Origin of the sequence: Butyrivibrio sp. INlla18 (genome assembly GCF_900103635.1) — a bacterium.
Taxonomy (GTDB): Bacteria; Bacillota; Clostridia; order Lachnospirales; family Lachnospiraceae; genus Butyrivibrio.
Genome location: NZ_FMXK01000008.1, coordinates 1 through 57671 on the forward strand (window position 1 = coordinate 1; position 57671 = coordinate 57671).

Annotated in this window: 47 protein-coding genes, 6 tRNA genes and 1 rRNA gene (1 of these 54 running past the window's edge); 51 read left to right on the forward strand and 3 right to left on the reverse strand. The window is 41.5% G+C overall.

The window, feature by feature from the left end:
• The 19 genes from BLS24_RS06260 to BLS24_RS06350 all read left to right on the forward strand — a co-directional run.
• Window positions 1–364 (forward strand): 23S ribosomal RNA (locus tag BLS24_RS06260); the annotation flags it as partial.
• Between the two features lie 65 nt (window positions 365–429).
• Window positions 430–503: transfer RNA gene (locus BLS24_RS06265), tRNA-Asp, on the forward strand.
• A 32-nt stretch (window positions 504–535) separates the two neighbouring features.
• Window positions 536–608: transfer RNA gene (locus tag BLS24_RS06270), tRNA-Val, on the forward strand.
• Window positions 609–637: 29 nt separating this feature from the next.
• Window positions 638–710 (forward strand) — tRNA-Thr (locus BLS24_RS06275).
• Window positions 711–716: 6 nt separating this feature from the next.
• Window positions 717–798: transfer RNA gene (locus BLS24_RS06280), tRNA-Tyr, on the forward strand.
• A gap of 63 nt (window positions 799–861) precedes the next feature.
• A tRNA-Met gene (locus tag BLS24_RS06285) sits at window positions 862–935 on the forward strand.
• A 6-nt stretch (window positions 936–941) separates the two neighbouring features.
• A tRNA-Phe gene (locus BLS24_RS06290) sits at window positions 942–1014 on the forward strand.
• A 149-nt stretch (window positions 1015–1163) separates the two neighbouring features.
• Window positions 1164–1754: an HD domain-containing protein gene (locus BLS24_RS06295; RefSeq protein WP_091757209.1), complete on the forward strand. Its 591-nt coding sequence runs from the start codon at window positions 1164–1166 to the stop codon at window positions 1752–1754.
• A 22-nt stretch (window positions 1755–1776) separates the two neighbouring features.
• Entirely contained in the window at window positions 1777–3180 is a 1404-nt protein-coding gene (locus tag BLS24_RS06300; protein ID WP_176764355.1) for an aminotransferase class I/II-fold pyridoxal phosphate-dependent enzyme, read from the forward strand.
• Window positions 3162–4571 (forward strand): pyruvate kinase, encoded by a 1410-nt coding sequence (pyk, locus tag BLS24_RS06305; protein WP_091757214.1) that lies wholly within the window; start codon window positions 3162–3164, stop codon window positions 4569–4571. The genes BLS24_RS06300 and pyk overlap by 19 nt, the downstream gene beginning before the upstream one ends.
• Before the next feature lie 8 nt (window positions 4572–4579).
• Window positions 4580–5173 carry a nucleoside/nucleotide kinase family protein gene (locus BLS24_RS06310; protein WP_091757216.1) on the forward strand — a complete coding sequence of 198 codons (594 nt, stop codon included), beginning with the start codon at window positions 4580–4582 and terminating at the stop codon, window positions 5171–5173.
• 51 nt (window positions 5174–5224) lie between these two features.
• Window positions 5225–5665 carry a YaaR family protein gene (locus tag BLS24_RS06315; protein WP_071174932.1) on the forward strand — a complete coding sequence of 147 codons (441 nt, stop codon included), beginning with the start codon at window positions 5225–5227 and terminating at the stop codon, window positions 5663–5665.
• A 10-nt stretch (window positions 5666–5675) separates the two neighbouring features.
• On the forward strand, window positions 5676–6722 hold the full coding sequence (locus tag BLS24_RS06320; RefSeq protein ID WP_091757218.1) for a DNA polymerase III subunit: 1047 nt from the start codon (window positions 5676–5678) through the stop codon (window positions 6720–6722).
• Complete coding sequence (locus BLS24_RS06325; protein WP_091757221.1) at window positions 6719–7657, forward strand: PSP1 domain-containing protein; 939 nt, start codon at window positions 6719–6721, stop codon at window positions 7655–7657. Before BLS24_RS06320 ends, BLS24_RS06325 begins: the two co-directional genes overlap by 4 nt.
• On the forward strand, window positions 7644–8387 hold the full coding sequence (locus BLS24_RS06330) for a tRNA1(Val) (adenine(37)-N6)-methyltransferase (RefSeq protein ID WP_330388220.1): 744 nt from the start codon (window positions 7644–7646) through the stop codon (window positions 8385–8387). The genes BLS24_RS06325 and BLS24_RS06330 overlap by 14 nt, the downstream gene beginning before the upstream one ends.
• Window positions 8387–9238 (forward strand): 16S rRNA (cytidine(1402)-2'-O)-methyltransferase, encoded by an 852-nt coding sequence (gene rsmI, locus BLS24_RS06335; RefSeq protein WP_091757223.1) that lies wholly within the window; start codon window positions 8387–8389, stop codon window positions 9236–9238. The genes BLS24_RS06330 and rsmI overlap by 1 nt, the downstream gene beginning before the upstream one ends.
• Before the next feature lie 13 nt (window positions 9239–9251).
• Window positions 9252–10568, forward strand: coding sequence for a glycoside hydrolase family 27 protein (locus BLS24_RS06340; RefSeq protein WP_091757225.1), 1317 nt, complete (start codon window positions 9252–9254; stop codon window positions 10566–10568).
• A gap of 169 nt (window positions 10569–10737) precedes the next feature.
• Window positions 10738–12351, forward strand: coding sequence for a phosphoenolpyruvate carboxykinase (ATP) (gene pckA / locus BLS24_RS06345; RefSeq protein ID WP_091757227.1), 1614 nt, complete (start codon window positions 10738–10740; stop codon window positions 12349–12351).
• A gap of 62 nt (window positions 12352–12413) precedes the next feature.
• Window positions 12414–13070, forward strand: coding sequence for a hypothetical protein (locus BLS24_RS06350; protein WP_091757228.1), 657 nt, complete (start codon window positions 12414–12416; stop codon window positions 13068–13070).
• Window positions 13071–13120: 50 nt separating this feature from the next.
• On the opposite strand, the gene BLS24_RS06355 is transcribed toward BLS24_RS06350, so the two are convergent.
• The gene (locus tag BLS24_RS06355; RefSeq protein WP_091757230.1) at window positions 13121–14488 is read right to left on the reverse strand and encodes an MFS transporter; all 1368 of its coding nucleotides are present in this window, start codon (window positions 14486–14488) and stop codon (window positions 13121–13123) included.
• 129 nt (window positions 14489–14617) lie between these two features.
• Between BLS24_RS06355 and BLS24_RS06360 the strand changes: the two genes are divergently transcribed.
• The 3 genes from BLS24_RS06360 to BLS24_RS06370 all read left to right on the forward strand — a co-directional run bounded on the left by BLS24_RS06360 (window position 14618) and on the right by BLS24_RS06370 (window position 20497).
• Window positions 14618–17779, forward strand: a complete 3162-nt coding sequence (locus BLS24_RS06360; protein WP_091757233.1) for an alpha-mannosidase — start codon at window positions 14618–14620, stop codon at window positions 17777–17779.
• 63 nt (window positions 17780–17842) lie between these two features.
• On the forward strand, window positions 17843–18637 hold the full coding sequence (locus tag BLS24_RS06365) for a hypothetical protein (protein ID WP_091757235.1): 795 nt from the start codon (window positions 17843–17845) through the stop codon (window positions 18635–18637).
• A 171-nt stretch (window positions 18638–18808) separates the two neighbouring features.
• Window positions 18809–20497: a CehA/McbA family metallohydrolase gene (locus BLS24_RS06370; protein ID WP_091757237.1), complete on the forward strand. Its 1689-nt coding sequence runs from the start codon at window positions 18809–18811 to the stop codon at window positions 20495–20497.
• Here BLS24_RS06370 and BLS24_RS06375 read toward each other — a convergent pair.
• Window positions 20484–21275 (reverse strand): helix-turn-helix domain-containing protein, encoded by a 792-nt coding sequence (locus BLS24_RS06375; RefSeq protein WP_083385599.1) that lies wholly within the window; start codon window positions 21273–21275, stop codon window positions 20484–20486. The two genes, BLS24_RS06370 and BLS24_RS06375, sit on opposite strands and share 14 nt — an antisense overlap.
• Before the next feature lie 149 nt (window positions 21276–21424).
• Between BLS24_RS06375 and bglB the strand changes: the two genes are divergently transcribed.
• The 19 genes from bglB to nagB all read left to right on the forward strand — a co-directional run bounded on the left by bglB (window position 21425) and on the right by nagB (window position 44599).
• The gene (gene bglB / locus BLS24_RS06380) at window positions 21425–22516 is read left to right on the forward strand and encodes a beta-galactosidase BglB (protein ID WP_091757239.1); all 1092 of its coding nucleotides are present in this window, start codon (window positions 21425–21427) and stop codon (window positions 22514–22516) included.
• A gap of 16 nt (window positions 22517–22532) precedes the next feature.
• Complete coding sequence (locus BLS24_RS06385; RefSeq protein WP_091757241.1) at window positions 22533–23459, forward strand: ROK family protein; 927 nt, start codon at window positions 22533–22535, stop codon at window positions 23457–23459.
• Between the two features lie 16 nt (window positions 23460–23475).
• On the forward strand, window positions 23476–25140 hold the full coding sequence (locus BLS24_RS06390; RefSeq protein WP_091757244.1) for a hypothetical protein: 1665 nt from the start codon (window positions 23476–23478) through the stop codon (window positions 25138–25140).
• A gap of 45 nt (window positions 25141–25185) precedes the next feature.
• Window positions 25186–26202, forward strand: a complete 1017-nt coding sequence (gene iolC, locus BLS24_RS06395; RefSeq protein ID WP_091757246.1) for a 5-dehydro-2-deoxygluconokinase — start codon at window positions 25186–25188, stop codon at window positions 26200–26202.
• 180 nt (window positions 26203–26382) lie between these two features.
• A complete protein-coding gene (iolD, locus tag BLS24_RS06400) occupies window positions 26383–28314 on the forward strand; it encodes a 3D-(3,5/4)-trihydroxycyclohexane-1,2-dione acylhydrolase (decyclizing) (protein WP_091757248.1) in 1932 nt (643 codons plus the stop codon).
• A gap of 28 nt (window positions 28315–28342) precedes the next feature.
• Window positions 28343–29122 (forward strand): 5-deoxy-glucuronate isomerase, encoded by a 780-nt coding sequence (locus tag BLS24_RS06405; RefSeq protein WP_091757250.1) that lies wholly within the window; start codon window positions 28343–28345, stop codon window positions 29120–29122.
• Between the two features lie 30 nt (window positions 29123–29152).
• Entirely contained in the window at window positions 29153–30049 is an 897-nt protein-coding gene (gene iolE, locus BLS24_RS06410) for a myo-inosose-2 dehydratase (RefSeq protein WP_091757252.1), read from the forward strand.
• A 294-nt stretch (window positions 30050–30343) separates the two neighbouring features.
• Window positions 30344–31354 (forward strand): inositol 2-dehydrogenase, encoded by a 1011-nt coding sequence (gene iolG, locus BLS24_RS06415; RefSeq protein ID WP_091757254.1) that lies wholly within the window; start codon window positions 30344–30346, stop codon window positions 31352–31354.
• A gap of 14 nt (window positions 31355–31368) precedes the next feature.
• The gene (locus BLS24_RS06420) at window positions 31369–32523 is read left to right on the forward strand and encodes an iron-containing alcohol dehydrogenase (protein WP_091757256.1); all 1155 of its coding nucleotides are present in this window, start codon (window positions 31369–31371) and stop codon (window positions 32521–32523) included.
• Window positions 32524–32653: 130 nt separating this feature from the next.
• Entirely contained in the window at window positions 32654–34729 is a 2076-nt protein-coding gene (locus BLS24_RS06425; RefSeq protein WP_091757258.1) for an ABC transporter substrate-binding protein, read from the forward strand.
• A gap of 105 nt (window positions 34730–34834) precedes the next feature.
• Entirely contained in the window at window positions 34835–35923 is a 1089-nt protein-coding gene (locus BLS24_RS06430; protein ID WP_071174953.1) for an ABC transporter permease, read from the forward strand.
• Window positions 35923–37041, forward strand: coding sequence for an ABC transporter permease (locus BLS24_RS06435; RefSeq protein WP_091757260.1), 1119 nt, complete (start codon window positions 35923–35925; stop codon window positions 37039–37041). Before BLS24_RS06430 ends, BLS24_RS06435 begins: the two co-directional genes overlap by 1 nt.
• 13 nt (window positions 37042–37054) lie before the next feature.
• On the forward strand, window positions 37055–38146 hold the full coding sequence (locus BLS24_RS06440; RefSeq protein ID WP_091757262.1) for an ABC transporter ATP-binding protein: 1092 nt from the start codon (window positions 37055–37057) through the stop codon (window positions 38144–38146).
• A complete protein-coding gene (locus BLS24_RS06445; protein ID WP_091757264.1) occupies window positions 38133–39140 on the forward strand; it encodes an ABC transporter ATP-binding protein in 1008 nt (335 codons plus the stop codon). The genes BLS24_RS06440 and BLS24_RS06445 overlap by 14 nt, the downstream gene beginning before the upstream one ends.
• A 258-nt stretch (window positions 39141–39398) precedes the next feature.
• Window positions 39399–40316 carry an ABC transporter permease gene (locus BLS24_RS06450; protein WP_071174956.1) on the forward strand — a complete coding sequence of 306 codons (918 nt, stop codon included), beginning with the start codon at window positions 39399–39401 and terminating at the stop codon, window positions 40314–40316.
• Window positions 40316–41182: a carbohydrate ABC transporter permease gene (locus BLS24_RS06455; protein WP_091757266.1), complete on the forward strand. Its 867-nt coding sequence runs from the start codon at window positions 40316–40318 to the stop codon at window positions 41180–41182. The genes BLS24_RS06450 and BLS24_RS06455 overlap by 1 nt, the downstream gene beginning before the upstream one ends.
• Window positions 41183–41241: 59 nt before the next feature.
• Window positions 41242–42861: an extracellular solute-binding protein gene (locus BLS24_RS06460; RefSeq protein ID WP_091757268.1), complete on the forward strand. Its 1620-nt coding sequence runs from the start codon at window positions 41242–41244 to the stop codon at window positions 42859–42861.
• A 137-nt stretch (window positions 42862–42998) separates the two neighbouring features.
• Window positions 42999–43877 carry an ROK family protein gene (locus BLS24_RS06465; RefSeq protein WP_091757270.1) on the forward strand — a complete coding sequence of 293 codons (879 nt, stop codon included), beginning with the start codon at window positions 42999–43001 and terminating at the stop codon, window positions 43875–43877.
• Window positions 43874–44599 (forward strand): glucosamine-6-phosphate deaminase, encoded by a 726-nt coding sequence (gene nagB, locus BLS24_RS06470; RefSeq protein WP_091757272.1) that lies wholly within the window; start codon window positions 43874–43876, stop codon window positions 44597–44599. The genes BLS24_RS06465 and nagB overlap by 4 nt, the downstream gene beginning before the upstream one ends.
• A 74-nt stretch (window positions 44600–44673) precedes the next feature.
• On the opposite strand, the gene BLS24_RS06475 is transcribed toward nagB, so the two are convergent.
• Window positions 44674–46284 (reverse strand): CTP synthase, encoded by a 1611-nt coding sequence (locus BLS24_RS06475; protein ID WP_091757274.1) that lies wholly within the window; start codon window positions 46282–46284, stop codon window positions 44674–44676.
• Between the two features lie 242 nt (window positions 46285–46526).
• Here BLS24_RS06475 and ftsH point away from each other — a divergent pair, with 242 nt between their 5' ends.
• The 10 genes from ftsH to BLS24_RS06525 form a co-directional block, all read left to right on the forward strand.
• Window positions 46527–48728 carry an ATP-dependent zinc metalloprotease FtsH gene (gene ftsH / locus BLS24_RS06480; RefSeq protein ID WP_091757276.1) on the forward strand — a complete coding sequence of 734 codons (2202 nt, stop codon included), beginning with the start codon at window positions 46527–46529 and terminating at the stop codon, window positions 48726–48728.
• Between the two features lie 64 nt (window positions 48729–48792).
• Window positions 48793–50661 carry an excinuclease ABC subunit UvrC gene (gene uvrC / locus BLS24_RS06485; protein WP_091757278.1) on the forward strand — a complete coding sequence of 623 codons (1869 nt, stop codon included), beginning with the start codon at window positions 48793–48795 and terminating at the stop codon, window positions 50659–50661.
• A gap of 55 nt (window positions 50662–50716) precedes the next feature.
• On the forward strand, window positions 50717–51664 hold the full coding sequence (hprK, locus tag BLS24_RS06490) for an HPr(Ser) kinase/phosphatase (RefSeq protein ID WP_091757280.1): 948 nt from the start codon (window positions 50717–50719) through the stop codon (window positions 51662–51664).
• Window positions 51665–51688: 24 nt separating this feature from the next.
• The gene (locus BLS24_RS06495) at window positions 51689–52624 is read left to right on the forward strand and encodes an ROK family glucokinase (protein WP_091757283.1); all 936 of its coding nucleotides are present in this window, start codon (window positions 51689–51691) and stop codon (window positions 52622–52624) included.
• A gap of 22 nt (window positions 52625–52646) precedes the next feature.
• Complete coding sequence (gene murB, locus BLS24_RS06500; RefSeq protein ID WP_242872244.1) at window positions 52647–53561, forward strand: UDP-N-acetylmuramate dehydrogenase; 915 nt, start codon at window positions 52647–52649, stop codon at window positions 53559–53561.
• A gap of 32 nt (window positions 53562–53593) precedes the next feature.
• Window positions 53594–54469 carry an RNase adapter RapZ gene (gene rapZ / locus BLS24_RS06505; protein WP_071174967.1) on the forward strand — a complete coding sequence of 292 codons (876 nt, stop codon included), beginning with the start codon at window positions 53594–53596 and terminating at the stop codon, window positions 54467–54469.
• A 15-nt stretch (window positions 54470–54484) separates the two neighbouring features.
• Window positions 54485–55408 carry a DNA-binding protein WhiA gene (gene whiA, locus BLS24_RS06510; RefSeq protein ID WP_091757287.1) on the forward strand — a complete coding sequence of 308 codons (924 nt, stop codon included), beginning with the start codon at window positions 54485–54487 and terminating at the stop codon, window positions 55406–55408.
• Window positions 55409–55420: 12 nt separating this feature from the next.
• Window positions 55421–55681: an HPr family phosphocarrier protein gene (locus tag BLS24_RS06515; protein ID WP_071174969.1), complete on the forward strand. Its 261-nt coding sequence runs from the start codon at window positions 55421–55423 to the stop codon at window positions 55679–55681.
• A gap of 295 nt (window positions 55682–55976) precedes the next feature.
• Window positions 55977–56882 carry a GNAT family N-acetyltransferase gene (locus tag BLS24_RS06520; protein WP_176764357.1) on the forward strand — a complete coding sequence of 302 codons (906 nt, stop codon included), beginning with the start codon at window positions 55977–55979 and terminating at the stop codon, window positions 56880–56882.
• Window positions 56883–56991: 109 nt separating this feature from the next.
• Window positions 56992–57671: the 5' portion of a Na/Pi cotransporter family protein gene (locus tag BLS24_RS06525; protein ID WP_091757291.1), read on the forward strand. 1114 nt of this gene lie beyond the right edge of the window; the window shows 680 of its 1794 coding nt (coding positions 1–680); the start codon lies at window positions 56992–56994; its stop codon lies beyond the right edge, outside the window.

Consider the following 57671-nt stretch of genomic DNA (forward strand, 5'->3'; position numbering starts at 1 on the left):
GTCCCAAGGGTTGGGCTGTTCGCCCATTAAAGCGGTACGCGAGCTGGGTTCAGAACGTCGTGAGACAGTTCGGTCCCTATCCGGCGCGGGCGTAGGATATCTGAGAGGAGCTGTCCTTAGTACGAGAGGACCGGGATGGACGGACCGCTGGTGTATCAGCTGCATCGCCAGATGCATAAGGCTGGGTAGCCACGTCCGGAAGGGATAAACGCTGAAGGCATCTAAGCGTGAAGCCCCCCTCAAGATGAGATATCCCTGCTTCGGCAGTAAGACCCCTTGGAGAGTACGAGGTTAGATAGGCACAAGGTGTAAGCACGGTAACGTGTTCAGCTGATGTGTACTAATAGGTCGAGGGCTTATCCATACGCAGTATAGGAAATGGATTTAGATATCAGTGTTCGGTTTTGAAGGTACAAAAACTTCAACAATGGCCCGGTGGCTCAGCTGGTTAGAGCGCCGCCCTGTCACGGCGGAGGTCAGGGGTTCGAACCCCCTTCGGGTCGCTCAACTTCATATTGTTTGGTTTACTTAGAACGGGATCTTAGCTCAGCTGGGAGAGCATCTGCCTTACAAGCAGAGGGTCACAGGTTCGAGCCCTGTAGGTCCCATTTTTCTACTAAACACAATTCGTGTGTAAGCCGATGTGGCTCAATTGGCAGAGCAGCTGATTTGTAATCAGCAGGTTAACGGTTCGAGTCCGCTCATCGGCTCTATATGGATGGCTTCCCGAGTGGCCAAAGGGGACAGACTGTAAATCTGCTGCAAATTGCTTCGGTGGTTCGAATCCACCGCCATCCATTTTTTTATTGCAAAGATGCAATAATCAAATAAGATTCGTACGGTGGTGCGGATTTATAATGACGCGGGGTGGAGCAGTCTGGAAGCTCGTCGGGCTCATAACCCGAAGGTCATAGGTTCAAATCCTGTCCCCGCTACTCTATGCCTAGATAGCTCAGTTGGTAGAGCAGAGGACTGAAAATCCTCGTGTCGTTGGTTCGATTCCGACTCTAGGCATCTTTTTTTATTAATTCTTTACTCAGTAGGCGGAATTGTTTACTGAGTTTTTTTATGTTTTTTATACATTTTCCCTTGTTCTATGGTAATATTATAAAAATTGGTACGTGTGGTGTTTAATACCATAAAAGAAAAGGTAAAGAGTAGAGATGCATTTAACAGAAGATGATAAGAAGATTATTAAGCAGGTCTTAGATATTAAAGACTATGATCCTGATACATTCGATCCAAAAATCTTAGATGAACTTGAGACAGATGAAGAGTATCGCGGAATCCTTCATAAGCATGGAGCAGAAGTTCTAGGCTCCAAACGATATCAGAGATTAAAGACTTACATTCAGCATGGTGATGTAACAGTATTCGAGCATAGCGTTCACGTTGCACTTTGTGCAATCAAATTAAATAGAAAGCTTAAAGTAGGCTGTAAAGAAAGAGCACTGATAAGAGGAGCTCTTTTACATGACTATTTTTTGTACGATTGGCATGATAGTGATGCGCCTGGAAATATACATCCAAAACTTCATGGATTTTACCATCCTGGTATAGCACTTAGAAATGCTTGCAGAGACTTTAAGTTATCACCAAGAGAAAAAGATATTATTGAGAAGCATATGTGGCCACTTACAATAAGACCACCTCGTTGCAGAGAGGCTTGGATAGTGTGTTTAGCAGATAAATATGCATCTACCCTTGAAACATTGAAGCTTAAGAAAGGAAAGATAAAAGTTAACTATGCCTGATCTTTACCAGGAGTTAATTAGTTTGGCAGAAAGTGATATGTATCCCTTTCATATGCCAGGTCATAAAAGAAATTGCTTAAGCACCCCATTAGAGGGTGCTTTTCGTTGTGATATAACAGAAATAGATGGCTTTGATAATCTGCACGATGAGGCTGGTATTATTCTTCAGGCAGAGGAAAGGGCCAACAGTCTTTATGGTGCTGATAAGACGTATTTCCTTGTAAACGGTAGCACAAGTGGTGTTCTTGCAGCTGTTTCTACAGCTGTACATAAGGGTGGTACTGTTTTAGCTGCAAGGGCAAGCCATAAGTCTTTTTATCATGCAGCATATCTCAGAGATCTAGATATTCGTTACTTACCTGATAATACAGAAAAAGAATTGAATATACCAGGAAGATACAGCGCTAAGGATGTTGAAAACTGCTTAACAGATGACGTAGAAGCTGTATTTATAACCTCTCCAACGTATGAAGGCAAATGTTCAGATATTAGAGGAATTGCTGAGGTATGTCATAAACGCGGAATAGCGCTTATTGTTGATGAAGCACATGGAGCGCACTTTGGCTTTGGAAAAGAGTATTCTGATGCAAAGGGAGGATTTGAGGCTTTGCCTAAGAGTGCTGTTTCAGAGGGAGCTGATCTGGTAATCCATAGCACTCATAAGACGCTTCCTTCAATGACTCAAACAGCGCTTATCCATGTTCAGGGAAATATTGTTGATAAGGGATTACTGAAGAGATTTTTAAGGATATATCAGTCTAGTAGCCCTTCATATGTACTTATGTCTTCAATTGACCTGTGCATGAAGGAAATGGAAGAAAAGGGAGATGAGTTTGTAAGAAATCTTCTTAAATATAGAAATAAGATTCAGGAAGAAACTGCTTCAAATCAGCTGGTAAAAGTGCTAGGGCATGATGATAATGAGGATGCCGCAAAAGTACTGATTTCTGTAAAAGATGCCACAATGACAGGACAGCAGTTATATGATATACTTCGTGAGGAATATGCTTTGCAGCTTGAAATGGCAGGCGAAAAGTTCGCACTTGCTATTATTTCAGGCTGGGATACAGAAGAAGGTATTGATAGATTAATTAGAGCTATTAATGATTTAGAAAAAAAGGCTATTAAGGGAGGACAAAGTTCTAAACATACAGAACTTGTGGTGCCTTCCAAGGCCATGAAACTCAGTAGCGCCTGGGATAGTGAGAAAGAAGTAATCTCTTTAAATGAAGCCACAGGACAGATAGCGGGAGAGTTTATCAATCTGTATCCACCGGGAACGCCGATAATTGCGCCTGGTGAAGTTTTTTCAAAAGAAATATTAGATACCATTAAGACTTATTTGGGTGAAGGCCTTAATGTTCAGGGGATTGTAGAGGATAATAAAGGAAATAAGGAAGGAATTACATGCGTAAGACAAAAATAATTTGTACTATTGGACCAGCAAGTGAGAGCGAGGAAAAGCTTCGCGAGATAATGCTTGCAGGTATGAACGTAGCTCGCTTTAACTTTTCACATGGATCCCATGAGGAACATAAGAGAAAATATGACAGGATCAAGAAGCTTCGTGATGAGCTTGATCTTCCTGTAGCAGTTATGCTTGATACAAAGGGACCAGAGATTCGTTTAAAGGATTTTGAAGCTGGCAAGATCGAGCTTCAGGCAGGACAGAAGTTTACACTTACTTCTAGAGATGTTTTGGGGACACAGTCAGAAGTAGCTATTACATATAAGGAACTTACAAACGATTGCAAGAAGGGAATGACTATCCTTATCGATGATGGCCTTATTGAACTTGTAGTTGATGAAGTAACAGATACAGATATTGTCTGCACAGTAGTAAATGGTGGACCAGTTTCAGACAAAAAAGGAGTTAATGTTCCTGGAGCAGAGCTCACAATGCCATATTTAAGTGAGCAGGATAAGAGCGATATTATTTTCGGTTGTGAGCAGGGATTTGATTTTGTAGCAGCATCTTTTGTCAGAAACAAGGAAGATGTTGAGGCTATTCGCGAACTCTTAAAAGAAAAGAATAGCCAGATGAAGATAATTGCTAAGATCGAGAGCACACAGGGTATCAATAACCTTGAAGAGATCTTAGATACAGCAGATGGAATCATGGTTGCAAGAGGTGATCTTGGTGTAGAGGTTCCATTTGAAGATGTTCCAGTAGTTCAGAAAGAAATGATCAAGCTTGCAGAAGCAAAGGGTAAGTATGTTATTACAGCAACTCAGATGCTTGATTCTATGATCCATCATCCACGTCCAACACGTGCGGAAGTAACAGACGTAGCAAACGCTATATATGATGGAACAACAGCTATCATGCTTTCAGGAGAGACAGCATCTGGTGATTATCCAGTTGAGGCTGTTAAGACAATGGCCCGAATTGCAGAGCGTACCGAGGCTGATATCGACTATGTTGGAAGACTTCGCAAGAGAGATTATGTTCCAACTGATATCACAACAGCTATTTCACATGCTACTTGTAATATCGCTGCAGAAGTTAATGCTGATGCGATCCTTACAGTTACAATGTCAGGATTTACAGCAAGCATGGTGTCTAGATACAAACCAAATTGTCAGATCATTGCATGTACTATCAATCCAACAGTATGCAGACAGTCAAATCTTATGTGGGGCGTAACACCACTTCATATCAGACAGGAAGATACTGCTGATGAGCTTTTCAGAGAAGCTATCAATGCAGCTAAGAATGCTGGCTATCTCAAGGCTGGAGATAAAGTTGTATTAACAGCTGGAGTTCCACTTGGAATACCAGGTAGAACAAACATGATCAGAGTAGAGGAACTGTAAGGGGTAAAATGGGAAGAATATTTCTTTTGATGGGAAAGAGTACCTCTGGTAAAGATACGATTTACCGAGAACTTATAAAGAACGAGGAACTCAAGCTAAATAAGGTAATTCCATATACAACACGTCCTATGAGAGATGGGGAGACTGACGGAGTTCAGTATTTCTTCAAGGATGAGCAGGGATACCAGAATCTCAAAGCAGATGGCAAGATAATAGAAGAAAGAACCTATCACACAAATTATGGCGAATGGAGATATTTTACTGTAGATGACGGTCAGATCGATCTATCTGCAGGAAATTATCTGGTGATAGGAACTCTTGAATCATATTGCTATATTAGAGATTACTTTGGAAAAGAAAATGTGGTTCCACTTCTGATCGACGTAGATGCCAAGATAAGGCTTCAAAGAGCTATGCACAGAGAGGACAAGCAGGAACATCCAAAATATGACGAAATGTGCAGACGCTTTTTGGCTGATGAAGAAGACTTTAGTGAAGACAAGATTGCTCAGGCAATGGTGCAAGATAGATTCAAGAATAATGACAAAATAGACGATTGTATTAATGAAATAACTAGGTACATTATTCAGAAAATAGGATAAAATAAGTATAGGCGTCAAGTGACATAACGACATGGTTTGAGGGGTCAAATTATGGATATAAAGATCAATAATGTCGTACAGCCGACACAAACTGCAGCACCTGAGCAGGTCCAAGAGGCGAATGGAGATTTTAAGTTTGTTCTTACCAGTAAGTTGGAAGACACAAATCTTGCAGAGCGTCTCAATTTGATGATGCAGGATATTGTCCAGCAGGGCGAGAGAATATCCAAGAGAAATGACATCAAGGATATGCAGCGCTACAGAGTGCTCATAAAAGATTTTTTAAATGAGGTTGTCACAAGGTCTCATGCCTTTTCAAGAGAGAACTTCCTTGATAGAAAAGGAAGGCACAGAGTTTATGGAATCATCAGACAAGTTGATGATGAGCTAGATGCCCTTGCTAAGGAGCTTGTTAAGGACGAGAAGGACAATATTGGAATTCTGGCCAAGATAGGTCAGATTGAAGGACTTTTGTTGGATATATTTACTTAAGGGGAACGAAATGGCGGATTTTTCCGATATCATAGATCAAGTTCAGATGAAAGAGCACATGCAGAATGCGCTCAAGACAGATAAGGTGTCACATGCTTACATCATATCTGGTGAAACTGGTTCGGGAAAAGAGTTTATCGCGCGTATATTTGCAAAAGCACTTCAATGTGAGAACAGACAGGACAAAAAAGGCTATGTTGATGGATGTGATGAGTGTCCATCCTGCGTAAAAGCCTTAAGTGGAAGCCATCCAGATATCATTACTATCGGACATGAGAAACCAGGAAGTATTGGTGTCGATGATATAAGACATGGTCTTAGAGATGATGTAGTCATCAAGCCATATGAGAGCAAGTACAAGGTCTATATTATCCCAGAGGGCGAGAAAATGACTCCGGCGGCACAAAATGCGCTGCTTAAGACATTAGAGGAGCCACCTTCATACATTGTTATCATAATTCTTACTAATAATATCAATGCATTTCTCCCAACAATCATAAGTAGATGTATTGTTCTTCCTATGAAGCCAGCGCAGGACGATTCTATCAAGAAATATCTGATGGAAGAATGTCATGTAGTGGACTACAAGGCTATGCTCTGCGCTTCTTTTGCAAGGGGAAATGTAGGTAAGGCTATCGATCTTGCTTCTAATGAGAAGTTTGAAAATCTAAAAGATAGTACAATTGAGCTCTTTGCAAAGCTTAAAAACCTTGAGATCCATGATATGATGGACCGGGTTCATGAAATACTTGCACCTTCTGATGAAGAAGATAAAGCAAGCAAAAAGAATATTGATCCCAAAAGTCTTGAAGACTTTATGGATGTTTTTATATTCTTATTTAGAGATATGCTGGTTTACAAAGCCACAGAGAACGAGGATCACTTGATTTTCTCTGATAAGTTATCGTATATTAGAAGTGTTACAGAAAAATGTGATTATGAACAGATCGATCAGATGCTAAAGGATCTAGAGATAGCGAAAAATCGTATAGGTTCAAATGTTAATATAGATCTTGCATTGGAGCTTATGCTCCTTGCGATTAAGGAGAATTTATGACAAAAGTAATCGGCGTCAGGTTTAGAACTGCCGGAAAGATATATTTCTTTTCACCAGGTAAGTATGTGATCAAAAAAGGTGATCACGTAATTGTAGAGACAGCTAGAGGTGTTGAGTACGGAACAGTAGTAGGCGAGCCAAAAGAGGTTGAGGATGACGAGGTGGTTAAGCCACTTAAGCCGGTTCTCAGAACAGCCAGCACCAAAGATGATGAGCAGGAAAAGGCTAACAGAGAAAAAGAGAAAGAAGCTTTCAGAGTTTGCCTTGAGAAGATCAAGAAGCATAATCTTGATATGAAGCTCATAGATGCAGAGTACACATTCGATAATAATAAGATTCTTTTCTACTTTACAGCTGATGGACGAATCGACTTTAGAGAGTTGGTAAAAGACCTTGCGGCAGTATTTAAGACAAGAATCGAGCTTAGACAGATCGGTGTCAGAGATGAGACCAAGATCATTGGTGGTTACGGAATCTGTGGTAGACCACTTTGCTGTCACTCATATCTTTCAGATTTTGTGCCAGTATCTATCAAGATGGCCAAGGAACAGAGCCTTTCACTTAATCCAACCAAGATTTCAGGTGTTTGTGGAAGACTTATGTGCTGCCTCAAGAACGAAGAAGATGTTTATGAAGAACTCAACCGCAAGATGCCTAGCGTTGGTGATATCTGTAAGGCCAATGACGGACTTGAGGGAGAGGTTTCAAGCGTAAATATCTTGAGACAGACTCTCAGAATCCTTGTGGATGTTGATGATGAGAAGGAAGTTCACGAGTACAAGCTCGAAGAGATAGAACAGATTAAAAAGAAACCAAAGAAAAAGAACCAAAACGGTGGTAAGAAAAATTCTCAAGAAGACGCTGAGATCAAAGAGCTTGAAAAACTTGAGAAGATCGAGAAACAGGAAGGAAAGTCAAAGCTTGGGGACAATTGATCTTAAAAGCGGAGAAAGACTGGATGATCTGCAGAGAAACGGATATAGGATCATACAGGATCCAGAAAAGTTCTGTTTTGGTATGGATGCAGTTCTTTTGTCAGGCTTTGCAAGCGTTCCAGACGGCGGCAGTATGCTGGATCTGGGAACAGGAACAGGAATAATACCTATACTTATGGCAGCCAAGACCAAGGCGGATAGGATTGTAGGTCTTGAGATACAGGAAGAATGCGCCGAGATGGCTGGTAGAAGTGTGATTCTAAATGACCTGCAGAGCAGAGTAGAGATCGTTCAAGGAGATATTAAGGAGGCAGGCGAGTTATTCGAGGCTGCCTCTTTTGATGTAGTAACATGCAATCCGCCATACATGATAGGTGGACATGGCCTTAAAAATCCTGACGGACCAAAGGCTATAGCAAGACATGAGATTCTGTGCGACTTAGAAGACGTGGTGAAGGCAGCAGCAAGGTGCCTTAAGCCTGGCGGCAAGTTCTATATGGTACACAGACCATTTAGACTGTCAGAGATCATTGTCATGATGCATGATCACAAGGTAGAGCCTAAAAGGATGAGATTGGTACATCCTTTTGCAGATAAAGAGCCAAACATGGTCCTGATAGAAGGCGTTAGAGGCGGCAAGTCCAGAATGACAGTGGAAGCACCCCTTGTAGTCTATGAGAGTCAGGGCAAGTACACACAGGAAATATACGAGATATACGGGTATCAATAATGCAGGGAAAGTTATATTTGTGCGCAACTCCCATCGGAAATCTTGATGATATGACTTTTAGAGTATTAGAGACTCTAAGAAGCGTTGATCTGATCGCCGCTGAGGACACGAGAAACAGCATAAAACTGCTTAATCATTTCGATATTCATACCGAAATGACTAGCTATCATGAATACAATAAATACGATAAGGCCAAGTGGCTTATCGAGAAAATGCTTGAGGGAACTAATGTTGCCCTCATTACTGATGCTGGAACACCAGCTATTTCAGATCCAGGAGAGGTTCTCGTTGCGGAATGTTACAAAAGCGGCATTACTGTTACATCACTTCCAGGTCCAGCTGCTTGTATTACAGCACTTACGCTTTCTGGCCTTCCAACCAGAAGATTTTGTTTTGAAGGTTTTTTACCATCTCTTGAAGACAAAAAAGATAGGAAAAGAATTCTTGAAGACTTAAAAGATGAGAGCAGAACTATGATCGTGTATGAGGCTCCTCATCACTTAAAGCAGGCTCTAAATGACCTGTATGAAACACTTGGAAATAGGAGAATATCCATATGTAGGGAACTTACCAAGAAATTTGAAGAGGTAAATCCTACGACTTTGGAAGATGCCATCTCTTTTTATAAAGATAATGAGCCAAGAGGCGAGTATGTATTAGTGATCGAGGGGAAGAGCCTTAAGGAGCAGGACGAGGAAAAGAGATTATCCTGGCAGGAAATGAGTATTGAAGAGCATATGAAGTTTTATGAGGATGCGGGGGTTCCTCATAAAGACGCCATGAAGAAGGTTGCAGCCGACAGAGGAGTCGGAAAAAGAGATATATACAAGGCATTATTAGAGAATGACTGAAATTGGAGGTTTTATGGGAGACAGGTATTATGTAGCAAAAAGGCCACCTATGGGGTGGAACAGTTGGGATTGTTACGGAGCAAGTGTTACAGAAGAGATTCTTCTTGGAAATGCGCAGTACATGGCAGAAAATCTGGAAAGATTTGGATGGGAGTACATCATCTGTGATATTCAGTGGTATGAACCACTGGCAGATAGCCATGAGTATCACAAATTTACTGAGCTGGAGATGGATGAGCATTCAAGACTTATTCCAGCAGTTAACAGATTCCCTTCATCAGCTGGAGGAAAAGGCTTTAGACCAATAGCTGACAAGATCCATGATATGGGACTTAAGTTTGGTATTCATATCATGAGAGGTATTCCAAGACAGGCAGTTCACAGAAATACACCAATTATGGGAACTGATGCAACAGCAAGGCAGATCGCACATCCAGCATCTATCTGCTTGTGGAATACCGATATGTACGGTGTTGACGCCAAAGCAAAGGGCGCACAGGAATATTACAACTCACTGTTTGAAATGTATGCAGAGTGGGGCGTAGATTACGTAAAGGTAGATGATATTGCAAGAGTAGATTGCGGCCCAGATGCACCAGGAGCAGGCTTTAGCGAGATTGAACTTATCAAGAACGCGATTGAGAACTGTGGAAGAGAGATGGTTCTGAGCCTTTCACCAGGACCAGCAAGGGTTGAGCAGAAAGACTTCCTTCTTAACAATGCAAACATGTGGAGAATGACAGACGATTTCTGGGATAAGTGGGAACACTTATATGGAATGTTTGAAAGATGTCATGCTTGGCAAGGTATCGGATGCAAGGACCATTGGCCAGATTGCGACATGCTTCCACTTGGACATCTCTGCGTTTGCAATGATGAAAATGGTCAAAGAGGTCATTACACACATTTCACTCATGATGAACAGAAGATTCTTATGACACTTTGGTGTATTTTCAGGTCTCCACTTATGTTTGGTGGTGAGATGAGGGATAATGACGAGTTTACAAAGAGTCTTTTGACCAATGAAAAGCTTCTGAACATGCACAAAAATGGCAGAAAAGCCAGACAGGTCGACAGAAAAGACGACGTTGTAGCATGGAAGAGCTTCTCAAAAGATGAAAAGATCTACATCGCAATCTTTAATATCAGCGATTCAAAAAGAAAGTACAAGCTAAAATTAAAAGACTTTGGACTTCCTAAGAGCAAAAAGTATGACGCTATAGAAATTTGGACCAACGTTTCCGAAACTTTGGAAAATGGAAAGAAGTTTGAACTAGCGCCACACACAGTTGTTTGCTATGAAATCGAAGCGTCAGAAATGTTAAAATAATGCTAGGTTTTTACAGGAATTTTATAGATATTTTCTGTCAAAAATCTTGTTAAAAGTTTGACTTTGTAGTATAAAAGAAGTATCGGGCGCAGAATTCCCGTTTGATAATAGTGAAACTGCGAATCATGTATTCGTAACAAAAAAATATTAAAGAAAAGAGGATAGCAAAATGGCAAACATCGATTTAAGCCAGTATGGCATCACAGGAGTTAAGGAAGTTGTTTATAATCCTTCATACGAGCAGCTTTTCAAAGATGAGATCGATCCAAGTCTTACAGGTTATGACAAGGGCGTAGAGACAGAGCTTGGTGCAGTTAACGTTATGACAGGTATTTATACAGGTCGTTCACCTAAAGATAAGTTCATCGTTGAGGATGAGAAGTCAAAGGATACAGTATGGTGGACATCTGAGGAATATCCTAACGATAACCACAGAGCATCACAGGCAGCTTGGGATGCTTGTAAGAAGCTTGCTGTTGAAGAGCTTTCAAACAAGAAACTTTATGTAATCGATGGTTTCTGCGGAGCAAATGCAGATACACGTCTTGCAGTTAGATTCATCATGGAAGTAGCTTGGCAGGCACACTTCGTAAAGAACATGTTCATCCGTCCTACAGAAGAAGAGCAGGCTAACTTCAAGCCAGATTTCGTTGTTTACAACGCATCAAAGGCTAAGGTTGAGAACTACAAGGAACTCGGTCTTAACTCAGAGACAGCAGTTCTTTTCAACGTAACAAGCAAGGAGCAGGTAATCCTTAACACTTGGTACGGCGGAGAGATGAAGAAGGGTCTCTTCTCAATGCAGAACTACTTCCTTCCACTTCAGGGCATGGCATCAATGCACTGCTCAGCTAACACAGATATGGAAGGTAAGCACACAGCAATCTTCTTCGGTCTTTCAGGAACAGGTAAGACAACACTTTCAACAGATCCTAAGAGACTCCTCATCGGTGATGACGAGCACGGTTGGGACGACAACGGTGTATTCAACCTTGAAGGTGGTTGCTATGCTAAGGTTATCGGACTTGATAAAGAGTCTGAGCCAGATATCTACAATGCGATCAAGAGAAATGCTCTTCTTGAGAACGTAACAGTAGATGCTAACGGAAAGATTGATTTCAACGATAAGAGCGTTACAGAGAATACTCGTGTATCATATCCTATCGAGTTCATCGACAAGATCGCTCAGAAGGTAAATAAGGTTTCTGCTGGTCCTGACGCTGATAATGTAATCTTCCTTTCAGCTGATGCATTCGGAGTACTTCCTCCAGTATCAATCCTTACACCAGAGCAGACTCAGTACTACTTCCTTTCTGGATTCACAGCTAAGCTTGCTGGAACAGAGAGAGGAATCACAGAGCCTACACCTACATTCTCAGCTTGCTTCGGTCAGGCATTCCTTGAGCTTCATCCTACAAAGTACGCTCAGGAGCTTGTTAAGAAGATGCAGAAGTCAGGAGCTAAGGCTTACCTTGTAAACACAGGTTGGAACGGAACAGGTAAGAGAATCTCTATCAAGGATACACGTGGTATCATCGATGCTATCCTTAATGGTGATGTTCTTAAGGCAGAGACCAAGAAGATCCCTTACTTCGATTTCGAAGTTCCTACATCACTTCCAGGAGTTGATCCTGCAATTCTTGATCCTAGAGATACATATGCAAATGCATCTGAGTGGGAAGAGAAGGCAAAAGACCTTGCAGCTAGATTCCAGAAGAACTTTGTTAAGTACACAGGAAACGAAGCAGGTAAGGCACTTGTATCAGCTGGTCCTCAGCTCTAATAAATTAAACATTCAAGGGCTGTCACGAAAGTGGCAGCTCTTTTTTGTAAAAGGAACTTGCTATGGAAAACATATTTGAGTACGCCCCAATAATCTATATGGATAAAAAAGAGCCAATTAAGATAAAAAAAGTTGGCTATAGATTTTATGAAAAAGACGGAGAAAAAAGCGACTCTTTTAATCGAAGCTTTGATTTTCAGAATCACAAAGGAACTGTAAAAGTCATAGAATATGCGTATTATCTGGACTACGACATTCAGCACTTATATGACCTTGAGCACATCTGGATCTATCTTGATAAAGAGGGAAAAGTCGTAGGAGCAGAAGGAAGCTATCACGGAAGATTCTTAAATGCGATCCTCTTTGATGTCACAGGTTTTGCAGAAAAGGGCAAGAGAATAAAAATGTACTCTCAGCCAGGAAAACACGCAATGCTAGCAGCCCCTAGACTGATGTTTTTGTATCCTGAACTATTTGAAAGCTGTCAGAGACTTGCTGGAATCAGTGGTCTGGATGCCCCAGAGAGATACCTAACAGATATCCACATCACAGAAGAAGAAAACCAAAAGGTTATTAAGTACATAAGAGACAACTTCTCTTTTGAGCCTTCAATGGAATTCGAGGAATATGTAATTTCAGAAGATGACTATATGCCATGGAATGAGCTTGCAGAGAAGATTCCAGAATTTATTCAGAATCAATTAGATATAATTCTTTGAATTAAAAAGCCTACTCACAAAAGTGAGTAGGTTTTTTGGTTCAACACTTATTAAAATTCATCAGAACCCTTAAGTTCTTTTATCTTAGAAAGGATCATCTTTTCGTTATAGGCAAAGAATATGCAGGCGCCGATAAAACAACAGATAAAGGCAACAACTGCAGTTGTGCGGTAGCTTTGCTTGGTCTCGGCAACAGTAACAGAAGTGAAAGTTACAAGGGCAAGAGCCTGGCCAAGTTTAAAGGCAAAGGTTCTGGCAGCAAAGAACATACCGCTTCTATCTTCGCCTGTCTCTAATCTTGTAAGCTCAGCAACATCTGCAACACAGGCCTGAGGAAGGATTCCCAGAATTGCCATTGGAATGGCAGCAGTTACTGCAATGATAAATCCCCAGTGAAGTCCTTTTCCGCAGAAAGAAGTAATTGCAAATACGCAGCAATATGAAAAGAATCCAAAGATGATAAGGCTTTTTTTGCCAATCTTTTTTGCAAGGATGTTAACCACAGGATACAGAAGAACACTGATAAATGTCATGGTCGCTGTCAAAAGGAATGTCCAAGTATCCTCAATCTCCATAAGCTTGGTCTCGTAGAAGGCAAGGCCAGTCTGGAAAAGAGTAAGTGCAAAGAAATAGATAACATCGCTGTAGACAAATCGTCTAAATTGTCCATTTGAAAAAGTCTCTGCCAGGGACTTGAAAGGCTTGGTTTCACTAGGTTTGCTGTCGATGTAATCGCGCTCCTTGATGTAGAAAGCAGGAATCAGCATTGAGATGCAAGCGATGGCAGCCATGATAGCTACTGCAAGTCTGATACCGCCCTTTTGTCCTGCCAAAGAAGTAAGAGCTCCAGCAAGGTTTGGTAAGAGGAATGAAATACTCTGACCAACGATAAATGTAAATGAGATATAAGTTGAAACATTTATCCTATGCTGCTGTGTATCTCCAAGCTCCGCGATCAGCGCATTGTATGGAGTGCAGAACATAGTCATAAACAAATAGAAAACAAGTAAAAGTATAAAAAGAACAAGATCATTAACTACGATATTCCCAGTTTGTGGAAGAACGAAGAGACCTATTGTACAGAGGGCAAAAGGAATTGCCATTGCACGAAGAAAAGGAATTCGTCTTCCTTTTTTGTTGGTACATCTGTCAGACCAGCCAGCAACAAGAGGATCAGTGATTGCGTCAAAGATTCTGCCGGCTGCAAGAACAAGACCAAATAAAGTAAGTTTAAAAATGATAGGATTTTGCGTAATTCCCGAAGCAAAAATTCCTGTGTTTGGATTTTGTGCATCAGGGCTACCCGTGTAGTAATAGACCATCCAGTTAGATACGACACCAGATAAAAGGCTCCATCCAAACTGTCCTAAAGCAAAGATCCAGAGTAATTTGTTAGTGATAGGCTTTAACTGTTTCATGTCAAAAAATCCTTTCTATTTTATAAAAACTATTATACACCAAACTAGTTTCCAATAATATTTCTATTTCTTTTTTGAAGAAAAAGGTTATTATGTTTTTATGTAAAAAATTAAGGCAGGAAACTTTTAATGGGAAATTTGGAGAAGTACAACAAGATCAAAGCTACGCTTGAGAAACTGGAAAAAGACCTTTTTTCAAACGTAACACCAATTGGAGAAGTAATGACAGATGAGGGGCTCAAGATATTGCCTGTTCCTTATGGCAAAAGAGAGTCACTCTTTGATGATTCATTAGATTGGAAAACATTTGAACCAGGCGGAGTGTGGGGAGAACCAGATAAACACTATTGCTTCAAGGTGACAGTAAACATTCCAGACTCTTTTGAGGGAAAAGAAGTATTATTTTTCATGTCTACAGGAGCAGAAGATATCTGGAACACCAACAATCCACAGATGCTTGTTTATATAAATGGGGTAAGACGCTGTGGTATGGACATGAACCACAACAGTCTCACAATATATGACAAAGAAGACTGGAAAAATAAGAAAGACAGAACTGTAGAGATCAGAATATATGCATATTCCAATCTTGATAAAAACGAAAACTATCTAAGCCTTACACTTGCAACCAGAAACGAAGAAGTGCAGAAATTATACTTCGATATGAAAGTTCCATTCGAGGCAATGCAGGCCATGCTTGGAATTCCATCATCCAAACGTGAATCGGTCCTTGATACAACTGCAGGTGCGTTTGAGGAACAGAACAAAAACGTGGCGGTTACTGAGGAAACATTCACTGGGTTATCCACAAAGCTATCCACAACTGGGGAAAACTCGGTGGAAATAATTCTGGATCAGCTGTTCAATGCCAGTAATTTACTGGGTGTGGACTATGTGGAAAATGAAGACACAGCAATCAACAATTGTGGAAAACTCACTGAAAGCTCCGATTATCTCAGGGCTAACCTATATGGCATTGTGGATAACTCAGTAACAGTAAAGAGTGTAGGACATACCCACATCGATGTTGCTTGGAAATGGCAGATCAGACAGACTAGAGAGAAGGTAATCCGCAGCTACTCTACTGTTATGGAACTCATGAAAAAATATCCCGAGTACAAGTTCATGGCTAGTACTCCACAGATGTTTGAGTTTGTAAAAGAGGAAGAGCCAGAGCTTTTCGAAGAGATAAAAGAAAAGATAAAAGAAGGCCGCTTTGAGCCAGAAGGAGCAATGTGGCTTGAGGCTGATTGTAACCTCACTTCAGGAGAATCTTTAGTAAGACAGATCCTTTACGGAAAAGAATATTTCAAGAACGAATTTGGTGTGGATAGTAAGATCCTGTGGCTTCCAGACGTATTTGGTTATAGCGGAGCCCTACCACAGATCCTCAAAAAGAGTGGCGTTAAGGCCTTCATGACAACAAAGCTTGCTTGGAATGACACCAACAGGATGCCAAATGATCTTTTCATCTGGGAAGGAATCGATGGCAGCAGCATTCCAACCTACATCATCACAGCATGCGATTATGATAAGGCAGTAGAGGCAAATGAAACAGGCAAGATCCTGAATTACACATACAATGGCAGACAGAATGCATCTCAGGTAATGGGAACATGGGAAGCCTTCAGGGAAAAAGACATAACAGATACAGTTCTCGAAGTCTATGGTTATGGTGATGGAGGCGGCGGCCCAACATGGGAAATGCTCGAGATGGACAGACGTCTTCACATGGGAATTCCAGGAATTCCAAAAACTGAGCAGGGCCTTGTGGCTGAGTTTTTCGAAGATCTTTTAGACAGGATCAAGGATAACAGCGACGTTCCTACATGGAAAGACGAGCTCTACCTTGAGTACCACAGAGGAACCTATACTTCAATTGGCAAGAACAAAAAGAACAACAGAAGATCAGAGTACCTCCTTTCAGAAGCAGAGCTTCTCTCAGTTTATGCGTACTTAAAGGGCCAGGATTATCCAGCTGATCAGATAAAAGACCTGTGGAAAAAGGTAATGCTCAACCAGTTCCATGATATACTTCCAGGATCTTCAATTGAGGAAGTATACATTGATTCTGATAAAGACTACGCTGAGATCAAGTCATCCGCTGAGAAGATCGTAGCTGACGCAGTAGAAAAAAGCGGATTAAAAGATAACAAAAAGTGGATAAGTTCTTCAGAAAAAGACTCATCTGAGGACAAGAAGCTTTCACTTACAGAAACTGGCGATGAAACAGTAGTAGAAAACCAGTATTACATTATCTCTTTTGACAAAAATGGTGAGATATACAGCCTCTTTGACAAAGAGATAGGTAAAGAGCTGAGGCATAGTGGAAAAGAGCCGCTTAACAGACTCATAGCTTTTGAAGATAAGCCAAAAGAGTACGATTGCTGGAATATTGATGACAACTTTGAAGATGTTTCATGGTGTATAACTAGCCTTGATAGCATCACAGCAAAAAAAGAAAGTGGAAAAGTAGTAATCTCTATTTCAAGAACCTTCAGAAATTCTAAGATAAACCAGGATATCGTAGTTTATGCTAACAGTAGGAGAATCGACTTTGTGACTAAGGCTGACTGGCATGAGCATCAGACTCTTTTAAAGGCTGCATTCCCTGTGGATGTTCAGACAGACAAGATTACCTGCGAGATCCAGTACGGTAACATTGAGAGAAACTTAAAGAAAGAAACAAGCTGGGATAAAGCTAAGTTTGAGTGCTGCGCCCATAAGTGGATTGATATGTCAACTAAGGCTGATGCAGGCTACGGCGTTGCAATACTAAATGACAGTAAGTACGGCTATGATTCCAAAGAAAACCTCATGCGCCTCACTCTCATTAAGTCAGGAATATTCCCTAACCCTAATGCAGATCAGGGACAGCACGAGTTTACCTATTCTCTTTTCCCACACCTTGGTGATTACAGAAAGGGACGAGTAGTAGAAGAGGCTAGAGCGCTCAACGAGGAGAGTCACTATTCTCAGGCAAAAGAGCTTGTGGAAGCAGTTAGAGACAGTATTTTTGAGCTTAAGGACACAGAAGGCGTCTACGTTGAAGCTGTTAAACTTGCAGAAAACAAGGATGGAATTGTGGTTAGACTCTATGAAGGACATGGAAAGAGCACAGAAGTGACTGCGGCTATATTAAAAGATTTTGATGTAGTACCTAAGGATATTTACGAGTGCGATCTCCTTGAAAACCGCATAGGCACAGGCGTACAATATGATGCCACATCCAAAGAAATGAAATTTGGATTAGAAAAGCTTGAAATTAAGACAATAAAAATTTTGCTTTAATTGTAAAATACGCTATAATGTATTAAGAAAAAGTTAACCTGGGTGAATTATTGGGGGTTTACCATGGCACTAAATATTTCAGACGTAGTAAGTGCAGTTAATAATTATCTGTATTCAATCTCTGATGTAGCTAATGCTACATCAGATTCTTCAAAGACCGCAAAAGCCGGTGGAGAATCCATATTTCAAAAATACTTAAATAAAGCAACGGAAGATGCGGTAGCTTCTGATGATACACAGGCAGCAGAGGTTGTCGCAGCAGTAGCTGCTAATCCAAAGACAGATGCAGTTGCGACACCTACAGTACAGACTGATGACCTCAGTCAGAAGATAAACAGTGTTTTTGATAATATGGATCTTGAATCCAAAATACTTAGTAACATTGAATCCAAATCTGTTGATATTAAGTCAGAGATCACCAAAAACATTGCATCTCATACAGTAGATGTAAAGGCAGAACTTGTTGATAATATGGCAACGCACAACAGACTTAATGAGATTCAGGAAGAAGCAGTCAAAGAAGTATCACCATCGACCACATCAACTGAGGGAGATGCTTCATCAAACTTCAACGCTTATAACGGACTTCTTGGTTCAGGAGCATTAAAGGAACTTGCAGATTCATCATACTTCACATCCAATCTGGTTCAGAGTTCCATAACAAATGCAGAAGACTTAACAAGCAAAAAGCAGGATGCCAGCAACATGACAATAGCGGATCTAAATACTAATTCACTTATGTCAAATACTCTTGGCAATTCCTTTTCAGCACTGGATTCAAACGACTATACATCGGCCCTTATAAACTCTTATAAAAACAATAGTTCATCTAATGCACTGTTTGACTTTACTGTTTGAGGGCATCACAAAAAATGCAATATTTTTTGTTATAAAACATAAAAATCGCGTAGATAATGCACACAATTGACACTAAAATGTATGATATGGAGATATGGTAGGACTCTATGTCATACATTTTCTTTTTATAACACCTTGGCAGTTTTAATTGTCAGGAGGAATAGATGCATTATGAGTAAAGAAACAAAGTTTTTATCAATTGCAATAGGTCTTTTACAGGGGAAACTCGCTGAAGAAGGCAAGGATGACCCAGTAGTAAAAGAGATGAATGCAGACAGACTCTATGAGTTCACCAAGTTTGCTGTTACAAACTTTGGAAGTAAGATCTCAAAGAGAACCAATAATGTTGACTACGATGCCAAGAATGACAGAAACAGATTTCACAGAAATGGAATTCTTGAAGGCGCCACAAACCTTGGTAGCCTCATCGTAGAGACAAGATGCGATGGAGTAGGTACACCTGCTCAGGTCAAGCTCTTCAAACTTCTTGAGGGCGAGACACCAGAAAACTTTAATAGAGTTAACGGCAAGATCACAATGATCCGTGACATTACAGGATTTGATGGAGTTCTTTCCAGAAAACTCTCAGAAGGTACATATGTAGTTGAGATCTCAAAGGGTAGCGAATATGAGATCATCACAGACAGCCTTGAGATCAAGACTGGTGAATATACCAAGAAACTTTATGACCTCAACAGATTCTACAACCTTTCAAAAGAAGGCTGGATCGCAGGAGACCTTCATCATCACAGCGTTTATTCAAGCCCTGTTTACGCAGGAGATGACGATGTGGTTGAGACTCCTCAGGAAATAGCCAATTCCATGATGGCCATGGGACTTGAGTACGGAGCGCTTAGTGATCACCACAACGTTCTCAACCACGAAGCATGGAAGGCTGGTAAAAGAGATAACTTCACACCTATAGTATCCAAGGAAATTTCAACTTCCAACGGACATGTAATGGCTATGGGCGTTGATAAAGACGTAATATACGACATTCCAAAGGGTGATCGCAGAACAGATGAGTTCCTGAGAAATGAATTCAGACGTGTCACAACAGAGATCAAGGAACTTGGCGGACTTCCACAGATCAATCATCCAAGAGATCTTTCAGTTTCAATATCATGGAATCCTAATTTCTATGATATGATCGATATCTTTGAAACCATGGAGATCTGGAACGGCTCTAATCCTATGATGGCCGGAAGCACCAATGATCTTGCTTACAAACTGTGGCTTTCACTTATGCAAAGAGGATTACTTCTTCCAGCAACAACGGGAAGTGATACACATAATATAGCTGCTGATGATTATCACATTTTATTTGACCAGATCATGGATACAGTTGATATCATCAAGGCTTCAGAAAAAGAGCTCGAAGAAAAATATAAAGATGAGCTCTACGTATTTAAGCTTATTACAGAGAGTCTTTTACCTATCCTTGAGAAGTGGGCTGAGACAAACCTTACAAGTGGCGGTGTCAGAACCTACATCAACATTGAGGGTGAAAGAAATCAGGAAAATGTCTTAAAGACATTAAAGAGTGGTCACAGCTTTTTGACCAACGGACCAATCCTGATCCCAACTGTAAATGGCAAAAAGCCTGGCGAAAAGCTCGAAAAGTCAGGAAAACTTGATATTGATATTAAGCTCCTTGCTAACACAGAGCTTAAGAAACTCCTTATCTGTACTGAGAATGGAACATTTAAGGAGATAGAATTAGAAGCAAACAAAGAAAATGGCTTCTATGACTACAGCATGCACATAAGTGAAGATGTAGCAGAAGCCAAGTATGTATTCTTTATTGCTAAGAGCGATTGCACAAACCTTGCGATCAGCAATCCTGTTATTTGTTGTTAGTGATTGCGGTCTGTCTGTACTGTCTAGGACTTGTTCCCGCAACCTTATTAAAGATTCGGTTGAACTGTGAGAAAGATGCAAAACCGCATTCCTCTGAAATAACAGAGATCTTCTCATTGGATGAGACAAGTCTGTACTGCGCATTCTTGATCCTGGTAAGCTGAATGTAGTTGGAGAGATTAAAGCCTGTAACCTGCTTGAACTCTCGTGACAAATAGCTAGGACTTACAAAGAACTGGTCAGACAGCGAATTAAGTGAAATATCTTCACTGAAATGGTTATGAATGTAGGATGAGATCTCATACATCTTTTGCTCAATGGAGCTATAGCTCTGATCATTGGTGTAGAGATTCTTATCCTTTAGATCATAAAGAGTATAAAGAAATTCCTGAAACTTAGTATGAATATAAAATTCATCTGCAGGATTTCCGTAATACTGATGCTCTTTAGAAAATACAAAGAGCGAATTCAAGATGCTTATAAGTTTCTGTCTGTCTTCAAGACTAAATCTGAAGATTGGCACTTCATTGTTGAAGGGACTGAGAATTTTCTCATAAGCTTCGGCAGTATCTGGATTGTGAAGCTCATACATAAAGTCAATAATGATTCTCTTGCTGGGCTCGCCCTTGTAATACACAGATTTGTGCATGACAGAAGGCGCCAGTAACACAATGTCTCCCATGTGGATATTGTAAGGAGTTCCCTCGATAAGGTGGGTTGCGTTAGGCGCAAGCAGTATCATCATCTCGTAATATGGATGCAGATGCTGGAATTCCATATTGATAGAGGCATCCCTCTTATCATAATCAATGTAATAAAAGATATTGTTAGGGATGTTGTTGATGATTATATAGTGGTTGTCTTCATAAAAAATACTGTCATCTATAAGCATGTGATTAGTATATATGAAAAAAAGAGAGGTAGCAAATGAAAGTCGATAATGAATTAATAACAAATACTCTGAAGGTTCTGGCAGATAGTTTCCAGAAATTCCTCTATGAGGATGATGAGTTCTTTTTGGAAAATATGAAATCCAAGAATCTTGCTGGAGATGATGTATCAAGATACCAGCACTGGGAGTGGACTCAGGGAGTAGGACTTTACGGACTTTTGCAGCTCTTTGAAGAGACAGGAAATAAGGATTACTACGATTTCCTTGATAAGTTCTATGACAAGGAGATCTCACTTGGACTTCCTGCCAAGAACATAAATACAACAGCTCCACTTTTAACACTTTCATTTTTGTTAAAAGAAAAAGAAAATCCAAAATACAGAGAAGTTTGCCATGAGTGGGCAGAAGCCATCATGAAAGATTTCGTAAGAACAAAAGAGGGAGGCTTTACTCACAGAACATCAGATAGTGAAAACAACGAAGAGCTTTGGGATGATACACTGTTTATGACAGTAATGTTCCTTGCAAGCATGGGTGAGATCGAAGATAACGATGAGTACAGAGAAGAGGCAAGATATCAGTTCCTTCTTCACATCAAGTATCTTACAGATCGCAAGACAGGACTTCTTTTCCACGGATGGACCTTTAACGGAAACCACAACTTTGCAGAAGCTCTTTGGGGCAGAGGAAATTGCTGGTTCACAATGGCAATCCCTGAGTACCTTTCAATTGCTGATGTAAATGGCGCAGACAGAAGATTTCTTATTGGTGCTTTGGAGCGTCAGGTAGAAGCTCTTGAGAAATATCAGGATGAGAGCGGAATGTGGCACACACTTGTAGATGATCCAACATCATATGTTGAGACAAGTGCTACATGCGGATTTGCATACGGAATTCTTAAGTCAGTTAGAATGGGACTTATTGATCCTAAGTATAAAGAGGTTGGACTTAAGGCACTTGATGCAGTACTTGCAAACATCGCAGAAGATGGAACAGTCAACCAGGTATCATACGGAACACCAATGGGTAGAGAGTCAAAAGACTTCTATAAGACCATCGAAATTAAGCCAATGCCATATGGTCAGGCTCTCGCAATGTTATTCCTTCTTGAAGCATTGAAGGCGTGAATTATAGAGGTGTGGAATGTATAGAATTGGAGTGGATGTAGGTGGAACCAATATTGCCATAGGAATCGTGGATGAAACCTACAAGATCGTGGACAAGACTGGTGTTAAGACATCAGAAGCTAGTAGTCCAGAAGGGATGATCAAAGCCATAGCAACAACTGTAAAGGAGTTGATTGCTAGGAATGGTTTAAATGAATCAGAAATCGAATCCATCGGTGTTGGGGTGCCGGGAACGGCGGAGCTTGATACAGGAAAGATCATGTATGCCAACAATCTTGGATTTGAGGATGTGCCATTTTTACCAGAGCTTCAGAAGGCACTTGGCAAGGAACTTGGAAGTGTTACATGCTTTGACAATGATGCTAATGCTGCGGCAATTGGTGAGTATATTACAGGTGATTATGATGCCAAGAATTTTGTGATGGTAACTCTTGGAACTGGAATCGGTGGTGGGATCATCATAGATGGCAAGGTTGTAAGAGGAATCAACTACGCGGCAGCAGAGATCGGACACATGACAATAAATGTGGAAGGCGTAGATTGTAACTGCGGAAGAAGAGGATGCTTTGAAAACTACGCATCAGCTACAGCTCTTATGCAGCAGGCAAAAGAAGCTATGAATGTTGATGATATGGACGGCGAGAAATTCTTTGGCCTTGTAAGGGAAAAGAATGAGGCAGCGCTCAAGGTCCTTGATCAGTTTACAACATATCTTGCAGAGGGACTTATAGACATAATAAATATCCTTCAGCCGGAAGTATTAGTTTTAAGCGGCGGAATTACGAGGGCAGCAGATCTTTTCATAGATCAGCTTAGAGAAAAAGTTAGTAAAGGAGTTTACTCCAGAACCAGCAAAAAGAATACACTCATCACTGTGGCTAAGGGAATCGCAGACGCAGGAGATGTAGGAATAGTAGGAGCAGCACTAATTAGCAAAGGTTAATTAAAAGAGGTGTATTATGGAAAAACATTATCAGATAATTTTAAAGGACACAGAAGAAAGAGTTTACGAGTCCATGCGTCAGCAGATCATGGATGAGAACAATCCTAATCAGGGAGCATTTCTTGATGATGATCACATCCTAGATGCAAAGTTCACCATCTATAGAACAGCTTCAATGATAGCTCTTTATTGCAATAGTGACAGTGAGCTTTATAGAAGTGAGGAACTTTTGAAGAGGATCAGACTTGGTTTTAAGTTTGCCAAGATGATGCAGCATGAAAGCGGACTTTACGACTATGTAACATGTAACTTCAATTCCGCTCCAGATACAGCTTTTTCAATCAAGAAGCTCATGCCATTTTTCTTTTACCTTAGAGATATCGTAGGAGATAAAAGAACTGCTGAGGAGAATGAGATCTTCGAGACAATGAACGAGATCATCGAGAAGGCGGCTCACGGTATCATGACTGGTGGCTTCCATACTCCAAACCATAGATGGGCAATCGCTTCAACTCTTATGGAATGTGCCAAGATCTATGACAATGATGATATGAGAGCCTGCGCAAACAGATATCTTGCAGAGGGAATCGACTGCAATGAAGATGGAGAGTTTGCAGAGAAGTCAGCTGGTAACTATAACAGAGTAAATAACGATGCTATGATCACACTTGCTGAGGCAACAGGTGATGCTTCTTACGAAGACTACGCAGTTAGAAATCTTCACATGATGCTTCATTACTGGGAGCCAGACGGATCAGTTTATACAGCTAACTCAACTAGATTTGATAAGGACCGTCTCTCATATCCTACAGATTATTACACAGAGTATATGCTCATGGGCCAGCGTCACAACGTGCCTGAGTTCTACGAGATGTGCAACAGCATTATAGATATTTGTCAGTCCAAGAATCTCTTAGCTCCTGACTGCCTCATTTATTTCATGTGGTATCCAGAGTGGAGAACAATAGAGCACGAGGGACTTTACAGCAATCCTGATTACCACGTATTTTATAAAAACTCAGGTATCGCCAGAAACAAATCTGGAAGATATACATATACAACCATGAGTGGCAAGTCAAACTTCCTTTATTTCCACAACGGAAGCATCAAGCTTGAGATGAAGGTTGCAGGAAGCTTCTGTGAACACAGAGCTTTCAAGGCTGACACCATCGAGGAGATTCCTGGAGGAGTACACCTGCACCAGACAATGCATGGCTGGTACTACCTGCCATGGAGTGCAGACAAGATTCCAGAGACCAACGACTGGTGGCAGATGGACAATGCAAACAGAGACAAGAAGATGGGACCTGACATGGATATTGATGTTTGGGTAACAGAGTCTTCTGAAAAAGATGGAATCGATGTAAGGGTTAAGACAAGCGGTGTTGATGGAGATCCATGGAGAATCGAGCTTGCATTTACTGGAGCAACATTCATTGAAAATGATCACCTTGCTATGCACCTTTCAGGCAATGAAGCTCTCACAGTAAAAGATGGAAATGTAGAGCTTTCAAACAGCAAGGATACACTTGTTATTGGACCAGCCTTTGGAACTCACAGATTTATGGAGGGTAAAGAGGATTCAGAGCTGAGAAATGCAGGTGCATCAACAGTTTACTTTACTGATTACACAGGATTTGATCACACGATCACAATTAGAAATAAGAGAAGTCAGTTCTAAATTATCTATATAAAATGTATTGGGGAATACAAAGGGGATAGCAACATGAAGTATTTAGAATTTGATAGCACAAGAAAGATGGACATAGTTTTTCTTGGAAGGATCGCAATTGATTTCAATCCAGTAGACTATTTTCATCCACTAGAAGAATGCACAACATTCAAGAAGTACGTTGGTGGCTCACCAGCAAACACTTCGATTGGTGTCACAAGACACGGCCTTAAGGCAGGCTTTTTTGCCAAGGTATCTGATGACCAGTTTGGAAATTTCGTAGTGAATTTCATGAACAAAGAAGGCGTAGATACATCCCACATCACAAGATGTACAAATGGCGAGAAGCTTGGTCTTACATTTACAGAGATACTCTCGCCAACAGAGAGCAGTATCCTGATGTACAGAAATGACATCGCTGATCTTCAGCTTTCAGTTGAGGATATAGATGAAGACTATATCAAAAATAGTAAGGCCCTCCTGATCTCAGGAACATCTCTTGCTGAGAGTCCTTCAAGAGAAGCGGCTTTGAAGGCAGTTATGCTGGCCAAGAAAAATGGCACAAGAGTCATTTTTGATGTAGACTACAGAGCTTACAACTGGAAAAACGACGATGAGATCTCAATCTACTACGCAGCAGTTGCCAAAGAAGCAGATATCATCATGGGTTCAAGAGAAGAGTTTGACCTTACTCAAAAGCTCATTATGCCAGGGTTAAATGACGAGGAGACAGCAAAGTATTGGTTCTCTCAAAACGCCAAGATCGTCCTGATCAAGCATGGTAAAGAAGGCTCAACGGCCTACACCAAGGATGGTGAGAAATATTCAATAAAGCCATTCCCTGTAAAAGCGCTTAAGGGCTTTGGCGGCGGAGATGGATACGCATCAGCCTTCCTTTATGGAATATTCTCAGGTTGGGATATGATCGATTGTCTTGAGTTTGGTAGTGCAGAGGCATCTATGATGGTTAAGAGCCACTCTTGTTCAGAGGAACTTCCAGCTACAGAAGAAGTTAGGAAATTTATAGAAGAAGAGAAAAAAGAATATGGTGAAATGATCGCAAGAGTTTGATGACAAAAAATGCAATCTTTTTATGAAGTCATCACAAAAAGCGCGTAGAATATGCGCAATAATAAAAATAAAATGTATGGTATAGGGTAACAATTACGCTCTATACCGTACATTTTTTATTTTGGGAAAAGACAAAGAGCGTAGTTAAGGGGTATAGCAAATTTAATATAGGAGAAGGTCATGGAGAAAACTATAAAGCTTACAACAGCTCAAGCGCTGGTTAAGTTTCTTGACCAGCAGTATGTTTCCTTTGATGGTAAGGAGACAAAGTTTGTAGAGGGGATATTTACAATCTTTGGCCATGGTATCGCTGTAGGACTTGGGGAAGCCCTAGACAGTGATCCAGGAAAGCTCAAGGTCTTTCAGGGTAGAAATGAGCAGGGTATGTGTCACACCGCCTGTGCATTTGCCAAGCAACATAACCGCAGAAAGATCATCGCTTGTTCATCTAGTGTAGGTCCAGGCGCCGCCAATATGGTAACAGCCTGCGCAGATGCCACAGTCAATCATATTCCACTTTTAGTATTTCCAGCAGACACATTTGCATCAAGACAGCCAGATCCTGTTCTTCAGCAGCTCGAAGTAGAGGGCTCGCTGGCAGTTACAACAAATGATGCTTTTAAACCAGTCTGCAAATATTGGGACAGAATAAACAGACCTGAGCAGCTCATGACAGCAATGATAAGCGCAATGAGAGTTTTGACGGATCCAGCAGAAACAGGTGCAGTCTGCATTTCTCTTCCACAGGATATCGAAGGCGAGGCCTATGACTATCCAGAGTACTTCTTTAAAAAGAGAGTTCACAAGATCGTTCGTCAGGCAGCTGCTTCAGAAGAAATTGCAGATATTGTCTTAAAGATCTCAAAGGCCAAAAAGCCACTTGTTATAGTTGGCGGAGGAGCTAAATACTCAGAGGCAGGCGAGACAATAGAGAAGTTCTGCAGCTCTTTTAACATCCCGTTTGGTGAGACTCAGTCAGGAAAGAGTGCTTGCAAGTCATCAGATCCAATGTGCCTAGGAGGAATCGGTGTAACAGGAACATCTGCAGCAAATCAGATTGCCAAAAAAGCAGACCTTATCATTGCCCTTGGCACAAGGCTTTCTGACTTTACGACAGGTTCAAAGAGGCAGTTTAAGCCAGGTGTTTCAGTAGTGACAATAAATGCAAACCGCTTTGATGCATACAAGATGGACGCTACAAAGGCAGTAGGTGACTTGAAAGAGACACTGACACTTGTAACAGCAGAGCTTAAGAAAAAGAAATATAAGAGTGCCTATAAGGATGAGATAAAGACCGCAAAGCAGAAGTGGTCAAAGGAGATGGATAAGCTTGCAGGCATCGTTTACACAGGCGATAAGTTTAAGCCAATGATCGAAGCCAGAGATCCTAGAACTCTTCCTGAGTTCCACAAATTGACCGGTGCCACATTGACGCAGACAGCTGCAATAGCGACAGTTAGAAGAAACATCGATGCAAACGCAAACATTGTAACAGCTGGCGGATCACTTCCAAGCGACCTTCAGAGAATGTGGACTACTGATGAAAGATACGCTTACCACGCAGAGTATGGCTACTCATGTATGGGATACGAGGTTGCAGGAGCTCTTGGAGTCAAGATGGCTGAGCCAAAGAAGGAAGTCTATACATTCCTTGGGGATGGAAGTTTCCTAATGCTCCACAGCGAGATAGCTACAGCAATGCAGGAAAAAGCCAAGATCAATATCTTAGTATTTGATAACTGCGGTTTTGGATGTATCAATAATCTTGAGATGACCCATGGCATAGGCTCAATGGCAACTGAGTTTAGATACAGAGACAAAAACGGAAAGCTCTCAGGAGACCTTATTCCTATCGATTATGCAATGATCGGCAATGGCTATGGACTTAAGACCTACACAGTCAGAACTGTAGAAGAGCTTGAAGCAGCCCTTAAGGATTCCAAGAAGCAGAAGGTTTCAACGCTTATCGACCTCAAGGTAATGCCAAAGACCATGACAGATGGTTATGATTCATGGTGGGATGTTGGCCTTGCAGCAGTATCAACTAGTAAGAGCGTAAGGGCTTGCCGCAAAGAAGTTGAAGAAGGCAGATCAGAAGCTCGTAAGTACTAATAAATCTTTTTTAGAGAAGGGGACAGATATGGGAAAGGTTTTTGGTTATCCAGAGTTTGATGATAAGGGCGAAAAGATCCTAACAACTTATGATAACGACTATAAAGACATGATGATGGACATCAGAGTATTTCGTATGTCTAAGGGCCAGGTAAAAGAATTTGTGAAACCTAAAGAGGAGATGGCAGTTCTTTTGCTAAAAGGAAAACTTAAATATTCCTGGAATGGTCAGGAAAAGGAAGTGTACAGAAAGGACGTCTTCACAGATGGCCTCTATGCACTTCATGTTTGCAAAAACACTAGGGTTACGGTTACAGCAGAGAGCGACGCAGAGATTCTTGTTCAGTGCACTGACAATGAAAGAGAATTTGATGCTAAGTTTTATGATCCTGAGAACACACCATGGATCTACTCTTGCAAGGACAAGTTCGGGGGAACTGCAAAAAGAAGAGTAAGCACAGCCTTTGACTATGAGACAGCGCCTTACTCAAACATGGTCCTTGGAGAAGTGTTAAATGATCCAGGAAACTGGTCAGGATACATACCACACACTCATCCACAGCCAGAGACTTATTATTTCCTATTTGATAGACCGGAGGGGTTCGGGGCAAGCTTTGTAGGAGATGAGGTCTTCAAGAGCGTTGATGGTAGCTTTTCAGCAATTCCAGGTGGAAAGATGCATCCACAGTCCTGTGCACCAGGATTTCAGATGTATACCTGTTGGATGATCAGGCATCTGCCAGGCAATCCATGGACCGACAGAATTGATGATGAGCGTTATACATGGCTGTACGACTACAAGGGGTAAGACTATATTGACAACAAAGGGGAGAAGGTAATGTTAGATAGTAAGAAGGTATCACTTGGCATTGCGCCTATTGGTTGGACCAATGACGACATGCCAGATCTGGGAAAAGAAAACACATTTCAGCAGTGCATCAGCGAGATGGCACTTGCAGGCTTTAAGGGCTGCGAAGTAGGAAGCAAGTATCCAAAGGATGCAGAAGAACTGAAGAAGGCGCTTGATCTTAGGGGGATTCAGGTGTGCAATCAATGGTTCTCCTCATTTCTTTTAACAAAGCCATATGAAGAGGTGAAAAAAGAGTTCGTGGCTCAGCTTAATTTCCTGAAGGCTCTCGGAGCTAAGGTAATAGGTGCTTCAGAGCAGAGCTATTCTACTCAGGGCAAATTAGACCAGCCAATATTTGAAGGCAAATATGTCATGAATGATGAAGAGTGGGACAGACTTGTAGATGGACTCAACCGTCTCGGCAAGGTTGCCAAGGATAACGGCATGATCCTCACATATCATCACCACATGGGTACTGTAGTGCAGACAGAAGAAGAGATTGATAGATTCATGGACATGGTAGATCCAGACCTTGTCTATCTCTTGTTCGATTCAGGACATCTGTCATTTGCAGGAATCGACCCAGAGCCAATTCTTGCCAAGTTCGCAAAGCGTGTGAAACATGTGCACTTAAAAGACATTAGAACAGCCAAAGTTAATGAGGCAAGAGAGAATAAGTGGAGTTTTCTAAAAGGTGTACGAGAGGGAGTATTTACCGTACCTGGAGATGGTGACGTGAATTTTGCTCCACTATTCAGAATATTGGAAGCAACGAATTACGAAGGTTGGGTAGTTGTTGAGGCAGAGCAAGACCCAGCTAAAGCAAACCCATTTGAATACGCATTGAAAGCAAGAAAATATATTAGTGAAAAAACAGGACTATAAATTGTAGGGGATTTAGTAGAAAACGTAGGGTTAGATATTTAGAAATAGTAAGAAATATTTACATTTTATGAAATTTAATAATGACAGAAGTATGAGGTGAGGATAGGAACTGCCAAAAGTAATAAGCAACTTTGAGAGCCTTTGTGCTCGTCGGTACTTATGCCGTGTTTTTTGCGGCATTAGTACCGCTACGAAGCACAACGGAGCGGAAGCGTCCTCAAAGTGATTATTATTTTTGCAGTTAATATCCTCCCCATACTTCGTCAGGTATCAAAAACGTAAAGGGGAAAATATATGGTTACAGTAGGAATAATTGGGGCAGGTAGAATTGGAAAGGTACATGTACAGAGTATTACTAATAATGTACCTGGTGCAAAGATCAAGACACTGGCAGATCCATTTATGAATGATGAAACTGCTAAGTGGGCAGAAGGCATGGGAATAGAGAAGATAACAAAAGATTATAAGGACATCATTAATGACCCTGAGATCCATGCGGTACTCATCTGCTCATCAACAGATACTCATGCACCTATTTCTATAGAAGCAATAAACGCTGGAAAGCATGTCTTTTGCGAAAAGCCAATTGATCATGACGTAAGCAAGATTCATGAAGTCATTGATGCATTAAAGGGCAAGAACCTCAAATATCAGGTAGGCTTCAACAGAAGATTTGACCACAATTTCAGGGCTGTGCAGGCAGCAGTTGCAGCTGGCAAAGTCGGAGATCCTCAGATCATCAAGATCACATCAAGAGATCCAGAGCCACCTTCACCAGCATATGTTGCAGTATCTGGCGGAATGTTCATGGATATGACAATTCATGATTTTGACATGGCTAGATTCCTTGCTGGTTGCGATGCAGAAGAAGTTTATGTTCAGTCAGCAGTTTTGGTGGATCCAGAGATTGGCAAGGCTGGAGATGTGGACACTGCGGTGATCACTATCAAGATGAAAAACGGTGCGCTTGTAGTGATCGATAACTGCAGAAAGTCAGTATACGGCTATGATCAGAGAGCAGAAGTGTTCGGTTCAAAGGGAATGGCAGCTATCACTAATGATGCCCAGTCAAATGTGACTGTATCAAATCAGGATGGAGTAACAGGAGAGAAGCCTCTTTTCTTCTTCCTTGAGAGGTACATGCAGGCATATTCAGATGAGATCAAGTCCTTTATCGAGGCAGTTGAGAATGACACAGATACAGCGGTTGGCATTGAAGATGGTCTTAAGCCAGTACTCATGGCAATGGCAGCAAATCTTTCTGTAAAAGAACATAGACCTGTAAAGCTTTCAGAGGTCGAGTAAGGGGGAAGTAACTAATGGCTAAAGAGTTTATTGTTCCGGGAAAGATAGTTACTGGAAAAGGAAGCATAAAGGAAGTCGGATCATACGTAGATGGTTTTGGTAAAAAAGCTCTCATAGTATGCGATCAGATAACAGAAAAACTTGGCAAAGTAAAGATCATCACAGATGCACTAAATAAAAAAGGTATTTCTTTTGCAATATATGATGATTTCTTGGGGGAGCCAACTAATGTGATGATAGAGGATGCTCTGTCGATCTACAGAAACGAGGCTTGCGATTTTCTTGTGGGAATAGGCGGTGGAAGCGCCCTTGATATAATGAAGGCAGTTGCGGCAATGGATGCCAACACCGGCAAGATATCAGATTATATGGGAAAAGAAATATCTGGCATAAGAGCCAAGATGGTAGCAATCCCAACAACAGCAGGAACAGGCTCAGAGGCTACACAGTTTACCATTATTTCTGATGTGGATACAGGTGTGAAGATGCTTTTAAAGGGTGCTCAGCTTATGCCAGATGTTGCAATTATTGACCCAGAGCTGACAATGACACTTCCTCCAAAGATGACAGCGTCAACAGGTCTTGATGCCCTTACTCATGCGGTTGAAGCGTATACATCGAGGAAGGCTCAGCCACTTACAGACACCTTGGCAATATCTGCAATAAGAAGGATATTCCATTATCTACCTCTTGCATATCATGACAATGGAAGCGATGTGGCTAGAACACAGATGTCTATAGCTGCTTTGGAGGCTGGAATGGCCTTTAACAATTCAAGTGTAACACTGGTTCATGGGATGAGCCGCCCTATCGGAGCTCTTTTCCACGTGCCACATGGAATCTCTAATGCAATGCTCCTTAGTGTGTGCCTTGAGTATGCCAAAGAGGGAGCCAAGGACAGATTTGCTGATATGGCAAGAGCAATAGGGGCAGCAACTGATGAAGATTCAGATGAACAGGCATCAGATAACTTTATGGTTGAGATCAAAAAAATCTGCAATGTTTGTCACATACCAACACTTGAGGGATATGGCATAAATCGTGATGAATTCTATGCTCAGATCGATAAAATGGCCGAAGATGCAATGGTAAGCGGAAGCCCATCTAACACAGTAAGAGAGCTAGACGTGGAAGTGTTAAAAGACCTGTATCGCAAATTATACAAGTGAAAATAATTAAAATGACAAAAAATGCAATGTTTTTTAAAAATAAGCAAAAAATTTAAGCTATTTTACCTTACTACGGTCTGATAATATGTTAATATCATAATGTATTGGTGAATTACCAAAGGAGGAACTTATGAGAAAGAAGAATTCTAGATTAATGTCTATGGTTCTTGTAGCAGCAACATCTATGACGATGTTAGCAGGTTGTGGCGGAGCAGCTACTCCTAATGAAACTGGGGTAGACAATAACACAACAACAGAACAGGCAGGAACAGAGGCTACAACAGAAGAAGTATCACAGGTAGAAGTTAACCTTGGGAGCTATTCAGAAGCTCCAATGCTTGCTGAGCAGGTATCAGCAGGAACACTTCCAGCAGTTGAGGAGAGAATTCCAGACGCTGATAACGTTTTTGTTGAAACTGTAGATGCAACTGGTGCACACCTTGAAATCGGTAATTATGGTGGGGTTATCAATCTTGCAGGTGCTGGCGGCGGATGGGGATTATCCAGACCAACACTTGAGTCTATTATCCGTTACAACACAGACGGATCTTATTATCCAAACGTAATCAAGGCTTTCGATCACAACGATGACTACACAGAGTGGACATTCCACTTAAGAGAAGGCATGAAGTGGTCAGATGGTGAGCCTTTCACAGCAGATGACATTACATTCTGGTACTATATGTGCCACCTTTCAAACTTTGATAGCAAGAAGAGCGGATGGCCAGCTCTCAAAGAAGAAGTTAATGGCGAAGATGCTTGGGCAAAGCTTACAAAGGTTGATGATTACACAGTAACATGGACATTTGTAAATCCTAAGTATCCAGCAGACTTCATCGAGAACGGTGATTTCAAATGGTGCTGGGCTCCAGCTCATTACTTAAGCGATCTTATTCCTGATTCAGAGGATTTCCCTTATGTAGAGAATGAGTATTGGCAGTCAACAGGTCTTTCTGAAGAGGAAGTACTTGCAAACGCTCAGAAAAAGGGCATCGATGCAGCAACAGTTAAGGATCTTGGTAAGGCAGTTTCTTACAACTTCTGGAACACATCAGGACTTCCAACACTTAACTCTTTCGTTCTTTCAACTGTTCCTGGCAACAGCTCAAAAGACGATACACTTTGCATCATGGATCGTAACCCATACTTCTGGAAAGTCGATGCAGCAGGCAATCAGCTTCCTTATGTTGATGCACTTCACTTCAACACAACTTCAGAAGAGGGACAGGATCTTCTTATGTTCCGTTCAGGCGAGATTGATATCATCACAATCGCTATGAAGGACATTTCAGCAACACTTGGTGATCTTGGCGATGCTGCTGAGCTTCGTGAGTGGGGCACAACAAACTGGGGTAGTTACCAGATCACATTTAACTACACAAACACAGATGAGAACTATGCAACACTTTTTGCTAACCCAGATTTCCGTGAGGCAATGTCAATCTGCGTAGATAGAAACCAGGTATCAGAACTTCTTTCAGACGGATTCCTTGAGCCAGGTCAGGCAGCTCCAGCTGAAGGCAACATCGGATACGATGAAGAGTGGGCAACAAAGTGGACAGAGTATGATGTAGACAAGGCTAAGAGCCTTCTTGAAGGATGTGGACTTGTAATGGGATCAGACGGATTCTACGATTTCGCAGATGGATCAGACCTCATGCTTACATTCCTTGCATATGACGGCGGTGCTGATGAATCATATCCAGTATTCGAGCAGTACTACAAAGCAGTTGGTATCAACTGTGCACTCAAGAACCTTGAAGTAGCAGCATTTGATGAGCAGATCGATAACAATGACTGGGTTGCAGTAATGGGACCTCACACAGCTATCGGTGGTGCTTCACTTAAGGATAGAGCAGCTCCATTCGTACCTATCGCTCAGTCATCAGAGTGGTATGGTGAGTATGGTACATACTACCAGACAAAGGGCGCTCAGGGTGTTGAGCCTACAGGCAACATGGCAAAGCTTGTTGAGATCTATGACAAGTGGCGTTCAACATCTGATGAAGCAGAAAGAGATGCTTATCAGGAACAGATCTACCAGATCCACAAGGATAACCTCTGGTCAATTGGTTATCTTAAGGCAGAAAACTCATATGAGCTCATTAACTCAAAGATCAAGAACTATGCAGATAACCTTGTATGGGCTGACTGCTATCAGTACGCTAACATGACTCACTATGAGGTACTTTTCAAAGCTGAGTAATATTATCAACACTAATTGAATTGGTAAATATTTCCGGGGGCGCGAAAGGTTTTTAAAAACGCCCTCGGATTTTTTGAGAAAGGGACAGTTCTGATGGAGGAAAAAATGGCTAAAAAGAGCTTTGTTGGTAATCTGAAGGCCTTTTTTGAGAAAGACCTTGTTCAGTACATCGTTAAGCGTGTACTCATGTTTATTCCTACATTGCTTCTTATTTCAATTCTTGTTTTCTTCGTTATACAGCTTCCTCCGGGAGACTATGTATCAGCACATATTGCGGCTCTGGCCACAGAAGGTGAGCTGGTTGACGCAGATTACGCAGCATCAATGAGAGAAGACTATGGTCTTGATCTGCCAGTATGGCAGCAGTATATCAAATGGGTAAAAGATATTATCTGGACACCATCTGATACACCTTATTACAGACTTTATCACTCACACCACAACTGGAAGTATTCATTTGCTTATGGTCGTGATGTTTGGAGCGTAGTAAACGACAGATTAGGATTAACTATTGGCGTAACTTTCATTATTATGTTGTTCCAGTATCTGGTATCAATACCTATAGCAGTATACGCCAGCACCCATCAGTATTCGGTGGGCGATTACATATCGGCCATCATAGGATTCTTGGGTACGGCTATTCCTAACTTTATTTTGGCTATTGTACTTATGTATTTATCTTATAGATGGACAGGCAACGCTAACGTAGGTCTGTTCACACAGGAAATGCTCAAGAACGGTGTTCACCTTTACAACTTCGGCGATTTCATGAAGAGAATGATCATTCCTATCGTCGTAATCGGTACAAGTGGAACTTGCGGTATAATCCGTTCAGTTAGAGCACAGATGCTTGATGAAGTTGCTAGACAGTACACACTTACAGCAAGAGCAAAGGGTGTACCAGAAGGCAAGATCATCATGAAGTACTGCTTCAGAGCAGCTATCAACCCAACTGTTTCAGGTCTTGGCGGAGTATTATCAAGTCTTTTCTCTGGTTCAACTGTAACAGCTATGGTATTAAACATGCAGATTCAGGGACCTGTACTTTACAAGGCACTTCAGTCTCAGGACATGTACCTTGCAGGTGCTATTGTTATGATCCAGGCAGTTCTGGTCGTAATCGGCGTACTTTTATCAGATATTGCACTTGCTTTCCTTGATCCAAGAATTCGTTATTCAGGAGGTAACAGATAATGGCAAAGCGCACAAAGTCAAAAGACGATTATTATCTTGCCTCCCAGTGGACCTTGATGGCAAGAAAGCTCAAGAAGCACAAACTGGCACAGGTTTCATTCTTTATCTTAGCAATACTTTATATTGCAGCACTTTTCGCTGATTTCCTTGCTCCATATTCACTTGATGAATTCGATGGACTTTACAGGAATTCAGCACCAACAGCAATCTATACAATCTACGACGGCCAGAATGTAGGACCTCACGTATACAAGCTTGCCAAGCAGATTGATAAAAAGACCTTTGAAGTAAGCCTTCAGCCTGATCTTTCAGAGTATTACAAGATTGAATGGTTTGTACATGGCTCAGAGTACAAGATCTTAGGATTATTCCCTTGTGACCTTCACCTCTTTGGTGTTGGCGAAGGATCAAATGGCGGAACAGGAGCTAAGTTATTCCTCTTCGGAGCGGATTCACTTGGACGAGATATTTTCTCAAGAGTACTTCTTGGAGCAAGAATCTCACTTTCAATCCCATTTGCCAGCGCGATCATCAGCTTCTTCCTTGGAATTGCGATCGGATCAATCTCTGGTTACTTTGGTGGAGCGATCGATATGGTAATACAGCGTATTATCGAGGTTATCGGTGCTGTGCCACAGATTCCTCTTTGGATGGCACTTTCAGCAGCTATTCCAGCCGGAATCTCAACAATTAAGATGTACTTCTACATGACAATTATTCTTTCATTCATTAACTGGACAGGAATGGCCCGTGTAGTTCGAGGCAAGTTCCTTTCTCTCAAGAATGAAGATTATGTAATGGCTGCCAGAATTTCTGGTGTATCAACTTGGAAGATTATCTGGAAGCACCTTGTTCCTGGATTCATGAGTTACCTCATCGTATCACTTACTCTTGGAATTCCTGGATCAATCGTAGGTGAGACTTCTATGTCATACCTTGGACTTGGTATTAAGTCCCCTGCAACCAGCTGGGGAGTACTTCTTCAGGAAGCAAGCTCAGTTACTGACGTAGCAGCTAACCCACACAAGCTTATTCCAATTATCTTTGTAACAATCACAGTTTTGGCATTCAACTTCCTCGGTGACGGAATGAGAGATGCAGCTGATCCATACAAATAATAAGGAGGAATTTATGGAAAAGGATAATATTATAGAAGTAAAAGACCTCCATGTTGATATAAAGATGATGGAAGGCACTCTTACACCTGTAAGAGGCGTAAACTTCGAAATTAAGCGCGGCGAGACACTTGGTCTTGTTGGAGAATCAGGTTGTGGTAAGTCAATTACCTGCAAATCTATTCTTGCTATCAACGACAAGAAGTGTATCCCAAGCGGTGAGATCATGTTCAAGAATGAGGATGGAACAGAAGTAGATATCCTCAAGATGAATCCTAAGGGAAAAGAGATCCGTAATATCAGAGGAAAGCAGATTTCCATGATCTTCCAGGAGCCAATGGTAGCTTTTTCTCCAATGTACACAATTGGTAACCAGATCACTGAAGCGACTCTTTTACATATTACAAAGGATAAGAAAAAGGCTAAAGAGATCTCTCTTGAAGTAATGAGAAAGGTTGGTATTGCCAACGTAGAAAAGAGATACAATCAGTATCCTCACGAGTTCTCAGGCGGTATGTTACAGAGAGCCCTTATTGCTATGGCTCTTGTATGTAACCCTAAGCTTCTCATTGCCGATGAGCCTACTACAGCTCTTGACGTTACAATTCAGGCTCAGATCCTTGAGCTTATGAAGGAACTTCAGAAAGAGTTCAACATGGCTATCCTCTTCATCACACATGACCTTGGTGTTGTTGCCAGAATGTGCGATAGAGTAGCTGTTATGTATCTTGGTAAAGTCGTTGAGACTGGTGATGCCAAGACAATATATGCAAACCCTCAGCATCCTTACACAAGAGGTCTTATGGGCTCTGTTCACAAGATTGGCGGTAATAAGGAAGAGAGACTTTTTTCTATCGAGGGTACTGTACCTCTTGCCATGAATCTTCCAAAGCAGTGTGGATTCTATGACAGATGTGATTGCAGGATCGAAGGTCTTTGCGATAAGGCTGAGCCTGAACTTGTAGAGACTGAGCCAGGACACAAGATTGCATGCTTTGCTTGCAACAATCCAGCTTGTCAGGCACACAGAAAAGAGGTTGAGGAGAGACTTGCTAAAGAAGCCTCAGAACCTGCACCAGAAGGAGGAAAGAAGCGTGGAAAAAGATAATATTTTAGAAGTAAAACATCTTCACAAGCGTTTTACCTCCAAGAACGTAACAGTTAAGGCTGTTACAGATGTTTCTTTTAGCGTAAAAGAAGGCGAGACAATCGGTATCGTTGGTGAGTCTGGTTGTGGTAAGACAACACTTGGTCGTTGCATCGTAAGAGCTTATGATGCATCTGAAGGTGAAGTAATGTACCGCACAGAGGCTGGCGAAGAGCTCGACTTCCTCAAAGTAGACAAAAAGAAGATGAAAGGAATCCGTAAGGAGATCCAGATGATCTTCCAGGATCCTTATTCATCACTTGATCCTAGAATGACTGTACTGGACATCATCAAGGAGCCACTTAAGGCTAACTTCCCTAAGATGCCAGAAAGCGAAATGGATCAGAAGGCTAAGGACATGGCTGAGAAGGTAGGTCTTAATCCTGCTTACCTCATGAGATACCCACATGCATTCTCTGGTGGACAGAGACAGCGTATCGGAATCGCAAGAGCTCTTGTTCTTAATCCTAAGATCATCGTATGTGACGAGGCTGTATCAGCCCTTGACGTTTCTATCCAGGCGCAGGTTATCAACCTGTTAAAAGACCTTCAGAAAGAAATGAAGCTTACATACATCTTCATTTCACATGACCTTTCTGTAGTAGAGCATATCTCTGACAGAGTAGGTGTTATGTATCTTGGTAAGATGGTAGAGTATGGCGAGACAGAGCAGATCTTCTCACATCCAAAGCATCCATATACAGAAGCTTTGATGTCAGCAGTTCCTGTTGCTGATCCTAACTTCCAGCAGGAGAGAATTCCTCTTAGAGGAGAGATTCCAAACCCTGCAAATCCACCAAGTGGATGCTACTTCCACACAAGATGCAGATTCTGTGATGAGAAGTGTAAAGAGATCACACCTGAGTACGATCAGTACGAGCCAGGACACTTTGCAGCATGTATCAAAGCAGGCGAATTAAAGCTTAGAGGCTTTGAATATTCTGAAAATAAATAATTGATCCTAAAGCGGATGTAGGTCGAAAAAATGACCATACATCCGCTTTTTGATTTATCAAAAGACAGAATATTTGACCAAAATGTAAAATGACAAAAAATGCAATGATTATTGAAGTATAGGGCAAAATAAATGTAGTTTCTTGTTGGTGACATGGGTAAAATAAGTATATATAATGATAAAGAGAACAGTGATTATCATTATGCCGTCTATTATGTGGGGGAAACACATTTTGAGATATTGGGAAGAGAGGGTTATATGGACAAGAAAAAGAGAGGGAAGGTCAGAGTATACCTGAGAAACAACTGGCAGTTGTACCTGATGCTCATAATTCCTGTAGTGTATATGGTCTTGTTTAAGTACAAGCCAATGCTCGGTGTAATTGTTGCTTTCAAGAAATTTAACGTATTTAAGGGTATTTGGGATAGCCCATGGATCGGACTTGCAAACTTCAAAGAAGCTTTTACTTCAAAAGACTTCTGGAGTGCCCTTAAGAACACTTTGATACTTAATATTGGTGACCTTATCATAGGTTTTCCATTTCCGATATTCCTTGCGATATTTTTAAATGAGCTTAGAAGTGAAAGGATCAGAAAGACTACACAGACTCTTTTGTACCTTCCAAACTTCCTTTCCTGGGTTATCATCTCAGGAATCGTTACACAGCTCTTTTCGAATTCAGGACTTGTTAATAACGTTATCACATCACTGGGGGGTGAGAGTGTATCGTTCCTAAGCAATTCCTTCCTGTGGAGATTTGTGTACTGGGTAATGGGTGTATGGCAGGGAGCTGGATATTCACTTATCGTTTATCTGGCAGCGCTTATGGCTGCTGATGCTTCCCTTGGCGAAGCTGCTTATATCGATGGAGCAACAAGACTTCAGAGAATATGGCATGTAACTATTCCACAGATTTCATCAACTATTACAGTTCTTTTGATCATGCAGATCGGAAAGCTTGTTAATATCAGCTTCGATAGACCATATATGATGGGTAACACCCTGGTCAGAGATGCATCAGACGTTATCAGCACTTACGTGTATTCCGTAGGTCTTGCAGCAGGAAGATTCGACTTTGCGACAGCAGTCGGTCTGTTCCAAACAGTAGTTGGAATCATCTTAGTATTTTCAGCTAATGCTGTTATCAAAAAAATGGGACAGGAGGGAATCATGTAATGAGCGCTATCAACAGTAAAAACGAACGACTTTTCCAGTTTTTCTGGACAGCATTCTTCATTCTTATAACATGTATCGCCATGATCCCTATCCTTCGAGTTCTGGCTGTTTCACTTAGTGGTAAGAATGCAATCCTTGCAGGAAAGGTATTTATCCTCCCTGTGGATATCAATATAGAAGCTTATACAAGAGCGCTTCAGAGCGGAAGCTTTGTAAATGCCTTCTGGTACTCGATCGTACTAATGCTTGCATCAACAGTAATAAACCTCGTAATGACAGTGCTTGCAGCGTATCCTCTTTCCAAGAAGGGACTTGTGGGCGGCAAGATCGTAATGACACTCTTTGTTCTTACAATGTATCTTCACCCAGGCGTTATTCCTGAGTACTTGAACGTAAGAGACTTCAAGATGATAGACACTGTTTGGGCACTTATTGTACCAGGAGCCCTTAGTGCATACAACATGATCATCATGTGCAACGCATTTAAAGGAATCGACTCAGCTATCTATGACGCGGCCAAGATTGATGGTTGCAGCGAGGCAAGATGTCTTTTAAGCGTAGTTCTTCCACTGGTATATCCAACAATGGCAACACTTGGACTTTTCTACGCAGTAGGAAGATGGAACGGAATCAGCGATGTTTTGTACTATATCAATTCCTCCAAGTATTTTACAGTACAGATGGTACTTAAGCAGTTCGTTGAATCCATCAATGTTTCAGTTGAGGAAGGTCTTCAGACTAACCTCGTGGCAGAAAATATCAAGGCGGCAAGTATCGTAATATCAATGCTTCCAATGCTGATCGTATATCCTTTCGTTCAGAAGTTCTTTACAAAAGGAATCATGGTTGGTGCAGTTAAAGGCTAACGAAGTGAATCTAACTCACATAGAGTTCAGATATTTTTTTCTTACAAAGGAGGATTACAATGAAAAAGAAACTATTGGCAACAGTGCTTAGTGCTTGCATGGTTATGGGCGTGCTTGCAGGCTGTGGCAACAGCAAAGCACCAGCTGACACAAACGGCACACAGACAGCTGATTCTACTTCTGATTCTGGCAAAACAGATGCTGCAGCAGAGGATCTTAAGGGCGACGAAGTAGATATCACAGTCATGGTTTGGGACAGAGGTAATGCTGCACCAAACACAACTACTGAGGACAATGCACTTACTCAGTGGATACAGAAACAGATGAAGGATCTGTACAACATTAACGTTACTTACGTTTCTGTTCCAAGATCTGAGTCAGATGACAAAGTTAATATCATGATGTCTGGTGGAACAGCACCTAACATCGTATTTACTTATTCACAGGATCTTTTCTACAACTACGCATCAAGCGGAGCATTAAAAGACCTTTCATCACTTTATCAGCAGTATGGTTCAAACATCGAGCAGTATTGCGGTGAAGCTCAGAACGGTATCGGTGATCTTGGTGATCAGAAGTTTGCCGTTATGAAGCAGAGAGGAACAGAGAATGCACGTCACACAGCTTATATCCGTAAGGATTGGCTTGACCAGCTTGGTATGGATGTTCCTAAGACAAAAGAAGAACTTGGCAAATATCTCTACGCTGTTAAGGATGCTGGACTTGGAACACCTTGGGCAATGAGCGGACGTTCAGATACAGAGAAGATGTACCTCAACTTCGTTGGTTCATATGTAACTCTTACAGATGACAAGATGGCATACACATATGCTGAGTCATACATGGCTGTAGCTCCTGGATCAAAAGATGGTCTCAAACAGCTCAATCAGTGGTACAACGATGGACTTATTACCCAGGACTTCCCAACAGATACAGATGAGAGCGTATTCCTCGCAGATGTAGCTAATGGTAAGGTTGGTTTCGTTCTTGACGATACAACACATATCTGGGATTCTACAGCAGTCCTCAACACAACCCTGGGCGCAGAAGATGCATCATTCATCCCAGTACAGTGCTTCGATCTTCCAGATGGATCATACAGAACACCATATGAGTATAGATATGCAATGTTCGTAATGATCCCAGAAGAGACAACAAACGATGAACAGGCAGCAGCTTGCATGAAGTACCTCAACTGGCTCGCAGATCCAGCTAACGCAGTTCAGGTTCGTTACACACCAGAGCTTACATATGATGAGCTTGGCGTAGCAAATGAGCCTTCAACAGCTGACAAGGAAGCTAAGGGATATCCTGGAACATGTGATGATCTTTGCATCATGAACCTCAACTTTGATTGGGTTAACGACTACGAGACAATGTCTAAGTCACAGTATGCTGCACAGGAGCAGGATTGGGCTTCAGTAGAGTGGTATGAGAACTACTACGACGTTTGCGCTAACGGAAAGTATCGCTTCCCTATCTACGGATACATTTCAGATGAGCAGGCAACCTACGGAACAGACATCAAGAACAAGATGCTCACATTCGTTTACAACTGTATCTGCGCACCATCAGACCAGTTTGAGACTGTATATCAGAAGGGCTATGATGAGCTTGTAAATTCTGGACTTCAGAAGATTCTTGATGCAAGAGCAGCATATTATGATTCAGTAAACTAAAATGACTTTTAAAGAGTTTTAAATAAGGCTGGGGGCTGCCATTAGGCGGCCCTCTTTAGCGCCTTATCTGATTGAATAGCAATTTGTTAATTTATATAATCTTCTTATAAGAAGATATATAAATTAGGAGGAGAATTATGAGATTCGGAGCACTTGAGGCAGGCGGCACCAAAATGATCGTAGCGATTGGTGACGAAAACGGCAAAATTTTGGAGAGAGCATCTTTTCCTACAAAGACACCAGAGGAAACTATGCCTCAGATGATCGACTTTTTTAAGGATAAAGAAATTGAGAGCCTTGGAATAGCATGTTTTGGTCCAATCGACTTAAACAAGGATTCTAAGACCTATGGATATATCACATCAACACCAAAGCTTGCATGGAAGAATTATGACATTGTGGGCGCATTCAAAAAAGCTTTGAATGTACCTGTTGGATTTGATACAGACGTTAACGGATCCCTTTTAGGCGAGATTACATGGGGATGCGCAAAAGATAAAACAGATGCCCTGTACCTTACTATCGGGACTGGTATAGGCGGAGGAGTCATGACAAATGGAAAGCTTCTCCATGGAATGCTTCATCCAGAACTTGGACATATCAGACTTGCCAAGGTTTCTGGAGATGATTATGCCGGAAAATGCCCTTATCACGGAACATGCTTTGAAGGCTTGGCAGCAGGCCCAGCTATCGAAGAGAGATGGGGCAAGAAGGCAGTTGAACTTGCAGATAGAGATGAAGTTTGGGAGCTTGAGAGCGAATACATTGCTCAAGCACTGTCTTCATTTATTCTGACACTTAGTCCGCAGATTATTATCCTTGGTGGTGGAGTAATGCATCAGATGCAGCTCTTTCCACTGATAAGAGAAAAAGTTGTTAAACAGCTTAATGGATATTTAAATACAAAAGAATTAGAGAACATGGATAAATACATCGTTCCAGCAAGTTTAAATGACGACCAGGGAATCATGGGCGCAGTGAAGCTGGCTATCGATGCTAAAGGAGAAATAAAATGAGAATTATCAAAGTAAGAGATTATCAGGACATGAGTAGAAAGGCAGCAAACGTTATCTCAGCACAGATGATACTTAAGCCAGACAGCGTGTTAGGACTTGCAACAGGATCTACTCCTCTTGGATTGTATGAAAAGCTCGTTGAATGGTACGGCAAAGGAGACCTTGATTTCGCTCAGGTTAAGACAGTTAACCTTGATGAGTATGTAGGTCTTTCAGCTGACAATGATCAGAGCTATAGATACTTTATGAACAAGAATCTCTTTTCAAAGGTAAACATTGATCCAAAGAATGTAAATATTCCTGATGGTACAAACGAAGACGCAGAGGCAGAATGCGAGCGTTATGAGAAGGTTATCGAGAGCCTTGGCGGAATTGATATTCAGCTCCTTGGAATTGGAAATAACGGCCATATCGGCTTCAATGAGCCCGCTGAGACATATATGATGAAGACACACAGAGTTGACCTTACAGAGAGCACTATTGAGGCTAATAAGAGATTCTTTGAGGATGTGTCTATGGTCCCTAGACAGGCTTACACAATGGGCATTGGAACTATCATGAAAGCCAAGAAGATCGTAATGGTAGCAAGTGGAAAAGCAAAGGCACCTATTATTAAGGAAGCTTTCACAGGAGAGATCACTCCAAGAGTGCCAGCTTCAGTTCTTCAGCTTCATCAGGACTTCACACTTATCGCTGATGAGGAAGCTCTTTCACTTATGTAATATGAAATAAAGCTTTTAAAGCATAATTAAAGCGCAGCCGGATAACCGGTTGCGCTTTATTTGTTGTTATAAGATCATCTCTTATTCTCGTGCTCAAGTGAAGCCTTGATGAATCCTGAGAAAAGAGGATGTGGTCTGTTAGGACGAGACTTGAGCTCTGGATGAGCCTGTGTAGCCATGTGGAAGTCGTTTGAAGGAAGCTCGATCATTTCTACGATTCTTCCGTCAGGAGACATACCGCAAAGCTTCATGCCGTTCTGTACAAGAACTGTTCTGTAGTCGTTGTTAACCTCATATCTATGACGGTGACGCTCTGTGATGTCTGTTGAACCAAAGAGCTCAAATGCCTTAGATTCTTTATCAAGTACGCAAGGATATGAACCAAGACGTAATGTACCGCCGATATCCTCAACACCATTCTGATCTGGTAAAAGAGCTATCATAGGATGTGTTGTGTTAGGATCAAATTCGATTGAATGAGCATCCTTGTAACCGATAACGTCTCTTGCAAACTCAATGATAGCAAGCTGCATACCAAGGCAAAGACCAAGGAATGGAACGTTATTTTCACGAGCATATTTGATAGAAGAGATCATACCCTCGATACCACGATCACCGAATCCACCAGGAACGATGATACCGTCTACATCTGAAAGATAAGAAGCAACGTTTTCATCATTAACTTCTTCTGAATCAACCCACTTAATATCTACAGCAGTCTGATTTGAAATACCGCCGTGCTTGAGAGCTTCTACAACGCTGATGTATGCGTCATGGAGCTGAGTATACTTACCAACAAGTGCAACCTTAACTTCGTGCTTAAGGGAGTATAGTGTATCAACCATTGCCTTCCAGTCTGTAAGGTCTGGTTCTGGGCAATCAAGTTCAAGACATTCACAAGCTACCTGAGCCAAATGCTCTTTTTCCATTGCAAGAGGAGCCTCATAGAGGTACTCAAGGTCAAGGTTGTTAAGAACGTGGCTGCTAGGAACATTACAGAAAAGAGCTATCTTGTCCTTGGTATCCTGGTCAAGCTCGATCTCTGTACGACATACGATAACATCTGGCTGAAGACCCATTCCCTGCATAGTCTTAACTGCTGACTGTGTAGGCTTGGTCTTGATCTCTTCTGAGCAACGAAGATAAGGAATAAGAGATACAAGAATGAGCATTGCATTCTCGCGTCCTACTTCATGCTGGAACTGTCTGATGGCCTCAAGGAATGGCTGTGACTCGATGTCACCGACTGTTCCACCAACCTCGATGATTGCGATACGTGTCTCATCATCTGTGAAGTTTCTGTAGAACTTACTCTTTATCTCGTTTGTAATGTGAGGAATAACCTGTACTGTACGTCCGCCATAGTCACCGCGGCGCTCTTTCTGAAGAACTGACCAGTAGATCTTACCGGTAGTTACGTTAGAATTCTTATCAAGATTCTCGTCAATAAATCTCTCATAGTGACCAAGATCGAGGTCGGTTTCAGTACCATCTTCAGTTACGAATACTTCTCCGTGCTGAACAGGGTTCATGGTACCTGGGTCGATATTGATATAAGGATCAAATTTCTGCATCGTCACCTTGTAACCTCTGGCCTTTAAGAGTCTACCGAGCGATGCGGCAGTGATTCCTTTACCAAGTCCAGACACAACTCCACCAGTTACAAAGATATACTTTACAGCCATTTAAATTTCCTCCTGATTATTGACGAGATATATAGTTAAAATTAATAAACACAAGCCATAATTATATAATTAAGCTCGAAGAAAATCTAGTTAAAAAATGAAGAAAATCGATTTAATAATTGAAATATTGAATTATTGGATTGTACTCTATATAATAGTACAATACGAGTGTTATAATAAGCTAACTTATTATAACACGAACAGGTTGTAGTATCACGTAAATAAAGATTGGAATTTAAGTTATGGATAATAATCAGAATCAGAGAAATAATAACCCTCTTGGAGGGGACAACAATTCTCCAAGAAGACAAAACATAATATTACTTTTAGTAGCAGCTTTGGTTACTATGATTTGTATGACATATTTCCTCAAAGCGTTTTCCGATGATACCAACAGAGAGGTTACTTACAGCGAGTTCCTTCAGATGGTTGATGATGGCAAGGTTGAGAGTATTGTCATAGAAAGTGACAGGATCGATATTTACCCTGTTGATTCCAAAAAGGAAAATCAGAGTCCAAGCTATTACTACTTCACAGGGAACAATACAGTAACTTATTACACAGGTAAGGCTGAGGAGGACACAGACCTCACTCAGAGGATGCTTGAAGCTGGCGTAGAAGTCAGCAGCGAAGTTCCTGACAACTCAGGACTGATCCTTGCTTTCATTATTCAATATGTAGCACCAATTCTTTTACTGTGGCTTATCCTTTCATTTGTATTCAGAAAGATGAGCAAAGGCGGCGGACCACTTAGTGTTGGTAAGAGCAACGCCAAGGTTTATGTTCAGAAGGAAACAGGCGTAACCTTCAAAGATGTAGCAGGTGAGGATGAGGCAAAAGAGTCTTTGGTAGAAGTTGTAGACTTCCTTCATAATCCTGCCAAATATTCCAAGATCGGTGCTAAGCTTCCTAAGGGAGCACTTTTAGTAGGACCTCCAGGAACAGGTAAGACACTTCTTGCCAAGGCCGTAGCAGGTGAAGCTCATGTTCCATTTTATTCACTTGCAGGTTCAGACTTTATCGAGCTTTATGTAGGTGTAGGTGCTAGCCGAGTTAGAGACCTCTTTAACGAAGCCAGCAAGAATGCACCTTGTATCATATTCATTGATGAGATCGATGCCATCGGACGTAGCCGTGACAACAAGTACGGCGGTGGCAATGAAGAGAGAGAACAGACTCTTAACCAGCTTCTTTCTGAGATGGATGGTTTTGATTCATCAAAGGGTGTTCTCATTCTCGGAGCTACTAACAGACCTGAGATCCTTGATAAAGCCCTTCTTCGTCCAGGCCGTTTCGACAGACGAATCATTGTTGACAAGCCTGACCTCAAGGGTAGAGAAGAGATCCTCAAGGTTCACTCCAAAGATGTCAAGATGGATGAGACAGTTGATCTTAAGGAACTCGCACTTGCTACAGGCGGATGCGTTGGTTCAGATCTTGCAAACATGATCAACGAGGCAGCCATCATTGCTGTTAAGGAAGGCAGAGAGTTCGTTAGCCAGAAAGATCTCATGGAAGCCTTTGAGCAGGTTATCGCAGGTAAAGAAAAGAAAGACTCAATCCTCAGCAAAGAGGAGAGAAAGCTTGTCAGCTACCACGAAGTTGGTCATGCTCTCGTAAGCGCAGTTCTTTCTAATACAGAGCCAGTTCAGAAGATCACAATTGTTCCTAGAACAAAGGGATCATTAGGATATGTTCTTCATCTTCCAGAAGATGAGAATCAGCTTAGAACCAAGGATGAGCTCCTTGAGAGAATCATCGTTTCACTTGGTGGACGTGCTGCAGAGGAACTTGTATTTAATACAGTAACAACAGGTGCAGCTCAGGATATCGACGATGCTACAGCAGTAGCAAGAAATATGATCACACTGTATGGTATGAGCGACAGATTCGGACTTATGCAGCTTGAATCTATCCAGAACAGATACCTCGATGGAAATAGAGTTCTCCAGTGCAGTGATGAGACAGCAACACTTATTGATGAGGAAGTTAAGAAGCTCCTTGCTGAGTGCTATGAGAAAGCCAAGAAGATCGTTGGTGAACACCTCGACACAATGGACAAGATCGCTCAGTTCCTTATCGAAAAAGAGACCATCACAGGCGCAGAGTTTATGAAGATCTACCGTGAGGCTGAGAACCTTCCTGAACCTACAGAAGAGGAGAAGGAAGCAACTAAAGCTAAGAGACTTTATGCTACAAGAGCTGAGTCAGCTAAGGTTGGAGAGAACGTTCCAGTCAAGAAAAAGAATGAGGAAGCTCCTAAGGAAGAGACTCCAAAGCAGGAAGATGCTCCTTCAGAAGAGTATTCGTTCAAAGAGACAGAGTCAATATTCACAGCTCCTGCTCAGAATGAAGAGACCAAAGACAATGATGAGAATCAGGACGATCAGCCAAATGTAGGCGGCGGTACATTCTCACATGTTCCAAATGACTTCGATAAATAATATAATGTAACTAAGACCAAACCAAATATGCTATTTGTGTTTGGTCTTTTATATCTAAAGAAAAATGAGCAATTTTGACGTAAAAGAGGAACTCAAAAAACTCCCTAATAAGCCCGGAGTTTATATCATGCGTGATGAGAATGACACCATCATGTACGTTGGCAAAGCCATAAACCTTCACAATCGTGTAAGGTCTTATTTTCGTGCCAACATCGGAAGAGGACCTCAGATAGATCAGATGGTGAAGCAGATCGCCAGATTTGAATACATCGTAACGGACTCAGAGCTTGAGGCTCTGGTTCTTGAGAACAATCTGATAAAAGAGAATTCGCCAAGATACAACACTCTCTTAAAAGATGACAAGACCTATCCTTATATTAAGGTGACAGTATCAGAGGATTTTCCAAGAGTTCTTTTCTCAAGACTTATGAAAAAGGATAAGTCCAGGTATTTCGGTCCATTTACCAGCGCGGCAGCAGTTAAGGATACCATTGACCTTATCAATAAGATCTACGGCCTTAGGACCTGTAACAGATCTTTGCCAAAAGAGATCGGTGCAGACAGGCCATGTCTTAACTATCATATGAAGCAGTGCTGCGGCCCATGTACAGGCAATGTCACTAAGGAAGAGTACAGAGAAAGAATTGATAAGGCCCTGGAATTTCTAAATGGAAATTATGGCGTTATCATGAAGGACCTGCAGCAGAAGATGGAGGCAGCTTCAGAAGAGCTTGATTTTGAATCTGCCGCCAAGTACAGAGATCTTTTGGCAAGTGTAAGAGTCGTTGCCCAGAAGCAAAAGATGACTGATTCCTCCATGGAGGACAAGGATATCGTAGCCATCGCTTCTGATGATAAGGACGCTGTAGTTCAGGTATTCTTTGTAAGAGATGGAAGGCTCATAGGCCGAGAGCACTTCTACATGACTCACGTTTCAGAGAATCCATCAGGAGAGATACTGCAAAACTTTGTTAAGCAGTTCTATGCAGGAACACCATTTATTCCTAGAGAGCTGGTTTTGCCAGAACCTATCGAGGACATGGAGATCATAGAGAAGTGGCTTTCTCAGAGAAAGGGCAGCAGGGTCTATATTTCTGTTCCTGAGAGAGGCCAAAAAGAAAAGCTTATGGAGCTTGCAACTCAGAATGCGCAGTTGGTTCTTTCTAAAGACAAAGAGAGAATAAAACGCGAAGAGGGCAGGACCATTGGCGCAGTAAAAGAGATAGAAAAGCTTCTTGGGCTAAAGGGACTTAACAGAATGGAAGCCTTTGATATATCAAACATAAGCGGCTTTGCTAATGTAGGTTCCATGGTGGTTTACGAAAAGGGCAAACCTAAAAAGAGTGACTATAGGAAATTCAGGATAAAGTCTGTTGCAGGACCTGATGATTATGCCTGCATGCATGAAGTCTTAACAAGAAGGCTTCTTCATGGAATTGAAGAAAAGCACGAGCTAGAAGTAAGAGATATAGACGCTCAGTATGGAAGCTTTACTAAGTTCCCGGATCTTATCCTGATGGATGGCGGAAGAGGTCAGGTCAATATCTGCCTTCAGGTACTGGATGAACTGGGAATCCATATTCCAGTCTGCGGTATGGTCAAGGATGATAATCACAGGACCAGAGGTCTTTATTACAACAACGTAGAGCTTCCTATAGATACAAGGTCAGAAGGATTTAAGCTCATCACAAGGATTCAGGATGAGGCCCACAGATTTGCTATTGAGTATCACAGATCGCTTCGCAGCAAGGCCCAGGTTAAGAGCTCACTTGATGATATTCCTGGAATTGGACCGGCCCGTAGAAAGGCTCTTATGAAGGGCTTTAAATCTATCGAAGATATCAGGAATGCTTCCGTTGAAGAGCTCGCTGCATTACCTGAAATTCCTGAAAATATTGCACAGCAGATATATGACTTTTTTCATATTCTATGATATTATTTAGCCGTGTGAGTATGCACATTAACATGACAAATTTGGAGGGGAACAAATGGCGAGTGTTAGTCTTAAAACTATCATTGAAAGAATGAAACTCGAGAATCTGACACCTGAACTTGATATCAAGAAGATTAGGATCAGCCAGCCAGATATCAACAGACCTGCTCTTCAGCTTGCTGGATATTTTGAGCACTTCGAGGCAACAAGACTACAGGTAATCGGATTCGTAGAATACACATATATGGAATCTTTTTCAGATGATGAAAGAGAAAAGATGTACAGAGAATTTCTCTCGTTCGATATTCCTGGTGTAGTATTCTGTAGGGAGCTTACGCCAGATCCTCTTTTCATAAAGATCGCTATGGAAGAGAAGGTTCCAGTACTGATGACCAAGAAGTCAACATCATCATTCATGGCTGAGATCATCAGATGGCTTAATGTTAAGCTCGCTCCATGTATTTCAATTCACGGCGTATTAGTTGATGTTTATGGTGTCGGCGTTCTGATCACTGGTGAGAGTGGAATCGGTAAGTCTGAGACTGCTATCGAGCTCATCAAGAGAGGACACCGTCTCGTATCTGATGATGTTGTAGAGCTTAGAAGAGTCAGCGAAGAGACACTTATCGGAACAGCACCAGATATCACCAAGCATTTCATTGAGATGAGAGGTGTAGGTATCATCGATGTTAAGTCACTTTACGGTGCATCAAGCGTAAGAGAGACACAGACCATTGACCTTGTTATCAAGCTTGAAGATTGGGACAAGGACAAGGAGTACGACAGACTTGGTCTTGAGGAAGAGTACACAGAATATCTTGGCAACAAGGTAGTTTGCCACCGTATTCCAATTCGTCCAGGTAGAAACCTTGCTGTTATCTGTGAATCAGCAGCGGTTAACCACAGACAGAAAGCTATGGGCTACAACGCAGCTCAGGAGCTTTACAATAGAGTTCAGAATTCACTTGCAAAAAGACGCGGTGAAGAAGATGACGATGAATAATAAATAATAGAAAGAGGTTTTGTTATGGCTAGATATGTATTTGGCGCAGATGTAGGGGGAACAACTGCAAAGATCGGTCTTTTGACTGAGACTGGAGAGAAGCTTGATTTCTGGGAAATCCCAACAAGAACAGAAAATCACGGCGAGATGATCTTAACTGATGTAGCAGAAGCAATCAGAAATAAGATGAAAGAAAAAAACATTGACGATTCAGAAGTGATCGGCGCTGGTGTTGGCGTTCCTGGTGCTGTCAATGTTGATGGACTTTGCTATCAGGCAGTTAACCTTGGATGGGAGAACTGCAACGTAGTTAATGAATTCCATTCGAAGTTGAAGCTTCCAGTTAAGGCTGGTAACGATGCTAACGTAGCTGCTCTTGGAGAAGCTTGGAAGGGCGGCGGACAGGGTTATCCTAATATGCTCCTTGTAACACTTGGTACTGGTGTTGGTGGTGGTATCATCAACGAAGGCAAGATCCTTACAGGTGCTAAGGGCTCTGGCGGAGAGATCGGACATATCCATCTTGTAGATGATGAAGTTGATGCTTGCGGATGCGGCAATCACGGATGCTTCGAGCAGTATGCATCTGCTACAGGTGCTATGAGAATTGCCAAGAGAATGCTTGCTGCTAGCAGCGAAGACAGCGTTCTTAGAAATGGTGATTTCGAATGTAAAGACGTATTTGATGCAGCCAAGAAGGGCGACGCTCTTGCAGTCAAGATCGCAGAGCAGTACGGATATTATCTTGGAAAAGGTATTGCTATCACAGCAAGCGTTGTTAACCCTGAGATCATCGTTCTCGGTGGTGGCGTATCTAAGGCTGGTGAGATGCTCTTTGACCTTCTCATGCCAAGCTTTAAGAAATACGTATTCCCAGGCTGTGCATCAGCTAAGTTTGCTCTTGCAAAACTTGGAAATGACGCAGGTGTTTATGGCGCTGCCAAGATGATGATACAGTAATAGATATAAAGGATGTAACAATTTGAATAGCAGTTTAATAGAAGCTATGAGACAGATCGTCTCAGCAGAGAATTTATTAATTAATGAACCTATGAGCAGGCACACTACATTTAGAACTGGTGGGCCTGCCTGCTTGTTTTTGAGACCAGAAAATCAGGAGCAGCTTAAAAAGGTCATGGACCTCGTAAGACGCCTTGGAATCGAGTACTTTGTACTTGGCAATGGTAGTAATCTTCTGGTTTCTGATGAAGGCTATGATGGAGTGATCATCTCCCTTAGCAAATTTAACAAAGTAGAATTAAAAGGATCAAATCAGATCTATGTAGAAGCAGGTGCAATGAATTCCACCATCGCTTCTTTTGCAAGAGATAACTCACTTACAGGTTTTGAGTTTGCGGCAGGAATCCCAGGAACCATCGGCGGAGCAATGATCATGAACGCCGGAGCCTATGGCGGAGAGATGGCACAGGTTGTAACTGAAGTTACAGTCCTTTCTCCAGAAGGTGAGATCATGGTTCTTGATAACAACACCATGGAGTTTGGTTATCGTACAAGTGCCATCAAGAATAAAGGCTTTATAGTCTTATCAGTTTTATTAACCCTCAAAAGAGGAAAAGAAGAGGAAATAACAGCACAGATGAAGGAACTTGCCGAGAAACGCCGCGATAAGCAACCTCTCGAATATCCAAGTGCAGGTTCAACCTTCAAACGTCCGGAAGGCTACTTCGCAGGCAAGCTCATCGAAGACGCAGGCCTTCGCGGTTTCTCCGTCGGCGATGCCCAAGTCTCCGAGAAACACTGCGGTTTCGTAGTTAATAAAGGAAATGCCACATCTTCTGACATTTTTAACTTGATAAAAGAAGTTCAAAAACATGTTTATGAGAAGTTTAATGTTAAACTCGAGCCTGAAGTTATAATATTGGGAAAATTTAGTTAAGATAAGTTTAAACCAAAAAGAAAGGGAATACTATGAGGTTTGTAATAGTCACGGGAATGAGTGGTGGCGGTAAGTCTACGGCCATACATATGCTTGAAGATGCAGGGTTCTACTGCGTTGATAATCTGCCTGTTTCTCTCATTGAGAAATTCGCAGAACTCATCACAATGCCTGATAGTGAGATCAATAAAGTCGTCCTCGGGATAGATGCAAGAGCCGGTCAGCAATTTGAAGAAGTTGCTGGAATGATCGATTCCCTCAAGGAAAGAGGCATCCCTGTAGAAGTTCTCTATATGGACGCCAGCGATCAGGTCCTTATCAAAAGATATAAGGAAACCCGAAGGATCCATCCTATGAACGTCAACTCTGTTGGCGACAGGATCGAGGATGGCATTGCCAAGGAGAGAAACGTTCTTGCAGAAGTAAAAAAGAGAGCTGATTATGTTATTGATTCATCTCAGCTCCTTACTAGAGAACTCAAGGAAGAATTAGACAGGATCTTTGTTAAGAACGAAGAGTACAATTCTCTCATGATCACTATTCTTTCATTTGGATTCAAATACGGAATTCCATATGATGCAGATCTTGTTTTTGACGTAAGATTTTTACCAAATCCGTTTTATATCGATGAACTCAAGCATCAGACAGGTAATGACAAAGGTGTTCAGGATTACGTTAAGAGCTTCCCTGCATGCGGTGAGTTTGTTGATAAGCTTGAAGATATGCTCAAATTCCTTATTCCTGGATATGTTCAGGAAGGCAAGTACCAGCTTGTTGTAGCCATTGGTTGTACCGGTGGCCAGCACAGAAGTGTGACTATTGCAAATGAGCTCTATGACAGGCTCAAAGCTTCAAAAGGTAACTATGGACTTAAAATTTTCCACAGGGATGTCAAGCAGGCTAAATAACAGGTAAGGTGAGATATGTCTTTTTCATCAGAGGTAAAAGAGGAGCTGGCTAAGCGAATCGGAAGCTCCAGACACTGTCAGCTGGCAGAGCTTGCTGCTATCATTAGTAGCGCAGGATATATCGAGATAAAAGACGGCATAGCAACAGCGCTATACCTACAAACCGATAACCAGTTGGTGGTCAGAAAGTTCTTTACATTAATAAAAAAAGCATTTAATATAGGAAATGGTATTTCGTCAAGTGCCCATGATAACAAGCCTGTGCTAGATGACGTGGGGCTTATAGATTCTTGCCTTAAGGCTATCAAGATGATAGATAGTGATGGCAGGATTCGTGACATAAACGAAGGAACGAATCCAATTGTAACTAGAAATTCTTGTTGCAAGAGAGCGTTCATTAGAGATTCATTTTTATGTCTTGGATCTATCAGTGATCCAAACAAAGGATACCATCTGGAATTTGTATGTGATTATGAGGCAGAAGCCACATTTTTACAGGAACTCATCGAGAGTTTTGATATAGAAGCCAGAATAGTTCGTCGCAAAAAATATTACGTCCTCTATATCAAGGAGGGTGCTGGAATAGTAGACCTGCTTAATATAATGGAAGCGCCAGTTAGTCTCATGAATCTGGAGAATCTCAGAATCGTCAAAGAGATGAGGAACTCCATCAATAGAAGAGTTAACTGCGAGGTTGCCAATATTACTAAGACCGTTAATGCAGCTACCAAGCAGATAGAGGATATTACATATATAAGAGACCATTATGGTTTTAATAAACTGCAGGAGAGCCTTCGCGAGATGGCGGAGATCAGACTTGAGCATCCAGATGCAACACTTTTGGAGCTTGGAAAGTTCTTGGATCCACCTGTTGGTAAGTCAGGAGTTAATCATCGACTTAGGAAACTAAGCGAACTTGCGGATAAGTTAAGATCCTAAAGGAGGGGAATTATGTTAACAAAATCTATCGAAATCAAGTTACCTAGAGGCCTTGAGGCTAGACCAGTTGCAGAGCTTGTACAGCTCGCTAGTAAGTACGAGAGCACAGTACATATCGAGGCTCAGTCCAAGAAAGTAAACGCTAAGAGCATCATGGGAATGATGACACTTAATATCGCATCTGGCGAGCTTGTTACTGTTATCGCTGATGGAACAGATGAAGAGAATGCTGTAGCTGATATGGAGAAGTTCCTCCAGGGAAGCCACAAATAATAGAAAAGAAATAGAAATAATTGAATAAATAAAAAAAGCCCTATAAAAGGGAGGATGCCAGGTAAGCTACCCTTACCTGGCATATTATGAAAAAGTTTTTTATTTGGTATTGTCTTAACTCATCTGACACTATTATAATAACAAGCCAATATGTCCAAAAGATGATTTGAAGTAACCATTCTTTTAATTAATTGTAAACAAATTATGAACGCCCGCATGTCAGTAAAATGATGTGATGAGCTTTTTTTATGCCCAAAACCCGCATATATGGTATACTTTTCTTGAGGTGGCAATTGTGCTTAATTCAATCTTTTTTATCTATGAGAATGAAATCATAGTTCCTTTAGTTCAGGACGAATCGGCCTATGTGGTGGAGCAGGGCTATTCATCTGCTGTATTCGAGGCATCTAAGTTTCCAGAAGACGATTACGAATCACACAAAAAGACTATTTTGATCGCTACAGATTCACAAGATAAGGCAAAAGAGCTTTCAGAAAAAGGCTTTTATGTCATCGGAATAGCTCATGCAGAGAATATTTCTTCAGAATTCAAGGGACTAAAATATATTTTTACCGACATTTCCGAGGTGGATATAGACTCTTTTGTTAAAGCATATCAGAGATATGCGGGCGAGCCCTGGGAGGTTCTTAAGACAGAGAGACTTATTGTAAGGGAGACAACTTTAGAAGATGTAGATGAATTCTACAAACTTTACGCGGATCCAGAGATGACACGCTATATGGAAGGTCTTTTTGAAAATCCAGAAGATGAAAAGAGATATCAAAAGGACTACATTGATAAAGTATATGGCCTTATGGGCTTTGGAGTATGGACGGTTGTCAGAAAGTCAGACGGTGTCGTTGTTGGAAGAGCAGGCTATTCTGTAAGGAATGGTTTTGACGATATAGAGCTTGGCTTTTTAATAGGAAAAGAGTACCAGAGACAGGGCTATGCCATGGAAGTTTGCTCAGCAATCCTTGATTATGGCAAGGCAGTTCTTCAGTTTGATAAGGTGCAGACTTTGGTCAAGGCTGAGAACAAGGTATCTATACATATTTGTGAGAAGCTTGGATTTGAGAAGACAGATACCGTAGAAGTAGAAGAGAACATCTATGGTCAGGAATATAATGCAGGTCAGAAAGTGCCTTTTAATGAGTGCCGTCACGGTACATATGTTAGAATGATCAAATTTTTATGGTAATTTTTGGGTTCTTCCTATAATATATATTTGTAGTTTATAGGAAAGGTAATCAAATAGGTACAGGGCGCCGCATGGAAGCGCTTAGGGGAGAGTATCTATCGGAGGTATTATGAGTTCATTAGAATTATTTAGTCTTGTAGCAGGCCTTGTTGGTGGTCTTGCAATGTTCCTTTACGGAATGAATGTTATGAGTGGAGGCCTTACAAAGGCAGCAGGTGGCAAGTTAGAGAGCGTACTTGCCAAGGTAACTGAGCATCCGATCATAGCTTATGCTTTTGGTGTGGCTGTAACTGCAGTAGTTCAGTCTTCATCAGCATCTACTGTCATGGTAGTCGGTCTTGTTAATTCAGGCATCATGACTCTTAGACAGGCGGTAAACGTTATTCTTGGTGCCAACCTCGGTACTACATTTACTGCATGGCTTCTTTCACTTAATGCGATCAGTAGTGACAATTTCTTTATAAATCTTCTTAAGCCCAAGTCATTTACACCATTTTTGGCTATCATTGGCATTGGTCTTTACATGTTTTCCAAGAGTGAAAAAAAGAAGAACGTAGGAACCATCCTTCTTGGCTTCTCTGTTCTCATGTTTGGTATGAGCAGCATGTCAGATGCGGTTTCTCCTCTCAAAGATGTCGAGTCTTTCAAGCAGCTTCTTACAACCTTCAGTAATCCTCTTGTTGGATTTTTAGTAGGTATCATCTTTACTATGGTTATCCAGAGCTCAGCAGGTACCATCGGTGTACTTCAGGCCCTGTCTCTTTCAGTTACAGTTGGTTATAGCATTGC

Bases quoted from the DNA above. Each gene is read 5' to 3' on its own strand.
- BLS24_RS06295 (WP_091757209.1), top strand. From the start codon at position 1,164: ATGCATTTAACAGAAGATGATAAGAAGATTATTAAGCAGGTCTTAGAT.
- pyk (WP_091757214.1), top strand. From the start codon at position 3,162: ATGCGTAAGACAAAAATAATTTGTACTATTGGACCAGCAAGTGAGAGC.
- BLS24_RS06310 (WP_091757216.1), top strand. From the start codon at position 4,580: ATGGGAAGAATATTTCTTTTGATGGGAAAGAGTACCTCTGGTAAAGAT.
- BLS24_RS06315 (WP_071174932.1), top strand. From the start codon at position 5,225: ATGGATATAAAGATCAATAATGTCGTACAGCCGACACAAACTGCAGCA.
- BLS24_RS06320 (WP_091757218.1), top strand. From the start codon at position 5,676: ATGGCGGATTTTTCCGATATCATAGATCAAGTTCAGATGAAAGAGCAC.
- BLS24_RS06325 (WP_091757221.1), top strand. From the start codon at position 6,719: ATGACAAAAGTAATCGGCGTCAGGTTTAGAACTGCCGGAAAGATATAT.
- rsmI (WP_091757223.1), top strand. From the start codon at position 8,387: ATGCAGGGAAAGTTATATTTGTGCGCAACTCCCATCGGAAATCTTGAT.
- BLS24_RS06340 (WP_091757225.1), top strand. From the start codon at position 9,252: ATGGGAGACAGGTATTATGTAGCAAAAAGGCCACCTATGGGGTGGAAC.
- pckA (WP_091757227.1), top strand. From the start codon at position 10,738: ATGGCAAACATCGATTTAAGCCAGTATGGCATCACAGGAGTTAAGGAA.
- BLS24_RS06350 (WP_091757228.1), top strand. From the start codon at position 12,414: ATGGAAAACATATTTGAGTACGCCCCAATAATCTATATGGATAAAAAA.
- BLS24_RS06355 (WP_091757230.1), bottom strand. From the start codon at position 14,488: ATGAAACAGTTAAAGCCTATCACTAACAAATTACTCTGGATCTTTGCT.
- BLS24_RS06360 (WP_091757233.1), top strand. From the start codon at position 14,618: ATGGGAAATTTGGAGAAGTACAACAAGATCAAAGCTACGCTTGAGAAA.
- BLS24_RS06365 (WP_091757235.1), top strand. From the start codon at position 17,843: ATGGCACTAAATATTTCAGACGTAGTAAGTGCAGTTAATAATTATCTG.
- BLS24_RS06370 (WP_091757237.1), top strand. From the start codon at position 18,809: ATGAGTAAAGAAACAAAGTTTTTATCAATTGCAATAGGTCTTTTACAG.
- BLS24_RS06375 (WP_083385599.1), bottom strand. From the start codon at position 21,275: ATGGAATTCCAGCATCTGCATCCATATTACGAGATGATGATACTGCTT.
- bglB (WP_091757239.1), top strand. From the start codon at position 21,425: ATGAAAGTCGATAATGAATTAATAACAAATACTCTGAAGGTTCTGGCA.
- BLS24_RS06385 (WP_091757241.1), top strand. From the start codon at position 22,533: ATGTATAGAATTGGAGTGGATGTAGGTGGAACCAATATTGCCATAGGA.
- BLS24_RS06390 (WP_091757244.1), top strand. From the start codon at position 23,476: ATGGAAAAACATTATCAGATAATTTTAAAGGACACAGAAGAAAGAGTT.
- iolC (WP_091757246.1), top strand. From the start codon at position 25,186: ATGAAGTATTTAGAATTTGATAGCACAAGAAAGATGGACATAGTTTTT.
- iolD (WP_091757248.1), top strand. From the start codon at position 26,383: ATGGAGAAAACTATAAAGCTTACAACAGCTCAAGCGCTGGTTAAGTTT.
- BLS24_RS06405 (WP_091757250.1), top strand. From the start codon at position 28,343: ATGGGAAAGGTTTTTGGTTATCCAGAGTTTGATGATAAGGGCGAAAAG.
- iolE (WP_091757252.1), top strand. From the start codon at position 29,153: ATGTTAGATAGTAAGAAGGTATCACTTGGCATTGCGCCTATTGGTTGG.
- iolG (WP_091757254.1), top strand. From the start codon at position 30,344: ATGGTTACAGTAGGAATAATTGGGGCAGGTAGAATTGGAAAGGTACAT.
- BLS24_RS06420 (WP_091757256.1), top strand. From the start codon at position 31,369: ATGGCTAAAGAGTTTATTGTTCCGGGAAAGATAGTTACTGGAAAAGGA.
- BLS24_RS06425 (WP_091757258.1), top strand. From the start codon at position 32,654: ATGAGAAAGAAGAATTCTAGATTAATGTCTATGGTTCTTGTAGCAGCA.
- BLS24_RS06430 (WP_071174953.1), top strand. From the start codon at position 34,835: ATGGCTAAAAAGAGCTTTGTTGGTAATCTGAAGGCCTTTTTTGAGAAA.
- BLS24_RS06435 (WP_091757260.1), top strand. From the start codon at position 35,923: ATGGCAAAGCGCACAAAGTCAAAAGACGATTATTATCTTGCCTCCCAG.
- BLS24_RS06440 (WP_091757262.1), top strand. From the start codon at position 37,055: ATGGAAAAGGATAATATTATAGAAGTAAAAGACCTCCATGTTGATATA.
- BLS24_RS06450 (WP_071174956.1), top strand. From the start codon at position 39,399: ATGGACAAGAAAAAGAGAGGGAAGGTCAGAGTATACCTGAGAAACAAC.
- BLS24_RS06455 (WP_091757266.1), top strand. From the start codon at position 40,316: ATGAGCGCTATCAACAGTAAAAACGAACGACTTTTCCAGTTTTTCTGG.
- BLS24_RS06460 (WP_091757268.1), top strand. From the start codon at position 41,242: ATGAAAAAGAAACTATTGGCAACAGTGCTTAGTGCTTGCATGGTTATG.
- BLS24_RS06465 (WP_091757270.1), top strand. From the start codon at position 42,999: ATGAGATTCGGAGCACTTGAGGCAGGCGGCACCAAAATGATCGTAGCG.
- nagB (WP_091757272.1), top strand. From the start codon at position 43,874: ATGAGAATTATCAAAGTAAGAGATTATCAGGACATGAGTAGAAAGGCA.
- BLS24_RS06475 (WP_091757274.1), bottom strand. From the start codon at position 46,284: ATGGCTGTAAAGTATATCTTTGTAACTGGTGGAGTTGTGTCTGGACTT.
- ftsH (WP_091757276.1), top strand. From the start codon at position 46,527: ATGGATAATAATCAGAATCAGAGAAATAATAACCCTCTTGGAGGGGAC.
- uvrC (WP_091757278.1), top strand. From the start codon at position 48,793: ATGAGCAATTTTGACGTAAAAGAGGAACTCAAAAAACTCCCTAATAAG.
- hprK (WP_091757280.1), top strand. From the start codon at position 50,717: ATGGCGAGTGTTAGTCTTAAAACTATCATTGAAAGAATGAAACTCGAG.
- BLS24_RS06495 (WP_091757283.1), top strand. From the start codon at position 51,689: ATGGCTAGATATGTATTTGGCGCAGATGTAGGGGGAACAACTGCAAAG.
- rapZ (WP_071174967.1), top strand. From the start codon at position 53,594: ATGAGGTTTGTAATAGTCACGGGAATGAGTGGTGGCGGTAAGTCTACG.
- whiA (WP_091757287.1), top strand. From the start codon at position 54,485: ATGTCTTTTTCATCAGAGGTAAAAGAGGAGCTGGCTAAGCGAATCGGA.
- BLS24_RS06515 (WP_071174969.1), top strand. From the start codon at position 55,421: ATGTTAACAAAATCTATCGAAATCAAGTTACCTAGAGGCCTTGAGGCT.